The following is a 57,671-nucleotide window of genomic DNA, read 5'->3' as shown; positions in this document are numbered from 1 at the left end:
ATGGTCTCTTTTATCGCTATATCTATTATGCTGCTCCTGAACGTTAGAAGGTGACTAATGTGCCTGACTTTGAAGCCCTAGTTCGTTTTTTGGTTACTCCTTTCCTGGAGACTCCAGATGCCCTGAGATTGGATTTTGAGCCGCTGTCAGATGGACAGCGGCTTTGGATTCGAGTTGCTTTTGATGGGGAGGATAAGGGGCGAGTGTTTGGCCGAGGCGGTCGCAATATTCAAGCGATTCGCAAAGTATTGAAAGCGACTGGCGCTTTGCACAATTGCTCAGTGCATTTCGATGTTTATGGCGAATCCAGTCAAGATGCTGGCGATGGGCATGATCGTCCACGGTCTAGAGGTGGACGCGGAGGTGGACGACCCCGACGTGGGGGTGGACGCCCCAGTCCCAATCGAGGACCTAGACGGCACCAAGGACATGATGCTTAGCGCGCATTACTATATTTCTTAGACATTAGTCAGCAAAAGTTTTTGACGGTAAGGCAATTCACAAAGTCGAGAGCCTTTAAAGACTTTCACTGGTTTTAAACACTGTTTTTCTAAATTTTCAGTGGTGGCAAAATAAATCCGTTATATGGAAAGTGCCTTCACATTTGAATTTGATTCGGCTGAACAGGCTATGGCCATGGCCGGATATCAAGAAGATGCTATTAAGCGTCTGTCACAGCAAACGGGAGCCAAACTGGTGATGCGTGGCACGACGTTGTTGATATCGGGTACTGCTAGCCAGATCGACCGTTCTCAGCGTCTGGTGAATGCTTTGAAGTCAATTTGGTCCCAGGGGCAAACTGTATCAATAGCAGACGTAATGACTGCCGTTCATGCCTTGGATACCCATCAAGAGGATGATCTTGGGCAACTTCATGGAGATGTCATTGCCCGCACACGACGGGGCGAAACTGTTCGAGCAAAAACGTTTAGACAGCGTAAGTACGTGAGTGCTTTGCGTAGTCGGGATTTGATTTTTTGCACCGGTCCAGCGGGTACGGGGAAAACGTTTTTGGCGGCCATGGTGGCTGTTCAGGCATTGTTAGAGCAGCAGTACGAGCGGTTGATTTTGACTCGACCGGCCGTGGAAGCAGGCGAAAATTTGGGCTTCTTGCCGGGTGATCTCCAACAAAAGGTTGATCCGTATCTGCGCCCTCTATACGACGCTCTCCATGAACTCATTGACCCTGAACGCATTCCTAGCCTGATGGAACGAGGGGTGATCGAAGTCGCGCCGTTAGCGTATATGCGGGGACGCACCCTCAGTAATGCGTTTGTGATTTTAGATGAAGCTCAAAATACTACGCCTGCCCAGATGAAGATGGTACTCACCCGCTTGGGCTTTAAGTCACGCATGGTAGTGACCGGAGATATTACCCAAACGGATCTACCTAATATGCGTCAATCTGGATTGGCAATGGCGATCAAGGTGCTGAGGGGAGTGGATGGCGTAGCATTTTCAGAATTAACGAAAGCAGACGTGGTGAGACATCCTCTAGTGCAGAGGATTGTCGCAGCTTATGAAAAGCATGAGATGTAGCTATTAGATAGTTCTAGATACACTCAACACACTCTGACCATAGATTTTCAAGGGTACTGAAAACGGCGTTAGATTATGGCGATTCTGCACGGTAGTTGGCTTCCTGAACAGCAACGTTTCTTTGTCTGGGCTGAAACATGGCGCAGGCTAGAGCATCTCGCTGCAGCAAACAACGGCATGTCTTTGCATCCTTATTGTTTGACGGTAGATGAGTTTAAGGAACTACCCGATGCAGAGGAGGGCATTAACTTAAAGCCGCTGACAGCGCGTTTAGCCTCCCGTTGGCAGGACCATGTTGTGGCAGTACCGACAGTGCTTGAGGATGGTGGCCCACACTACCCGCAACTTTCTGGCCAGGCCCCAGCTGATGAGCAAGCTTCGGCGGATATCGCACTGCATCCATGGCGTGTGTCTGGGGTGATGCTGCCCACGTTGGTGGCGTTAGAGCTCTTGACCAGCTTACCCTTAGGCGCTGATGCCAGTATGGTGGGTGGCGATCTACGCTATTGGTCCCACATGGCTCGTTGGAGTTTGGATTTGATGGCACGGGGTAAGTTTGTGCCCGCAGTGAGTGCGGATGGTAATGGCGCGATCGCAGCTTGGCAGCTACTCCTCAACAGCGCCGTTGACCAAGGTAGACTGCGTCAATTTGCTGACCGCATGCCCCTCATCTGCCGGCTCTACCAACCCCTGCCCGCCCCAAAAAAGAAAACTAAAACCGCAAGCAAAACCACCAAAACCGCAAAATCCACCTCCAAAACCAAAACCAAAGCCAAAGCAACCAAAGACAGCGCAGCAGAACCCGCCCTAGCCATTCGTTTTCCCAACGACTCCCCAGCGTTACTCCAAAGTTTCTTAGCCAGCATGGTTTCTGGGAAAGTGCGCGACCTATCCCAAGCCCAGCCGTTGCCAGCCAGTGCCCCCCTCAGCAAAGATTTGCCCCTGCGTGAGTGGGTGGGAGCATTGACCCAAGACAAAAAGAAACGATTTAACTCAACCCCCGCTGGCTTAGTTCGCCTCAATGAAGCCCTGCATACCTGGACGGCCCCCCTACAAAATCTCACCGCGGAAACCCTAGACTCATTACACGTGGGTTTTCAACTGATGCCTCCCCCCAGTGGCGAACTCAACTGGGCCCTACATTACCGACTAGAAGCCTCCGATGATGACCACTTTTGCCTGGAGGCCCCAACCATCTGGCAACATCCAGTAGACCAGCTAGACTACCGGGGCCGCACCGTCGACGCCCCCCAAGAAAAACTCTTGGCCGGTCTCGGTAGAGCCGCTCGTTTATGCGCGCCCATCAAAAACACCCTCAACGAACCAAATCCCAGTCTTTGTACCCTAGACCCTATCCAAGCCTTCGAATTTATCAAAGCGACGGCCAACCGGCTCCAGGACAACGGGTTTGGCGTTACCCTACCCGATAACCTGGTGGATCCCACCAAGGCCAGCGCCAGCCGCCTGGGCCTCAAGGTGAAAGCCATGGCCCCACCCCGAAAACAGCAGCGCTTGGGCTTACAAAGTCTGCTGAACTTTGAGTGGGAGCTTTCCATTGGCGGGCAAAACGTGAGCCAAACAGAATTTGAACAGCTGATTGCCCAGCAAAGCCCCTTGGTAGAAGTCAACGGTCAGTGGGTAGAGCTCCGCCCCCAAGACGTCAGGGCAGCCCAGTCATTTTTCACCAGCGACCAAAGCAAAAACAAACTCTCCGTCGAAGACATGTTGCGCATCAGCAGCGGCGATGGTCAGCTAATCGACAAACTGCCCGTGGTCGCCTTTGAAGCCTCCGGCAAGCTCGATGAATTAATCACCACCCTCACAACGGGCAACCAAAGTCTAGAAGAATTGGACGAACCCGACGGGTTTAAAGGCAAATTACGTCCCTACCAGGCCAGAGGTGTGTCCTGGTTATCTTTCCTAGAGCAATGGGGGTTGGGAGCCTGTTTAGCCGATGATATGGGTTTGGGGAAAACCATTCAGCTGATTGCTTTTCTGCTTAACCTCAAACAGCAAGACCTGCTCACCAGGCCAATCCTCCTAGTCTGTCCCACCTCGGTGCTCAGCAATTGGCAAAGAGAGGTCAAAAAATTTGGGCCAGACTTAAACAGTCTGATCTATCACGGCGATAAGCGGTCAAAGGGAGCAACCTTTGTTAAGCAAGCCCAGACAACCAACTTAATCATTACCAGCTATACCCTGGTTTATCGCGACCTCAAAGAACTTAAGAAAGTTGAATGGCAGGGTCTAGTCCTAGACGAAGCCCAGAACATTAAAAATTCCGATGCCAAGCAATCCAAAGCAGTACGGGAATTAGAAAGCGACTTTCGCATTGCCCTCACCGGTACTCCGGTAGAAAACCGGTTGGCGGAGCTATGGTCCATCATGGACTTCTTAAATCCCAATTATTTAGGCCCCAAAAACTTTTTCCAGCGACGGTTTGCCACCCCCATTGAACGCTATGGCGATACCGATTCACTACGGACGCTGCGGGGTTTGGTGCAACCCTTTATCCTCAGACGTTTGAAAACCGATCGCAGCATCATTCAAGACCTGCCCGAAAAACAGGAAATGACTGTGTTCTGTGGTCTATCAGCAGAACAGGGTCGTCTCTACCAAAAAGCGGTAGATGAAGCTTTGGCCGACATTGATGCAGCCGATGGCGTGAAACGTCGGGGCATGATTCTGGGCCTGCTAGTGAAGCTGAAGCAAATTTGTAATCACCCAGCTCAGTATCTAAAACAGGCCTCCCTAGGTAAACAGCGTCGCTCAGCCAAGCTACAACGCTTGAATGAAATGCTAGAGGAAGTCATTTCAGAAGGGGATCGGGCGCTGATTTTCACCCAGTTTGCCGAATGGGGCAATCTACTCCAGGCACACCTAAAAACGCATTTGGGCGAAGATGCACTGTTTCTCTATGGCAGCACGTCCCAACCGGCCCGTGAAGCCATGGTGGATCGTTTCCAACATGATCCCAATGGCCCCAAACTATTCATCCTTTCGCTCAAAGCAGGCGGCGTAGGCCTTAACCTCACCCGCGCCAACCATGTTTTTCACTTCGACCGTTGGTGGAACCCTGCCGTAGAAAACCAGGCCACTGACCGAGCATTTCGCATTGGTCAGACCCGTAATGTCCAGGTTCACAAGTTTGTCTGCAGCGGCACCCTAGAAGAACGCATTAACGACATGATTGACAGCAAAAAGGCCTTGGCAGAGCAGGTGGTAGGTGCCGGAGAGCAGTGGCTCACAGAACTGGATACAGACCAATTACGAGAATTATTGCTGCTTGATCGCAAAGCCGTGATTGACGAAAGTTAGGACCAACCTCCGTACCCAATTGTTACAAAAGATACAAACTTTAAAATGATCATGCAGGGGCCAGCTAGTCTAACTGTCCGTACGTAAAGCCGACGTAATAAAACTGCTTGAGAGAATGAAATATAAGTAATGTTTCCTAGCCCGAATCCTTTGGTAACAAGAGTCCTGGAGGCTGGGAAAAACCTTGGCATTCCAGGCCTAGGAGCTGTCAACCGTGGCGAATTCATCAGGAGTTTTTCCCAGAACCTGTGCCACTGAAAAACCTGGACTAATCCTGATGGAGGGGTGCAAGGACGGTTGATATGTAGTTAGATATGGTCCTCGACAAAATCATTAGGTGCTGTCGATCGGGAATTGGTTAGCAAAGTGATGTAGATCCTAGTGTCATCTTGATATGAGTCACTTGGAGACCAACCACACACCTCTACGCTAAGTATGGGTGCGTCGGTCTAGCTCCTAAGGTTCTTACTCAGAGCAACCCCCAGTTTTACAGATTGTTCTCCCGGTCTCTTTGGTCGGGAACACTACATCTACGAGGGCTAGACGGCCTTGACTGTTCTTAAAGCTACACCGCCCATGGTTATGGATGCAACGTCTTATCAACCCAATGCAGATGCTGATTCGGTAGCCCCCAGCTCTGTTGCTGTCGCTAGTGCTAATTCCGGCAAGGAAGAGCCTAGTGATACCGATATTAAAATGCTGCTCTCAAAAGATGAGGATAGTAGTACTACAGTAGACAATTTGGACGTTGATAAATTGGCGGTAGCCCCAGGGCGTCGTACCACCGATTTGGTTCGTCTATATCTCCAGGAAATTGGCCGCGTTCGTCTACTAGAAAGAGATGAAGAGGTTGCAGAAGCTCAGTTAGTGCAAAGCTACATGAAGCTTCTAGAACAGCGGAAAGAATCAGCTGAAGCTGATGATGCTGTCCTGGCTACCTATGTTTTAATTCTGGAAAACCGCGATCGCATGACTGCCCAGCTAGGGCATCGTCCATCGCTCGAGCGTCTTGCCACGGCATGCAACATTGAATCCACAGAATTAAAACCTAGCCTACAAGCAGGCAAGCGTCGCTGGGCCGAGCTGGTAAATATGCCTGTGGAAGAATTGGACGAAGCCTGCCATGAAGGCATTCGAGCCAAAGAACACATGATCAAGGCCAACCTCCGCTTGGTGGTCTCCGTTGCCAAGAAATATCAAAACCGTGGCCTAGAGCTCTTAGATTTAATTCAGGAAGGGACATTAGGTCTAGAAAGAGCGGTAGAAAAATTTGACCCAACCAAGGGTTATCGCTTTAGTACCTATGCCTATTGGTGGATTCGTCAGGGCATTACCCGGGCAATTGCCACCCAAAGTCGTACCATCCGACTCCCCGTTCACATCACCGAAAAGCTCAATAAGATCAAGAAAGCTCAGCGTAAAATTTCCCAAACCAAAGGGCGCACTGCCACGGTGGAAGATATCGCCCGCGAGCTAAAAATGACCGCACCTCAAGTGCGTGAAGTGCTGCTCAAGGTACCCCGCTCTATTTCCCTCGAAACTAAAGTGGGCAAAGAGCGCGACACTGAGCTAGGAGACCTCCTAGAAACCGATGCCCTGTCTCCTGAAGAACTCGCTGTTCGTGATGCTTTGCGGCGAGACCTACATCAGCTCTTAGCTGACCTCACCACCCGTGAGCAAGAAGTCATTCGCCTCCGATTTGGCCTGGGTGATGGCGTGCCCTACTCCTTGGCCGAAATTGGTCGCACATTGGAGCTTTCCCGTGAGCGCGTTCGCCAAATTGAGTCTAAAGCACTGCAAAAGCTACGCCAACCCAAGCGCCGTAATCGTATTCGCGATTATCTAGAGGCCTTGAGCTAGTGGTAAACCTCCTTCCATAAGACATCCCGAAACATCCATACACAGCAATTTTTTAGCCGGTAATGCAAGCATTACCGGCTTTTTTATACCCACTAAGGAATGGCAATTAAATAACGTCCAACTTTGCCGGACTAACTCCGAGGGAGACGTTGCACGAACGACTCCGCTTAGTCCTCTGTGGCTAGCGGTGACAATTATGGATTTAATTGATTGCGTTTTCCTAACGACAACCAGCAAATAGCAGGCAACCAGCGTCCCAACGCCAATTAATGTATTGGCTCGGCGATGCACAAAAAAGCCAGCAGTGGGAACTGCTGGCTGGACAGGAGTAATCGCTGGAACAGGAAATCGCTTTCCTCACTAGCAAAGATGGTCAAAGAGAACAGCAGCAACAGACGCAAAAGCCGTGATGCCTAAACCAACAAACGGATCTTGACCTTGGCTAACAGCAAATGATGTAATAACACCTGCCCCAAGGGCAGCTATCACAAATGCGCCTAACCAATCTTTTTGAACATTATGCATAGGATGCAGCTAGGACATAGGAGTGTAACGACTAAGATCAACGTAACACTAGGCCCCGCCTCCCATGAAGCTAGGGCTACATTCTGTAACCAAGGTTCAAGCTCGGAGATGTTTTGTTACAAAAGCACCACCGCATGACTAAGGGCATGCCCTCAACACATCGAACAACTGGGCGACCTTAGTCAGGTTTTTATCCCCCGGCGCATTTTCCACACCACTGGATAGATCAATGCCATCCGGTGACAGCAGTGACAGGGCATGACCAATATTGGTGGGGCGTAGCCCTCCGGCTAAGAACCAGGGTCGCTGAGGCCGAAACGACTGTAATGATTGCCAATCTAAGGTGTGGCCAGTGCCGCCCAACTGCTCAGGATGATAGGCATCTAACAAAAAGGTATCTACATAGGGAACGTAGGCCTGAACTTGATTTAAATCTTCTGGGCTGCGGATACGTAAGGCTTTAATCAGTTCCACCCCAGGCAAGGCCCCCCGGACGGTCTGGCAATCCTTGGGGGATTCTTGGCCATGGAGCTGTACACCATTCAAATTCCCTATTGCAACGGTTTGTTGAATGGTGTCTAGGGATGCATTGGCAAACACACCAAACCGATCGACATCGGGTAACGTCTGCACAATCTGGCCAATGGTTTCAGGTGCAACATAGCGAGGGGATTGTTTCACACAGATAAACCCCAATACCGATGCGCCCATATTGGCGATCGCAACGGCTTGAGCAGACTGAGTTAGGCCACAGATTTTTACACGCATAGTCAATAAGGCTAGGCTGATGTTCGTTTAATGGTTGCTCGGATGTGTCGCCAAGGAGCCAAAATCACTGGCCGAATCATCGCCGAAATCAACCTAGACAATAATAAAGATTCGGAAATCCAGTAACGCCATTGACAACCCCCATCATTACAATGAAGGCAGTTCTTGGAATAAGGTCCATCCTAGTAAATGCATTTACTATGGAGAAAAGCTAATAATTGAAACTGCTCAATCTTCTTGGACACAAGCGAATTGTTCAGGATGTGGATAACGTTTACTAGGAATAGTTAATAACCCCGTCCCTAGTATTTCTAGGAGTTTTAAAGGTATATCACTATGCAATCCGGTTGGCGCGTTGGCGCAATTTTCGGCATCCCCCTTTTCATTGATACGTCGTGGTTTTTTATTGTCCTACTAATGACGTTTGCCTATGGCAGCGATCTCCTAGGCGATGGATTTCCCTTCCTGCTATCGGCGGTTGTGGGTCTAGTGATGGCACTGCTTTTATTTGGTTCAGTGCTACTCCATGAACTGGGACATAGTTTGGTAGCGCAACGCCAGGGAATTCAAGTGAATTCCATTACCTTATTCTTATTCGGTGGCATTGCATCTATCGATAAAGAATCCAAAACACCTGGTCAGGCTTTTCAGGTTGCGATCGCAGGACCACTGGTTAGTTTTTTCCTCTTCTTACTCCTATCCGTCATCGCCCAAGTATTACCAGCCCAGCCCATTGCAGCCCTAATGTTAGGCAGAATTGCCGACATTAACCTTGTCCTCACCCTGTTTAATCTCATTCCAGGCTTACCACTCGACGGAGGACAAGTCCTCAAAGCTGCCGTCTGGAAACTAACCGGTAGCCGTGCTCAAGGAGTACGCTGGGCGGCAAGGGTCGGACAACTCTTAGGATGGACAGCCATTACCATCGGCATCTATACCTATCTATCAACACAACAATTCCAATTCCTATGGCTATCACTACTCGGCTGGTTTGCCATCCGCAATGCAGGTGCCTACAACCGCGTCAGCGACCTACAAGATGCCATTGGTAGTCTAAAAGCCAAAGATGCCAGTGTGCGCGAATTTAAAGTCATCGACGCCACCATGACGCTACGGGCATTTGCCGACAATCAAATCCTAGATGAAGAAAAATCCATAGTTTATTTTGCAGCCTCTAACGGTCGCTATCGTGGCATGGTTTCCCCCAAGGATCTTCGCCAAATAGAACGCAGCCAATGGGAAGAACTGACCCTCGAAAACATCGCCCATCCCCTACTGGACCTCCCCCACGTTCGCGAAGAAACCCCTTTATCCAAAGTCATTACCGACCTAGAAGAAAATAGCTTACAGAGCATCACCGTCCTATCGCCCGCAGATGCCGTCGCTGGTACCATCGACCGAGGGGATGTTGTGCGCGCGCTAGCTAAACGTCTCAACTTTCCAATCTCAGAAGCAATTATCGACCGCATTAAAGAAGAAGGAGCGTATCCCTCAGGTCTACAATTAGCAGCCATTGCCCGAAATTCTGAGTAACCATAGCCTAACTGCTCAGCATTAGCTCCACTCAAAAAACTTGCCCAACACGCATCAACGAGGGCCACATCCATTTATCAGGCTGTGGCCCTCGTTGATTGTTCATCATGCAACCAATTAACCCATCATCTCCATCAGCAATCCGTTTGATCTGCTTAGGCCTCGAAACCATTACATTTTCACAACCAAAACAAATACCCAAAATCCATCCATCGCAGATGATTTCTTAAAGCCAATAATCAGAGCTTAGAAACATTCCAACGTCCAAGCAAATACGATCAAACAAACACATAAAATTGTCGATCCAACAGAAACTCAGCCCCTCACCATGGCCATAAAAGAGATTTTTTAAGCAATTTGTATGACTACACGATCAATTCTCTTTCTCAATAGCCCAACATGGATGTATAGACATTAGGCACCCCAGGTTTTTCAGATGGCTCATATCAAATTCCGTGATTTGTCCATTGGTTAGAAACCAATGTGGCAGTTAACGTATTGTCATACACACACAAAAAGCGCCCTGAATTATAAAGCTGTTCCTCTCTATCAAGTGCTATGAAAAATGGGTTACGAAAATTTGGGTGGCGTCTCATGCCAGGCTTCTTGGCAGCAGGATTAACTCTCGTAGCTTCTCATCTAGGCATGTTGCAACCTGTCGAACATGGTGCCTATAGTGCTTTATTTCATATTAGAGGGGAACAACCTTGGGAAGATGAAGTAGCTGTCATTGAAATTGACGAAGCCAGCTTAAACGCCATAGGCCCCTTTCCATGGCCTCGCCATCATTACACGGATCTAATTAAAGCGTTAATGGATGCCGAGCGCAGCATCATTGCTTTTGATATCTTATTTGCTGAATCCAGCAGAGATGACACAGAACTTGCACAAGCAATGGCTGCTCATGGCAATGTGATTCTAGCAACAGCTTGGGATCCCCAAGGCGGGGTAATTGGTCCAAATGCAAGCGTCATGGAAGGGGCCCGATCAACCGGTCATATTCACAATCAAGCCGACCCAGATGGCATTACTCGCTCTTACCAATCCAAGGTCAATGGAACATTGGCTTTAAGTATCACAGCCGTTCAGCATCATCGCCAACAATCGTTCTCACATTTCTTGCCAGATAATCCTAATCAAGACCTCTGGCTAAACTGGAGAGGGACATCACACAACGCACCCAGATACTCTTTTATTGACGTCCTATCCGGCAAAGTTTCCGCAGAAACATTTAGTAACAAAATTATTTTTGTTGGCTATACCGGTCAAGGGCTAGATACTATGACTACCCCTTACAATCACTCTCTCCCTACAGCGGGCGTATATCAACATATTGTTGCCGCAAATAATCTCTTAGCCAAAGATCACCTCAAGCGACTAACCTTACCTGTGGGACTGTTACTTGTGGTCAACAGTTCTCTATTTGGCTACCTCTTATTCAATCGTCGATTCTCTCAACAGGTGCTAATGAACCTCATTTTGATTATCGGATGGGGCGGAACCGTAGTAATTGCCTTTGAATATGATTATTGGCTTCCCATAGTCATGCCAGTCATGGCCGTTACTACAACGACTAACTTTGTCAAACTTGCAGAGCATATTCTTCAACTAAAACGACCAAGCCGACGTAACACAATCACGGATGGCTCGTCTCACTCTACGAACAAAAATGAAGCTGTGTCAAAGCACCCAGTTAGCAGCTACTAAACATCCCCGCTGACAGAACGGATGGCGCTAATTGTTCAATAACGCTGCACCGTCATACTTTTGATCGAGCCATACTCCAGGAACAAGCCTGGCTTATTTCTTGAGGTGACAATGGCTGCAGTTCAAACTCAATCTCAAATACACGCTTTGCTGCTGCTATAAGCACCATAACTAGATCAGCAGGCTTAATCTTCTTCAAGGCACTTGGGGGATATATCGAATCCCCAAAAACAGCCTTTACTAAATCAGGTTCAGGGCACAGTCGCATTGAGCCATGCTGCAAAACACAACCATCACGATACAACTGAGCACTGCCAATCAACTTATAGCCATCTTCCATGACTAAATCAGCCGCAGTGGATGCGCTAAAACAATTTACAGATCGATGATAACGACGATTCTCTCCCCCTAGAGATAAATGAATGCCTAAATCTCGCCAACCTTCGATCAAAAACTCGCACAAATACTTATAGGTCTCACGACGTCGGCCACTTAACGGAGAAGATACTAAGGCATACGTCAAATCACCTTGATGCAATACGGCTCGACCACCGCTTGGGCGCCTCACTATATCAATATCTTGACCATCCCACCGCAGAGAATCCCAGGAGTGCGGATATCTGTGCTGATGATATCCCAGGGAAATAGCAACCGGTTGCCACGAATAAAATCGTAAACATGGTAAGCCGACTCCGAGGCGATGTTGCTCTAATAACCACTCATCAATAGCCATCTGATTAAAACCAGAAGCTGCCATCGGAGAAATCAGCCGCCACCTTGTATTCACAGACGATTAAGCCGGATACTTCTCTTTCAATACATCGTCCATGTCATCGGCAATAGTCGCCACAATAGTCATTAACCTAGAAATTTCACCAGGATTAATATCAGCCAAAATTCTACTGGCCAAAATCAGCACATCTTGATTCGATATCCCAAAACAAGCTTCCAACGTTGCCCCACAGTTCATCGCTAATAACTCTTGCATAAGGGCCAATTCATTCGCGACTGGCAACTTCAGCAAAGGAGACCAAACCGTTAAGGTATCTTCGTCAGAAACTCCAGTTAATTGGACATAGACCGTCACACTGCCATAAGTAAACTTCCAAAGATAGCCATCATCTTCATCATGACTAACCATGGCATCTCCGCCCTGATCTAAGCTGGCAATGACAGTTTCAATGATGTCGACATGACTGGCTTGAAAGCTTTCGGAACCAACATTAATGGTTTCACCAGCGGTTTCAAAATTCAGGGAACTCATGGACCCTACTTACTCCTAAGAAATTAATATACAGTCAAGGACTGTGAAGAAAAAATCGACATTGAGACAAAATACAGCTTTCTAACTTAGAAAAACCGCTTAATATAAATCCCAACGGCAAATGCTCACCTTAATGTACCTCTGCTTTTTTAAGAGAAAGTGTAGCGCAACTATTTTGTCAAATTTCTCTACAGTTTTGCCAATGCCTTACTGATGTAAGACAGCAAGTAGAGATCAGAACATTCATGATGTGATCGAAAATGCTACTGAAACTCTACCAACTACCGTTAGAGCCTAGTAATTCGAGAATGCTGGCTGATGTCGAATTAAACTGAGAAATTCTTCACGGGTTTTTTGATCGTCCTGAAAAACACCCAACATGGCACTCGTCACTGTCCAAGAACCGGGTTTCTGCACACCTCGCATTGCCATACACATATGACTAGCTTCCATCACCACAGCAACACCCTGGGGCTCCAAGATTTCACTAATTGCCTCAGCTACTTGACGAGTCAATCGCTCTTGGACTTGCAAACGTCGAGAATACATTTCAACAATACGAGCAAGCTTACTTAATCCCACAACTTTCTGATTGGGAATATAAGCAACGTGAGCTCTACCCATAAAAGGCAACATGTGATGCTCACAAAGGCTAAAGAAATTAATGTCTCTCACCAACACCATTTCGTTATGACCTTCGTCAAAAATAGCGTTGTTAACAATAGTATCTAAGGACTGTGTATACCCTTGCGTCAGAAAGCGCATTGCCTCAGCCACACGCTTAGGTGTTTTTAACAGGCCTTCGCGGTCGGGATCCTCACCTAACTCAGAAAGCATAGTATGGACAGCATCCATCAGCTTCGCATTATCCTCAGAAGGTTGATGCATCGATGCATCGTGCCCTTTGGACGTCGAGCGGTCAGGACGCACAACGGACTCTAGAGACTTACCATTCAGTAAGCCGTTTGTGGAACCATTTGTTGAAATAACCATGGTGTGGGTAAGTAAAGTTACAAGTAATCAGCAAAATTTAAGCTCGTCAGCAAAGACGAACTAGAGGCAATGCAAATCGCCCTAGGACAGTAAATAACTAAGGAATCACAGTGCTCCTCCACTTGGCATAATTGTTAATTCTTCAACCACAGCGCCTGGAGGCAACAATGCAGTTTGCAGAATCGCATTAGCTACCAAATCAGGAGTTAACATGCCCGAGCGATCAAAGTCTGCCTGAACAGTTTCAGTATCCCAAAGGGGCGTATTGACAGCCCCCGGTAAAATCGTGACTACACGAACACCGTGCTCCCGCTCTTCTACTGAAAATGCCCTAGATAACGCAACAACAGCAGCCTTACTGATACCGTAAGCGCCCCATTCCGGAAAAGCCTGACGGGCAGCAATGGATGCAACATTGATAATCATGCCAGAGTTCTGTACTCGCATTGCCGGAAGAACGGCTTGAATACATTGAAAAACACTGGTTAGATTCAGGTTCACTACTTGACACCAATCAGTGAGAGGCATCTGAGCTAAAGAGCCGGTATAGCCCATTCCAGCATTGTTAACCAGTACATCAATTGTGCCAAAGGTCTCGATCAAATTTTCAATCTGAGGCTTGACTTGATCGATCACGCCTAAGTCAATGGGAAAGCTTTGGGCACGCACTGATGTAGTCGAACCGATTTCATCCACTAGAGCTTGCAATTTATCAGCCGAACGGCTTACTAGAGCCACATCAAAACCAGCCCTAGCAAACACAAGAGCCGTAGCACGGCCAATACCAGTGCTTGCACCCGTAATCAATGCACAACGATTAGAGGCTGTATTCATGCAAACGGCTCAGTAGGAAACAAAGAAAGAAACATGTACTTCCTTGATATTAACAAATGTTACGAAAAATATGTTGTTTTCCCAGAAAGAGAGTTCTAAAAAGCTGCACAATGCCTATTTTTAGTACATCCTAGAAACCTTAGAACAACTCTTTTGACATTAGCTTTTTACACAGAAGCAACGCGTAGTCTGCAAACTCACTGTTGGGAGTTATCTAAGGATGTGTATGTAAAACTAGGACGTGGAAAATAAAAGAATTTACGCTGCTTCAGAAAAAACGCCGATTTGGCGAAACTTACGATACCTTTCCTGCCTACGTTGCTCTGGAGGAATTGTAAGCAACATATCAAGATTTTCTTTCAAAGCCGCTTTTAAGCCTTCAGCAGCTTTGATGGGATTAGCATGTGCGCCCCCCGTAGGTTCCGGCAAAAGTTGGTCTAAAATGCCTAAATTTTTCAAGTCCCATGCCGTAATCTTCAAGGCTTCAGCAGCTTGAGATGCACGACCTGCATCTTTCCATAAAATTGCAGCGCAGGCTTCAGGACTAGCCACCGTATAAACGGAATGCTCAAACATCAACAGTCGATCGCCGACGCCAATTCCTAAGGCACCGCCAGAGCCCCCTTCACCAATTACCGTACAAATAATAGGGCTGTCTAGCCGAAACATTTCTCTCAGGTTATAGGCTATGGCTTCCCCCTGACCCATTTCTTCAGCTTCTAAACCAGCCCAGGCTCCAGGGGTGTCGATAAACGTAAAAATAGGCATTTTAAAGCGGTTAGCATGCTCCATTAACCGCATTGCTTTGCGATAACCACCAGGTGATGCCATGCCAAAATTGCGGGCAACGTTATCTTTGGTATCTCGACCTTTTTGATGTCCTAGCATGACGACAGGATAACCATTAAAGCGAGCTACCCCTCCCACTAAGGCCAAGTCATCTTTACCAGAACGACGATCGCCATGAAGTTCAACCCACTCCTCAGATATAGCCTGTATATAATCCAGAGTACTTGGCCTACGAGGATGACGAGCCACTTGGATACGCTGAGCTGGGGTAAGGCTACTAAAGATTTCCTGCCGCAGTTGCTGAGCGCGGGATTCTAATTGCTGTATTTGTACTGAAACGTCAACATCATTATCTTCGGCCAATGCTTGGATCTGCAAAATACGAGACTCTAACTCAGCCAAAGGCTTTTCGAAATCCAATAAAATAGGCCGCTTTTCCGTTGTCGCCATAACAGTCTAGGTACTCCAGCAATAATTCCACCCTATCGCAAACTGATCCACAAAATACATTGGCTGACTTACCAAACCGCATTAGTGGCTATGCTTGACAGGTTTTAAGTTGTAAGTAAAGGACGGAAACCGTGCTTTACGGAAGCTGCGCCTATTTGCTCCATTTTCTCGAGGGTAATTTGATTTCTCCCCCACGAAAAATTAGTATGCCATTTCTCAAATTCCAAAAGCATGGATTCAGCAAAACAAGCAAACAATTGGCGTGCAGGGACATCCATGGCAACAATATTCATGATGCGCCAGTCAATATCCAAACTATGTTCAACAATGCCACCTTTAAGAACATGAATACCTGGGTAAGCGAACTTGCTATCTAAATTTTTAGGGTAACCACCATCAACCATTAGACAGGGTTGTTTCAAAGTATTTTGATCGATGTTGATGCCTTTAGGCATACTGGCAACCCAGACAACAACATCAGCCATAGGTAAAGCGTCTTCTAGGCCCATTACCTTACCCATGCCAATCTCAGTTTGGAGATTATCTAGCCGTTCACGATTACGTGCAACAAGCAATAATTCTTTCACACCTGTGTGATGCCCCAACCAACGGCAAACGGCGCTACCAATATCGCCGGTCGCACCACACACTGCAACGGTTGCCTGAGAAAGATCAATGCCGTAATTCGGAGCAGCCTGCTCAACTTGCCTGCAAATCACATAGGCCGTGTGGGTATTGCCTGTGGTAAATCGACTAAAGTCCAACTCTAGGTTCCGAACACGCTTGATCTGGTCAAGTTTGAAATTTTCGAAAATGATGGACGAAAAACCACCTAATGCTGTGATGTTGATGCCATGTTTTTGTGCATGGGCCATGGCATTGAGAATCTTACGAGTAGCCGCTTTAATGCGTCGAGAGGCCAGCATTTCAGGCAAGAAACAAGATTCTACGTAGCGACCTTCAATGACTTGCCCTGTCGCGCTGGTGACTTTGATATTGTCGACGATTTGAGGAGGTGCACTACACCAGAAGTCCAAACCTTGGTCTGCATACTCTGGATATCCCAATGCTTGGGCAACCGATTGGGCATGTTCTAGATTTGTGAGATGACCGATTAAACCAAACATTTGGGATAGATAGTTTTAATAATTAATCCTAAAAAATCAGCCTACAACAAAACGTTACAGTTCTGTATGCACCACCGACTGTGCGTATTTTTCTACAGCCCATATATATGCAAAAGGGGACTGATCATATCTAGATCAGTCCCCAGCAATATACAAAGCTCTAGACCTACGCCATCGCAAGACCTTGGGCAGACAGTCGCATGACTTCGCGGCTAGTAAAACCGATATTACCTAAGGCTTCTCCATAGGTAATCATAAAGTCTTCGACTAAAGCATCCTTTTCCATACCTAAGACAGAAGCATCGGTAGCCACTTGATTAAGCATTTGCCAAACAAGGGGTAGGTTCTGACGATTGGCTTCTTCTAGTTCAGCTTTAGCCGTTTCAAAGTTCGCCTTCAGCCATTCCTCGCCAAAGTTTAGATGCATATACTCATCTTTAACCACGCCTTCAGTGATTTTACGGGCAAAATCATCTGCCACTGGAATGTAGATGTTGTAGGCAGCAATTGCGAAGGTTTCAATGATTAAAGATTGGATTAGTAGGCAAGTGACGACCTTACCTTCATCCCAAGCTTGCTTAAAATTATCGTGCAGCTGAGCAAAAAACTGCTTCGCAAACTCCATGTCTGGTGTCACATTCAGATTCTTGCCACAGGCCTGGAATCCTTTCATGTGACGATTTTCCATGCGAGCTAGCTTTATCAACTCGTCCTTGTGCTCACTGAGGTATTCAGCCAACTTTTTGTAGTTATCGTTAGCTTCTAATTCCCCTTCGATAACGATTGCGTTGATACGACTATATGCGTCTTTATACGCTTCACTTTGGAAGTCAAGCGCTGGGCTGGCCTCAAGCTGCGGCATATCTGTAAAGTTCCTGGATTACAATAACCACTCGTTGCCACTATCTAAGTAATGGCCTAGCACAATGGCTGCGGTTAACTTAAATATTGACATCTGATTTCACACTTTACACCCTATCAGCCTTACAAAACTGTCTACCCATGAGGCTAAAGTGCCTCAATCGTTCGAGCTTTCAGGCATTCTAGGCTGATCTATTTAGAATTTTTATCTATTGAATAGAAACTCATCCAGGTTCTAGTTTGGGGAGTCACTCGAGCTCTTCAATCACTTTGAGGCGAACGGTTTTGGAGGACGGACTATTGGCGCTCCCCAACTGAATTTCAATGAGTTCGTTGGTCAAAGGAGCAAGGGCACTGAGCAGAGCACGCAGTTGTGGAGTACTTTCACCACTATCGACATACACGCGTTCAGCGAGCTTATTAATCCGGCGCCAAGCTGTATAGAGCTTAGCAACCGCTTGCTCTAGCTGGGTGGCTTGATTGACTAAGTCAGCTGTGGAATTCAAACAGCCTATCCGTAAGGCTTCTTCCAGCGCTTGCTCTAAGTTGACGATATCTGGATCAATCGTCTGCACCTGACTAGCCGCAGCAATGTATTTGGACAGGTACCTGGCTTCGGAGGTAATTTGCTTTAGGGTATCCACATCTGGGTTGCGTTCGGCTTCTGTGCGCAACGTCGCTTGATGACTGGGAGGAAGTTTTTCCATTTCCTTCACCAGGGGAGTCAGATAACGGGTCGGGATACTATTGTTGGCCGCTTTTTCACGCACAGTTTCTGGAATCAAATCGGACGTCATTGCTGTCCATTCATCCGATAACTGCTTAACTTCCTTGCGGGTAATTTGTTCACCTCGCCGTGCGGCTTCGGTCACCATTTGTTGAACTTCTGGGGCAGCTTGAGCGGTTTCGACAAAAGCCCGCTTGCTGAACTGATTGACTGATTGTTCGTTGAGCAGACCTTCTTGGAGCAGTTCGTCGGCACTATTTCCCAATTCAATCAATGCATAGGCCTGACTTTTGCTAATTTCTCTATCTTTTAGCCAATTGAGAAAGCCTGTACCGCGGCCGTCTCCGCCTTGTTTTTCACGATCGCGCACTGCGCGCAAAATACGTCCGCGCCAAATGTCAGTTTGGAGATCGAAGCGATCGCACACCTGCCATGCGATATCAATTTGCTGATTAAAATCCTGGTCAGAAATATTAATATCGCTCGGATCAGGGATTTTGAAATCAAGGGTCACATCTTGTTCGGTTCCACCCTGTGTGATGTCCGCCACAAAATCCGTTGCTCCAACCATGGAATTCCTCTATTGAGTAAACCTTACTAATCGTCGTGAGCCCCATTAAAAACCAGGGAGTTGTGGAGAATTCCCTTTATTTTCACCATTGGTATGTGATTCAAGTTTCTTATGTTACAGCTGTAGGAGCCACCGCACAATCAACACTGATAGGGTGGCAAATCCGATCACCAACGCCAGTAACAGGATAATTAGAATCAGCGCGAACAGCTTGTCCGCATTACGACTAGGACGAGGATGACGAATATGGTGTTCCAACAGGGCCACGTTACGCGCATTCGCCTTCCACACCACATCAAACAGGTCCCCGACCATGGGCAGCGTCCCTAGGACCAACTCAACCAGGATATTCCACCCCATACGTCCCAGGGTTGCGGCAGGCACCCCTAACCGAGCGGCTTCGAACACAATGTAGATAGAAATCAACCCAGTCATCAGATCGCCGCCGCCGGGCAATAACCCGATCAAGGGATCTAACCCAACTCGGTATCCTAACCCTGGAATTGCGATCGCATTATCCAAAAGATGACTAATCCCTTGCAAGCGCTGCAACGATTGACGTGAACGAGAATTCGTTTGCACAGACAGAAATAACCCGCAACTATCGGCAAATTATCACACTCAGAAATACTGCGTTTATTTTCCAAAAGACACTTCACAGTAAAACTTCACCGAGCATCCGCCGACACACACTCGTCAGCAAACGAACATTAAAAGCCACATCATCACCATAGCGACCACGTTAAGTTAGGGCATAATGTCACCATTCAAATGACCCGTCTCCTTCACATCATGAAGCAATCCAGGAAACGTTTACGCCCAGCTCTACTGATTCCCACCACATTGCTCACGCTCGGCACCCTAAGCACCCATGCCCTAGCCCAAATTTATAATCCCGTTGAGCTCACAGGGGGACGTGAAGTCAACGATACGCTCTCTGCCAGCGACATTCCCACCGGTGTTGGCGGCTTTGCTAGAGATTACAAAGTCGACCTGCTGGAAGGCGACCAAATCACCATCGACGTCATTTCTGAAGAATTCGACACGCTTGTCAGCCTTCTAGGTGATGATGGTGCCACCGTTAGCGAAAATGACGATGGTCCTGATGGGTCAACCAATTCGCTTCTCTTCGCCCGCATTGACGCCTCTGGCCAGTACACCGTAAGAGTCCGATCCTATGCCGGACAAGGGACTGGGGCATTTTACCTAAAACTCGCTCGACTACGCGAGATAGAAGAATAAGCAACCTATGGCTCAAAGCAAGCTTTTTTGAGCCAGCACCATTTCTGATGGTTTTTTAGCAGTAGCAAGCCAATATTTAGCAGCCTTAGCAAGCCAACGAAAAAAGATCCTTCGTTTTGCTTGCTAAGGGTTCCACTCTTTTGCTAACTTGTTTAGGCGCGCAAGCGACGGCAGCTCAGCTGCTTGTTGCCGGGATAGCTCAGTTGGTAGAGCAGTGGACTGAAAATCCTCGTGTCGGCGGTTCAAGTCCGCCTCCTGGCATTACCGAGTCGATCGGTAAAAATGTGGGTCGTTGCCCGAGTGGTTAATGGGGGCGGACTGTAAATCCGCTGGCTACGCCTACGTTGGTTCGAATCCAACACGGCCCACCACATTTTTTCAATCGCCTTCATAGCTCAGCGGTAGAGCACTCCCTTGGTAAGGGAGAGGTCACGAGTTCAATTCTCGTTGAAGGCTTTTTGATATCGCAGTACGTTTAAAGTTGTTTTTCGATAGCGACAGTGAAACGCCTACTGTTGTTTATAGTCTTTTGAAATTTTATCGCCACCGAGAACAGCTACAACGACAAGATTCCTTTGCGCCGCTCACCAACATCCTATCCTCCACAACAAATCATATTGCTCAATCGTGGAACCAATTTTCAAAACGACACCAGTGGCATCAACGCCACACAGAAAGGACTCGACCCATTTATAAGGCGGCTAGCATCAGCCAATGCCAGCCTGCACAAGCTTTTATGAGAACGTATAGCACCTGCTTTATGAAAGCCAAGTAGTTTTACAGAGGATTCGCAGCCGAAAAACGTATTTCTGCCTCTTTTACTACCAAAGATCTGCCTTTTATGTAAACAAATATGTATTTGATTAGTTATTGCTTGACAGGTTGACGATGTCTTGCAGTGTGGTTAGAATCTCTATAAAGACAGCGGGCCAACGCCCTTAATCGCGATATTGATTTCTGGAGGAGTGACCAATGGATATGCCAGGTCAGTTGACATTAGAACAGCAATTTCAACTTCAGGTTCTAAAAGAACAAGTGCGCAATCTTTCCCACGAAGATGCTCAGAACTACGTGGTTGAAGTCATGCGCCAAATGATGGTGAAGGATAATTTAGTTAAGCATTTGCTCAAAAACGCTTAATGGGTCTGCAATGGCACTCATCAAAAGGCCTGTTCGAAGTCAAGCTTCGAACAGGCCTTTGCATGTTTAATCGGTCAGATTTTTAGAACTTAAAAAATGTATCGTTCTCAAGAGCGGTACTCTATGGCCGCAGCACCTATCCAAAGGAATAATGCTTCCTCACTGCACCATCAATCCGCCAAGTACAGCTCATACCCGCAGGAAACGTCACTAAATCCCCTTTGCCCATCGATACAGGTGCACCATCACTAGGGGTAACCGTTACCTGACCTTCCAAAAAGTAACAAGTCTCCGACTCGTCATAGTGCCAGGGAAATTCTGATACGTCCTTTTGCCAAATCGGCCAAGAAAATACTCCCATGGTCTCCAGTTCGGATGACTGAGGCTGGCTATTTACTGTAATCTCACTCATGGCTGATTGCTACTAACAGTTGTTGAGGATGATCCAACCCCCCACCAAGCCACAGCATAGTCTTGGGCATCATCGGGGGCAACATTTTGGTTATAGACAACCCTGAGTTTATAGCGACCCGAGCGGGGAATTTGGGTAAAAATGTGTTCTGTGCTGTCGACCTGGCTGATGGAAGATCCAACACTGGCTGAAATATCGTCTTCATCAACCGGCATTAGATAGAGGTTTAAGTTGTTTAACCCCGCACTCTCAAAACTTTCGCCTATATCGTATAGACCATTATTATTGGTATCTGCCAGAGATACTTTGCGTTCCCATGTTAGGGTTGCGGAAAAATAGCTATCCCCGTTGAGCGGGACATCAATGACGTAGTCAGCATACTCAACGGCAGCATCGTCCGTTGGAGCATTTTCTGTCGTCAATACGCTATAGTCCCATCCTCTAACGGGAACATTGCCAGCATCCCATTGCCCACCATTAAACTGCTCATAGGCCCGAAAGGCATTGAGATGTCCTGTGCCTAACTCATTATGCAGCGGGATCTGGGGGTCCTGATGGGCATCGGACTCAAGCCATGTGCGATTAGCTTCATCCAATAAGGTACGGGCCATGCCCAGGGTTTGGCCATCTCCTACATCCATGATTTTGTCAGCCGCATTGAGCAAAACGGCTTTCATCACCATCGGTTCACGGGCATCTAAACTCCACCCAGGCTGTGCTGCCCGCAGTTGACGATCTCCCCATTCCTGTAAAAGAGCAACCGTAGCCGCCACGTGGGGGGCCGCAAAACTTGAACCACTGCTGAATGTTTCGCCACCATTAGCACTCAGCAGCTGAATGTCATCGCCAGGGGCGACCAAGTTAATGGACCGGCGTGGGCCATCATTAGATTCGGGTATCGATGTGCCACGGGGGCTAAATGTGGGATCACTACTAGCGTTGGCATAGTCGATTTTGGCAAAGCGCCCATCTATTTGGGTGGAATAGGCGACATTGATGCCGTTAAAGTTATCGGTGGGAATGGGAATACCGCCGCCGCCCTGATTACCAGCAATTACATACAGGGCATCATGGGCAATACTAGACCAGTCAACACATTGGGTGAGTAGCGCATTGCCATCTAAAACGGCATTGGGGCGAGGATCGCTCAACAATGGCTCACCAAAGCTAAAGTTAATCGCCCTAACATCACCACTGTTGCGGAGTGCAATGTGCTGGGTTGTAGCGCATTCTTGGGGTTGACCACTGACCTCCCCACTCAAAGGACCAATGGCCGCAGAAAATAGTGTGGCATCAGGCGCCACACCCATCAATCGTTTTTCACGACTAATAATGACGCTGGCGACATGGTTAGCATGGTCATCTACGTATTCATCTGCGATCGCAGCTCCATCTAACTGCAACACCTGTGTCACAGACACCGGATTGTCAGCAGGCGCTAACTTATCAAAACCAAATAACGCAGGCCGTCCACCCTCTACTTGACCGAGGGCAATTTTTTTTCCCGTCAAATTGTAGGGTGGCCCATGCAAACGGCGGGCATCAATGCCATCAGCTCCAACAGAGACAGAAAGTGCTAAAACCGGCACACTGCCCAGACCTACTAGGAATCCTACCGGTAGTAGCAAGTGCCCCACAATGGAGCCATGCTCAATACTAGATCTCTGCAATAGACGCTGAAAAATTCCCATAAAGACTCCCGTCAAAATACATTGGGACGATAATTAGAATCCGCTAGCGCAGCTTGTAACAATTTTGATACTAAGTTTTTGTTACGATAGTGACCATTAATGGTGATTACAAGAGGCATCCCATGGCGCAGTCAAATAAACCTGTGGTTATTTCCCCGTCCATTTTATCGGCTGATTTCAGTCGCTTAGGCGATGAAGTTCGTGCAGCAGACGCTGCAGGTGCAGATTGGATTCATGTTGATGTGATGGATGGCCGTTTCGTGCCTAACATCACCATTGGTCCACTAATTGTTAAAGCAATTCGTCCGGTTACACAAAAACCCCTCGATGTCCACTTGATGATTGTCGAACCAGAAAAGTATATCGAAGGTTTTGCCGAAGCGGGCGCAGATATTATTTCTGTTCATGCAGAGCATAACGCATCTCCTCACCTTCACAGCACCCTGAGCCGCATTCGCGATATGGGTAAGCAAGCGGGCGTCGTACTAAATCCGTCCACTCCTTTAGAACTGATCGAGTACGTCATCGAACTCTGTGATCTAGTCCTGATTATGAGTGTTAACCCTGGCTTCGGTGGTCAAAAGTTCATTCCTGAAGTTTTACCTAAAATTCGCAAGCTTCGCCAAATGTGCGATGCACGGGGTTTAGATCCCTGGATCGAAGTGGACGGTGGATTAAAAGCGCACAATACTTGGCAAGTGCTAGAAGCTGGTGCTAACGCAATTGTTGCAGGGTCCGCCGTATTTAACGCTCCAGATTATGCTGAAGCCATCAACAATATTCGGAACAGCAAGCGGCCCACCCCTGAACTAGCCGCAGTCTAATGGGGCACAGTTCAGGCGCTTGTCACTAGTGAAATATCTAGAAAGACAATAGCTTGTGCAACAGCACAAACTGACAAATAGCCATAAATTACGGCGACGGAGCTTTTAATCTGTCGCCGTAATTTGTGGTATTCAGCACTCAGAGCCTTGATACACCAGCACATTCACCATTGCCAACGGAGAGGATACGCCAACCATCCCAAGACGCGACCACCCCATAGGTGGTGCATCCAATACACTTGATTAACATCCCATCCAAGGTGCACGTGCCAGAGTAAGAAGCACTTGGAAGCAGCACCTTAACTCCTAACCTGACCAACCAAAGACGCGTCAGAAGCCAAAAAGACCCAACAACACAAAAACTATCCATCGTCTGGCAAGCCTTAAAGAGTCAATAAACCTATTTAATGGCGGCCACATAATTTTTCAGCACAATTACGTATGGCATTCGCTAAAAACAGCATTTTTTTAAATTGATGTCTTTACAAAATCCATACAGATTCTTTAGCAAAAAATCACCAGGAAGCTATCTCTACAAGGCTTTCAGCTTTTTTAAATAGATATACTGACAATATATACACAGTCAAAGATACGTATATCTACCAAGACCGTTTCGCACTAGAGGTCTGTTTAAAGAATTTGTATGATGGGCACATAATGCTTTATTGCCAGACATAAAAAGCCCAATAATTGAAATAAGGCATATCACGGATGTGAGTCTGTGATGCAGACTATAGATTGGTTTATGTGAAACAACCGAGTTTAGTGTTTCATTTTATACCTAGTCTTAATCGCTGGGGTGCTGCGATGCTGTTTCTCTAGGTTCTTGGGTAAATCACTATGGCTATTCAATCAGTAGAAGAAATGGTTGCCAAAATCTTTGCAACTCGCCGAATTACGCGCGCTGACCAAAGTGTTTTAATGGCAATGTTTTCTGGCAACAATATTAGTGCAAACGACAAGATGCTGATTAATCAAATCTATGATGCGCTCAACCAGGGCCGCCTACGCGTGGTGGAGTAAAGAATAACGTTGAGTCTTCTAGTTTTTAACGAGTAAGCGTCCCTAGCTATGCTTGTCATGATCACCTGAGAAAAGGATCGATTCAATCAAACATGATGTTTTAATCCTTTTGCAACAGCTCGGAAAAAGCCAGATCTTCTGCAGCTCGAACAAAGATCGTGGGTGGTAGGTCTACAGTCTTCTGTTGCAGTGACATGTAATATTCAGCAAATTGCTCATCAGGATTTGCCAAGCCCATCAGGATAAGATCTGCTGTCGCAGATGAACGCCGCAGAATAGCATCAAAGGGCCTACCTTCAGCAACGATGATTTTCGACTGTGCACCAATACTCAGAGTATCGATCAGCTTATCCAGATTTGTTTGGGCTGCTTGAGCCGCTGCTTGGTTTGAAACCACAAGTTTGAGACAGATATCAACCGAGCGCCACCGTATACCTGTGCGTAACAGGTAAGCCAAAATTAGCATCAGACCACCATTGGACTGTAAGCCACCCCACCACACATCAATGCGTTGTGGCATGCGCGGCATCTGGCTAGGGGGATTTCTCAGAATGACGATATTACGCTTCGCCTGATGACACTTGGTAATAATCTGAAAATACCGACGCCTCGCTTCAGCATCGTCGGTTTCAGTATCTCCCAATAACACTGTATTCGGTAACAGAGGACCGATACCATAGGTCTCAATTAGCTGCTGGGCACCGGTCGATGTGTCTTCTGCTTCAATCAGCTTGACAAATGCTTGAATTCCACGCTTTTCGAGGTAATCGCGGATCGTACTGCGCATTTGTTCTTGCTGTTTTAGATTACGAGCCCCCCTTGGCAGAATACTAGCCACCGTAATCAGACCACGATTATGGGTCAAGTCTGTGGCTAGCTCAATTAAATGCCAGCGTTTAGTGGGTGCCCCCGACAGCACGAGCAAATGGGGACGCCAGTTCTTCGGATCGGCATTATCTGCGATATTGAGCAATCCAGCCCGTACGAGCGAGAGCCAAATACCCTGGCGCACATCTCCCCACGTTGTGCGAATTTCCCGCCGTTCTAGCCATAGGTAAATGGCTAGAACAATAACCGCAGCCGCAACTGTCGCAGCGGGATTAATCAAAAACATAATGGCAATACAGCCTAAGGCACCCAGTAGGGAGAGATACCAGGGCACACGAAAGGTTGGCCGAAACGAAGGGCTCTGCAAAAAGCCTTCAATCCCAGCGGCAACATTAAGCACCATATATGTAGTTAGGAAAAACATGGTGAGTACTGGCGCGATCGCATCTAAATCGCCAATACAGACGACGGCTAGCACCACGCCCAGGGTAAACCACGTCCCTAAGCGAGGTTCATCCGACGGACCATGGCCGTAACCGAGCCATCGTAGCCGTTTGGGCAAAATATTGTCCCGCGCGAGCGCTTGCAAAACCCTAGGCGCCCCCAGAATGCTGCCAATGGCACTTGATAGGGTAGCGCCCCAAACCCCTAACAAAATCGAATCTCCCCAAAACGCGATTTTTCGCATAATCAAAGGATCAGCGATGAGACTATTAGCATCAGCTCGACTGCTTAGCAAGAGGGGGATACTCATATAAATGAGATAGCCCACCCCCACAGCAGCCAAGGTTCCCATGGGAATCGATTTTTTAGGATCTTTGAGATCACCGGACATATTCACACCGGACATGATGCCGGTGACCGCAGGAAAAAAGACAGCGAGAACCGCCCAAAAACTCACATCTCCCGTGTTTTCCGGTGCGGGTAATTCTGTAGGGGGCGCTGCATGGCCAAAAACCAGACAAATCAACGACAAAATAATTGCCGCCATAATCACATACTGGGCCTTGATCGCGATGTCGGCGGACTTCAAAGCCAGGGCTGTGACGGCAACGGTCGTCACCAAGGCCAGTACCGTAATCGTGACAGGAAATCCAGGAAATGCCTGGATTACACTTTCCGCAAAGCCAATGGTGTAAAGCGCAACGGAAAATGCTTGGGCAAAATACAGGGGAATGCCAACAGCGCCCCCGGTCTCTATGCCTAGGGAGCGGCTAATCATATAATAAGCCCCCCCCGCTCGTACGACCTGGTCAGTCGCGATCGCGCTAATAGAAAGACCTGTAATAAAGGTGATAGCGGTTGAAATAGTAACAATCAATAAGGTTTTAACTAATCCCATTTGGCCCACTACCCAGCCAAATCGGAGGTACATAATCACCCCCAGGATAGTCAAAATAGATGGAGTAAATACTCCTCCAAAGGTACCTAACCCACTTGAATTGGGGTCAACTACCTTAGAAGACGATTCAGGTGCACGCGATGTCATTGTCAGATTGCGTTAGATCACCTTAATGTAGCTGGCAACGGTGCAGGTATGCCACCGAACCCATCAGTTATTCAAAACGTATCAAATATCTCAAAAATTGGTTGAAAATGCTTAAAAACAGCCCTTTTTTGAATCAAACCTCGTAACAAATCGCACCTAATTTCCAAACTACAACGCCGTAGTCACACCGAACCATGCACTCCAGCGACAACAACGCTAAAGATACAAAATTACTGAACCAGCAATAGACCAAAGCAAACCACTAGAATAGGACCGGTCTTTACTGTCCATGCTAACGATGCTGAGAATTCTAGGTTTATGCTTACTCTGCTTCATGCTTCTAGGACAACCCCATGTGATAGCAGCGCCAGAACAGGCCATGGCAAAACCTATCATCACCCGTCCTCTACCATCCAATTTCCAAAGCAAACCGGCCCCACCGAACGTGCCCATGTATCCCTACTCGGGGGATCTATGGGATAAGTTTGAACAATTTCGCAACGATCCTCAGTTACAGCGTCTTGTGGAAGAAGACCTACAAAAAAGTCTTGTTATCCGCCAAGTCATTCAAGATGAAGTAGACCGCACCTTTAACCACACCACTACACTGCTCAATGTTCTCCTAGTTGTCCTCACCGCAATCCCCATACTCACCGCAGCAGGGTTTTGGTTCATTCGTCGTAGCGTCATTAATCAAGTTTTAGTTGAAGTCCAAAATCAACTTCAACAAGAGGTCCAGCTTCAGTTTGATAAAACGATCGCCAGTGAGCTGCGGACTAAAAGCACAAGGTTTGAGCAAGAAATACAGACCCTACGCGATGAATTTTCCACTCAATTACAGCAGCTTAATTCCGATGCCCAAAGCGAAAAAGACACGCTGATGGCAGAACTAGAGAAATTATTACCAGCATCTATTCCCGACGATATTAGCCCTGATCTACAACCCAAATTGCATGCACTAACCCAACAGCTGCGCAATCTTAAAGCTAACCACGGGCGCATTAACTTTACTGAAACAGACTATTTGGACCAAGGTAAAGCTCTCTATTTAGAAGGCCTCTATCCTGATGCTGTAGAGGCCTTCGCCCAGACCTTAGCACTCAATCCATCCAGCACCAAAGCACTTTTGTATCAAGGGATGAGCTTAACTAAGCTACAGCAATACCGCGCAGCCATTACCCAATATGATCGAGCCCTGATGATTGATCGATCACTCCCAGAAGTGTGGTGCGCTAAAGGCATGGCAGAAGTAAAGTGCCAAAAATTAGAAGCCGCTATCACTAGCTACGATCAGGCAACATGCTTAAAGCCCGACTTCTATCAGGCCTGGTTTGGTAAGGCGCGCAGCTATGCCCTCAATGACGATACTGAACTGGCGTTAGAAGCGCTAGAAACCGCCATACAGCTTAACCCTCAACGCTGCCTGGAAGGAGCAAAAACCGAACAGGCCTTTGAAAAACTACGGCAAACATCAACGTTCCAAAAGTTGATTCAACACTCACCATAGTTACAAACAGCCATGCCGCAAAGCTGCTGTCGGCAGAGTCCTGGCACTAGCATGATTGAGCTAAAAGACCCACTATTACAAGGGCTATTTGGAAGCCTGCATCACGAGCAACGTTCCCACAATCAGCCCCATAAACGGTGGTAACCAGGCGGCAGTCACAGGATGCAAAGTCCCCACCTTACCAAAGGCATCGGCAATAAACCCTAATAGGTAATAGCCAAAAATAATTACAACACTGATACCAAAGCTAGTGGCTTTACCGGTGCGTTGGGGCCGAATACCTACAGCAGAGCCCACAATGCCAAAGACGATACACACGAAGGGTAAAGCATATCGCTGCTGTAATCGTAATTCCCAAACCCGAATACTGCGCTCATCGCCAGATTTACGCACAATTTGATTTAAATGCTGACGAGTTTCGGCAATATTCATTTCATCATCGTCTTTGCTGCGAGCCGCTAAATCTAGGGGGGTGCGCGGTAAATCGAGATCTTGACGATCAAATTTCACAATGTGGCCAAAGGAGCCATCCGGTGAAATGGCGTAAATGGTGCCGTTAAAGAAGGTCCAAACGTTGTCTAAAAAATTCCAGGTGGCTGTTTCTGCACTCACCACTTGCTCTAACCCCGATTGAGAGAAATCGAGAATAGTGAGCCCCTGCATTTCTTCGCCGTTAAACCGGCGGGCATAAAACAAACGCCCCAGTTCTTTACCGCTGCCATCCTCCGCCTGCTGGTACTCCTGGTACATAATATTGCGCTCACGAAAAGGAGGCTTTTCGGAGTTAAATGCCTGTTCCAGCATGACCTTAGCCCGGTAGTTCGCCGCCGGGGTAATCACTTCGTTAAATACGAATGTGAGCCCAGTGATCAGCATACTCAGCACCAAGGCCGGAGCAATAATACGCCGTACGCTAATGCCACATCCACGCAATGCCGTTAGCTCACTGTCGCTGGAAAAACGGCTATAGGTCATCATGGTGGCCAACAGTGTGGACATGGGAAAGGCCAACACCACAAATTCTGGCATTTTAAGCACAAACACCTGCAAGGCCAGACTGACCTCTAAACCAGACTCTGTAACCTTGCGAATTAGATCGAATAGCGCCCCAACAGATACCAAAATCGATGAGAAAGCCCCCACCCCAAACAAGAAGGGAAGAGACAACTCTTTAGCGATATATCGATCCATGATCGAGAGGGAGGGCCACCCAGAAAAAAGCGAATTGGATGAGTTGGAGGAAATGGTGGCCATATGTGCTGAAAGCGAAAGTGGGAAAAAGCTTTAGTGAACTAAAAAAGACGTATGCAGCCGTTATCAGAGTCGATTACAGCTTGAAGTCATCCCCTAAGTAATGCTCACGGACAAGGGGGTTAGAGGCCAGATCATCAGCACTGCCATAGGCCAGAATCCGACCATCGCTCATGATATAGGCCCGGTCAATAATGCGCAGTGTTTCACGTACATTGTGATCGGTAATCAAAATTCCCATGTTGCGATCGCGCAATTTAGACACAATCTGCTGAATTTCAGACACAGCAATGGGGTCCACCCCAGCAAACGGCTCATCTAAAAACAAAAAGGTCGGCCCCTGCTTACCGGTCGCCAGCGCACGCGCCAACTCTGTACGTCGGCGCTCCCCGCCCGAAACCTGAATACCCAGAGTATTCGCAACCTTTTCCAATCGAAACTCTTGCATCAATTTTTCCAGCCGCTGGGCACGCTCACGACGGGGAACATTGGTTTGCTCCATCACCAAACGGATATTGTCTCTAACCGTTAGATTACGAAAAATACTCGCTTCTTGGGCTAAATAACCAACGCCCAACCTAGCCCGTTCATGAATAGATAAATTCGTAATCTCTTGGCCACCTAATCGGACAGTGCCTTGGTCAGGGTGTTCCAAGCCAATAGCCATATAAAACGTCGTCGTTTTACCCGCCCCATTGGGCCCCAATAGCCCCACAATTTCTCCCTGGGCCACCGACAAACTCACCCCGCGCACAATCGTTCGCTTGCCGTAGGATTTATGAACGTTTTCCAAATTGAGCACAGAGCCTGTCGCATTTAAGCTCTGCGACGTAGAATCTACAGCAGGAGAAAGCATCTATTCATCCGTAGGGACAGCAAAATCAGGCAGTTCCTCGGGCAACACGGGCAAAGTTGTTGCCGGTTCTTCTGGTTGCGGAGCGCCAGCAGGCTCTTCAGTCGGTTCTGGCAACACATACACAGACTCAACCTGTGCTTCAGCGCTGGGAGTCGCCACAAATCGGCCCTCATCAATCAGATAGGTAACAACCTCAGCCTGTAACGTATTGGCTTCCTGCTGTACAAAAACCTCTCCCGTTAAAATAATTCGCCTTTCACGGCTATAGTATTGCGCCTGTGCCGATGTGGCAGAAATCGCCTCTTCAGGGTAGTCAATTCTCACATTGCCACGGGCCGTGATGATGCCCGTAGTCGCATCCGCTTCTTGAACATCGGCCCTCAACTTAATAGATCCTCCAGATTGAGCCTGGGACGGAGCATCTAAACTACCGAATACCATCAGCAACCCTAACGAACCAGCCCCTAACCCCTGTAAGAGATTAGAAATAGGGGTCCGAAAAAGATGTCCGCACCGTACAACCATAGTTTGCCCTTCGCGCTTGCCCATTCACTACTAATCTAACGTTTGATGGACCAATAAAAATGAGTCTTAGCCCAGTTATAGGACTGTCTTGATAAATTCAGTTCAAATATCAGCTCAAATATTAGAACCCATATATCCCCTAAAATCTTGCACAAGCACCATTGCGTAAGCTGGAAAGCTAGAGTCTCATGGTGGTTACTTTGCCCAAATAGCCCCATACTCTAGCGGGAAATTTACAGTTTTGTCCGGATTCGGGAACGACATAGCCCCAAACTACTTCATAAAGCTGTGGGGAAGAATTAGTTAAGCAAGCCAATCCAGCCCTTGGAAAATTTTGCTCATACTAGCTCATACCCTTGTAATTTTGGGGACTATTAGCTCAATGCCATTTGCTAAATCATGTGGATCAGCGCTCAATGTTCTATTCAGAAGAACAGACGCTAACTGCTGCACATGATCCGGGCCAACAGATTGTAATGCCGCTAACCAATTATGAGATTGGTCAACTAAATCTATTACATTAATACCGCCATAAATTTCACCATAGGCATCTAATCGGCGGCTACCTTCTCCTAGCAAGATGGCTGCCCCCTGCCAATTGAGATTAGTCAGATGGTAGAGCCCCACAGCAATTTGCAGCACACCCTGATAGAACGCTCGATCTAATTGGATAGCCTCCATCCAAATGGCCTCCAACGTATCGTGACAAGCATAATATTCGCCTTGATTGAACTGTTCAATCCCGATCCAAAATTCAGCAGGTTGACTGCCTTCGCTCACGGATTTGATGGGATTACACATGGGTAGGCTACAGCTAATAGAAACTTGCAAATGTTATTCTCCACTTTGAGTGTGTGTCGTTTGGAGTGTCAAGTATGGTTATGTCTCCTTCCAGGCCTCAACAGGCAACCTTTTTAGGAACCGGTTGGCAACCTCTAGATTTGCCAACCACACCCTTGTTTGGGACCGATGGAATCCGCAGTCGAGCAGGGGAACTACTTACAGCCCCCTTAGCACTGCAAGTAGGCTTTTGGGCGGGCCAAATTTTACGCCAGCAACAGTCGGGGGCCATCGTTCTCGGCCAAGATTCTCGCAACTCAAGCCCAATGATTGCAGCGGCGCTGGGGGCAGGGCTCACATCCGCTGGCATTGAGGTGTGGGATATGGGGCTTTGCCCCACTGCGGCTGTTGCCTATATGGCAGCCGATGAGTCAACCGCTGGCGGCATCATGATTTCAGCCAGCCACAACCCGCCCGCCGATAATGGCATCAAGTTTTTTGGCGCTAATGGCACCAAATTAGATAAAAAACTACAGGCCAACATCGAACAAGCACTGCGTCAGGGTACATGTCCCGGCATCTTTAACCCTGGTAATCAATGGGGTATCACCAAGCAGCGTCCAGAGCTAGTCAAGCACTACGTTGACTTCCTGCATCAACCCTTTGCCACTCAACACTATTTGAGTGGAATGCGCATCGTTTTAGATTTAGCGTGGGGCGCTGCCACCCAAGTGGCCCAAACTGTTTTTGAAGCAACAGGGGCCGATGTCATTATTATCCATGGCAATGCAGACGGTAATCGGATCAACGTAAATTGCGGCTCCACCCATTTAGCTTCTTTACAAGCAGCTGTCGCGGAACATGAGGCAGACATCGGATTTGCCTTTGATGGAGATGCCGACCGAGTAATGGCCGTTGATCGCCAAGGTCGGGTCGTTAATGGCGACTATATTTTGTATTTCTGGGGGCAAACCCTGCAGCAGCAAGGGCAGTTGCCAGACGACACCATTATCTCAACGGTCATGGCCAACTTAGGCTTCGAACGGGCTTGGGAAAAACTGGGGGGCAAGTTGGTCAGAACGAAAGTGGGTGATCAACATGTTCATGCCGAAATGGTAGCTCGCGGTGCCATGCTCGGCGGCGAGCAATCAGGCCATATTCTTTGCCATCACTACAGTTTGACTGGAGATGGCATTCTCACGGCTCTACATTTAGCTAACTGGCTTAAGCAGGCAGAGTGCTGCCTGCCCACATTAATTGATCAAAGTTTTGCGCCCTATCCACAGCGACTCAAAAATGTGCGGGTCGATAGCCGGGAGAAGCGCAAAACTTGGGCTGATTGTGAACCGGTTCAAACTATGATTAGCAAGGCTGAATCTGCCATGGGTGACCAGGGACGCGTTTTGGTCAGGGCCTCCGGGACAGAGCCCGTCATTCGTGTGATGGTGGAAGCCGCTGACGCGGCATTGGTAAACCACTGGACCGATACCCTGGCCGATGCAGTGGCCAAACATTTGGCCGATTAGGAACATATACAGACTGCTAAGCACCAGATTAGGTGTCCAACCCCAATGGGCATGGTTGATATTAACCATGCCCATTGGGGTTTATTGAATTTAGTCACATCCTACAGATGGAAAAACCTGATACCCCTTGCATCTGCCAGTGCCGATGTGACATCATAGATCCCCTGTGTCAATAATTGCTAGCTAGCACCATCGATCATGGCAAAAGGCGTCCGCATTATCATTACGTTGGAATGTACGGAGTGTCGTAGCAACCCCAATAAGCGATCTAAAGGGGTTTCTCGCTACACCACTCAGAAAAATCGTCGGAATACTACCGGCCGTTTAGAACTGAAAAAGTTCTGTACCCATTGCAACACTCACACTGTTCACAAAGAGATTAAGTAGCAAATACTATGGCTTATTTCCGCCGTCGGGTATCTCCTATTAAGCCCGAAGAAAAAATTGATTATAAGGATGTTGATTTGCTACGCAAATTTATTACAGAGCGTGGCAAGATTTTGCCTCGCCGAATTACGGGATTAACAGCCAAGCAACAACGAGATTTGACAGTTGCCATTAAGCGCGCGCGCACATTGGCACTGCTTCCATATGTGAACCGTGAAGGCTAAACATAACGGAAGCTGCTTAAGGTGAAATTGTCGATGTGATGAATTATGCAATCACATCGTAGTGATATTGCCTTCTGACAGAGTGCATTTAGAGTTGTTGTAAGGCCAACGATAAAACCATAGGGGCAAGGATCTAGGTTGGTGGAAAAGGGAACGCTGATCGAGTTTAAGGTACAGGGAATCCCCCGACTGGGGGTAACTGATCGCCCAGAAGGTAAGAAAAATTGGGTAGTGATCGATGGCAACGGTCAGTCCCATGTTCTACACCCTCGTCAGATCACCTATATCGTCGATAACGGTAGCTATCAGTCCTCAGATATTGCTAGCTTTTGGGCTGAAGCGGAGCCGAATATTGATCCTGACAGCCTTGAGGTGGCTTGGGAGTTTTTACAGGAAGCTGGGGAGTCTACTGACCCGGCTTCTTTGGCTTTACTACTGTTTTCAGAACAAACGCCTTCCCTCTGCTACGCCGCCTATTGCCTACTGAATGGCGATAAAGTTTTTTTCAAACGTAAGGGAGATCATTACGAGCCTCGGTCGGTAAAGCAGGTGGATGAGGTGCGGCACCAACAGGCCCGTGAAGCTGCTCGTAAATTGGAATGGGAAGGTTTTTTGACGCGATCGCGTCAAAAATTAGAAGCTCTTAGCCCTGACACTGAAAACGCTGAAGCGCTGGAAAACGACCATCGGTGGGAAAAACCAGATCGTCCTCGGCTAGATTTATTAGAGCGCTACGCTACCCTAGGGGAAGACTGCTCCCAAAAAGTTGCGGCTCAAGAGATTCTGACCGCATTAGAGTATGGCACAGACGCGGAAAATGCTTTTCAGCTTTTAGTGGATCTAGGGCTATGGAGCCCTCACGAAAATCTAGCACTGCGGCGTAGTCAGATTCCGGTTTATATCCCTGATGAGATCAATGCCATGGTTCAGCAGCGCATCGATAATCCACCACCTGATGCAGATACAGACCGGCTGGACCTAACACATTTGAAGGTCTATACCATCGATGATGAAAGCACGCGCGAAATCGATGACGGCTTGAGCCTAGAAACATTACCTGATGGCCGCCCCCGCATTTGGGTACACATTGCGGACCCCACCCGCTGGCTTTTGCCTGGGGACGATATCGATTTAGAAGCCCGTCGCCGGTGTACTACTGTCTATTTGCCAACGGGCATGATCCCCATGTTTCCGGAGGCCTTGGCCACGGGGCCCATGAGTCTACGCCAAGGGGAACTATGCTGCGCCCTGAGTTTTGGCATTGTTCTCAGTGAGGCAGGCGCTGTAGAAGACTACACCATTCGAGCTAGCTGCATTAAGCCCACCTATCGCCTCACCTATGAAGATGTGGATGAGATGCTAGAGCTAGGGCTAACCGCAGAAACAGAGCTAAATGCGATCGCAGACTGGGCCAAACAGCGCAGACAATGGAGAAAATCCCAAGGGGCTATCTCTATTAATATGCCGGAATCTTCCATCAAGGTAATCAACGAAGAGATTACGATTGATGTTTTAGAAAATTCCCAGTCTCGCCAAACCGTTGCAGAAATGATGATTTTGACAGGGGAAGTGGCCGCTCGCTATGGCGAAGCCAATGCCCTGGCCATTCCATTTCGTAGTCAGCCAGAACCAGAACTCCCCTCAGATAATGAACTCTTACAACTACCAACCGGCTGGGTGAGAGATTCGGCAATTCGGCGTTGCATGCCCCGCAGTGAGATGGGCATTAATCCAGCTCGACATGCCACCCTTGGCCTAGATTATTACAGCCAAGTAACTTCTCCCATTCGCCGTTACACAGATTTATTAGCCCATTTTCAACTAAAGGCACATCTCAGAGGAGAATCTCTTCCATTTTCTCCAGAAGAGATGACAGAACTGACCCAAGGCGTCTCCACAGCAGCCTATGAAGCCGTGACAGTAGAGAGACAAACCAAACGATACTGGGCATTAGAATTTTTGCGCCGCCAGGGCAAACAAAGCTGGTCAGCAATGTTGTTGCGCTGGTTGCGAGAACATGAAAGTCTCGGACTGGTCATGATCGAAGATTTAGGGTTGGAACTAGCGATGCGTTTTGATAGCAATCCTACCCTAGGCGCAAGATTTGACATCAGAGTTGTCCATGCCAACCCAAGACAAGATTTTATTCGATTAGAGTTGGTAACCGATGCAATTGTGGCAAATGAAGCAGTAGCATGACGCCCCAGCCATTTTTGCACACCACCCCAGATGAACTGCTGGAACCCACCGTTGAGACCGTCATTGACATTCCATTTCATACAGGGAACATACGACAATTTCGCATTGTGTTGCCCACGAGTATTGATTCTCTGCTAGATCATCCTTCGACCCACGCTGCCTTTGCCCAAGATGAATATATGCCCTACTGGGCAGAGCTATGGCCCTCCGCACTCATGCTGGGACGAGCTTTAGCCCAACAACCTTGGCCTGAAGGCATCAAGGTGCTGGAAGTAGGCTGTGGATTGGGGGTAACAGGGCTCATTGCGTTAGCCCTAGGCATGGAAGTTACCTTTAGCGACTACGATGCAGCAGCACTAAAATTTGCCGCTAAAAATGCTCAAATTAATGGATTAAGGCAGTTTCACACCCTGCCATTAGATTGGCGATATCCCCCCAAAAACATGACTGTACCCCTCATATTAGCCGCAGATGTTATTTACGAAAGTCGCAACATCTCGCCCTTATTGAATTTACTGAATACGGTCATGGGCCCTACAGGCGAATGTTGGCTTTCAGACCCAGACCGTCCCCAAAAAGAAGAATTTCAGAGCGCATTATCGGAACACGGCTTTGCATTTGAGGCGATGGCCACTACGCTGGAACGTCCACAACAGCCACTCGTAAAAGGCACTGTATATCGTATTTGGCGAGAGCATTAATCGACAATTGCACCACGAGAACGCAGCATTGCCTTGTCCTGACCAGATAACCCTGCACCTTGCTCAAAATGAGTTCCCTGGACAGAGACCTGGTGCCAACTAATATCTTGTAGCGAACATCGCCGCAAAGTGGCATGGTCCAAAACAGTATTGTGTAAGTTGGCCCCAGATAGCTCAGCCTCAATCAGAATGGTGTGCCACAGAGTAGCGCTAGAGAGATTAACCCCTCTGAAATTAACATGGCTCAAATAGGCCCAGCTCAAATTGGCCCGTTCCAAGCTAGCCCCCTGGGCTTGTATTTCCACTAACATCGCGCCATTCAAATTAGCGTTAGTCAAAATTGCATTGCACAGTTTGGATTGAGAAAACCTAGCTTGGCGTAAGTCGCAGCCCTGCAGCTGGGCAGATGCCCAATCAGTACCATTCCCTTCTAAACCGTAAAGCTCTGCCCCATTAGCACTCACATGGCGAAAATTAGCTCGACTGACGTCTCCCATGACTAAACTAGCTCGCCGTAGCATCGCATATCGTAAATCGGCCGCCCTGAGGTTAGCGCCATCCAAATCGGCTTCCGTAAGATTGGCACCGGCCAAATTAGCCTGACACAATCTAGCTTGGGGTAACACAGCTGACATCAGCACAGCGCCTACCAGATCAGCACGCCTCAAACTAGCAGCCGTTAGGTCAGCTTGCACTAACGTGGCTCCACATAGCTTGGCATCCGATAAATGCGAATCAATCAGACATGCATGATTTAAATTAGCGCCTCGTAAGTCAGCCCCTGTCAGATCAACACGCTGAAAGTTTTGAGCTTGTAGATTAGCTCCACGCAAACACACACCCTCCCGACTTAAAGAGCCGACTGAAGGAGATTGTTTTACTAAATATTGCTTTGTTGAATGAGCTATTGAGGCATTCCCCCAACCATCAGCCATAACACTTACCAACGCCTTTAGATTTTAAGGCGATATTTTTAGCAGCAAAGAAAGCCGTACGGCCTTTCCTTTCCTGATGCATAGGATGCCGCAATCAACCCAATGGAGTAAATCACTCAGATGTGGGCAGCAGAAGCATCCTAAGGAGCAGCAACGCCATAGACCTGATTGTGCTCACATCGACCTCCGGGGTGTCACCTACAATCAGCCAATCTTTATGCAATATTTTTACATTTTTATAGTGCAGACATACTGAAGAAGATTCGCATAAAAATCACCATACCCCTTATAAGAGAAGGGTTTTAATCTGCTTAAAAAGCACGGTTAGACAACGTCCAATACCCAAAGCATTACTACAAATTCACAAAATCATTTTTTTTAATAAACAGCCCTAATTTCCCCAGAATTTTCCTCAGGTTTTCCACATTTAATCGCAAGTTTTCCACAACCCAACCTTTGAACCAGGCAAGTTGAAAGATTCTGTGGAAAACTCAAAGTGCTGCAGTACCCTTCTCATTTTGTAAACTTTCACAACAAAAATACGCTTCTAGCCCGCTTGACTTCGTTAGTCTTTTTTATTTCTTAGACAGAAATGGGGGGCTGAGGGCCATTGCTAATTTTGTTGGGGTCCTGCACAATGAAGCTCCACTGCTTCACATACCTTCAATCTTCCTGCCAGCAAGGGCTTTCAGCGATTCCTAGCATGTTTGCCAATGCCCTTGCGAGGGGGGAGAAAAGTATGAAGCACTCAAATTTTGTATGCAAGGGGCGCTATCGCTTATGACTCCAGGTGCAGTTACTGTCAGTCTCATGGTGGAAATTCCTGAAGACCTATACACATCCATTCAGGATTATCTCAAGACCCATGAAATGTGGAGCCAGGAACGCATGATGCAAGCTGCTCTGTCTTTATTCTTGTTGCAGAATGGGGTGAATCATCCCCGGGTAAACAGTCTCTATCTGGATAGTCTGTTTAGTTATCCTGCCTAGGCGTAAGGTTCACCATGGGGAGCATGGTCAGAACAGTCACGATCCAGTTGCTGACCATCGGGCATGATGGTGCCACACAATCGCGCCCCTTCCAAGTCCTCAATGTGCAACTCTGCCCACCACAATTCGGCTTCAGTCAGATCAGCGTCCCACCACTTCACCTGCCATAATTCTGCATTGCGCAAATTTGCCCCTTGCAAATTACAGCCTTGAAGGTTGGCGCCTTTCAGGTTAGCATTTTGGAGATCAGCCGCTTGCAAGTTAGCCCCTTGCAGATTGGCCCCACTCAGATTCGCCTGCTGCAAATTCGCCATACACAAATTGCAATGGCTGAGCTCTGCATTAGGCAATGAAATACTGGCCAGGTTGGCATTAGGTGCTTCTAAGCGCTGTAGCGAGAGGCCATCCCGATGAAGAGCTTCTAGGGCTTGATACCGTGCATAGCTCACCTCCATTTTGGCGGCAGCGGCCATATCGATCACTTGCCAAGCTTCATAATGTCGTTGAGCTCGCCGCTCGGGTGCCCCCTTAATGTAGAGAATGACGGCGGTGACGGCTGCAATCGACTCTACATCGCTCAACAGGGTGCTAATTAGCTGCCAGTGGTGGTCTTGTATTTTGGGTGCAATGATTTGCTGAATTTCGGGCGCCTCAGCTAGGATCTTGAGGGCTAGCAACAAAACCACAGCTAGGGTTACAACCAGCCATGTAGGCACTGATTGCATCCAACGTTCAATGGGGTGGCTCGGACGCGTTGCTCTCCATCTCATAGGGTAGATTTTACAAGGTTAGCCACATGATGCCGATGCAATCATACAGGGGAGAACAACCAACTCAATTCAAAGACAGGCCGCATTGTGCTCCAGAATGATTGGATTCACCACATATAGCGGTATCATATGCTCCCATACATCGACCGATAGGCTACAGCAGTGGTTTAGGCAGACATTGTCTAGACGGACATATCTTTGAGATGGAGAAAGCTGGTACAGGCTGGATGAATGCGAAAGCGTTCGATGTTTTCTAGGTTAATAGTGGGCACTTCATAGTGTCCTAGGTATGCGCCAGACAAGCTGGTGCGGCGGTTGGTACGTCTGGGTACCCAGGCCTTTAAAAAGCCAATTTTCCACAGAATTTGCTTAAGTTCTAGATAGTCCATATCGAGAATCCAGCCACTGGCCAGTTCTACGTCGTACTCACCACAGACCGTTGCTAGCAGGAGGTAGTCTAGATCTTCTTTGTCGTAGTGGCTGCGCTTGCCTCGAAAAATTTCAAATACGTCTAGTAGATGGGGATATTGAAACCGGTATTCTGAGGCTAGGTCCCGTGTCTTTTGTTCAGAATAGTATTCTTCTGCGGCTGCGATCGCACCTTCATCAATGCGACGCCCCGCCAACGAATACTCAATATGTTCAGCACAGAGCTTACAAAACTGGAGCAACTCCCGAGGTCGCAACTGTGTGCGATCAATAATGTAATCCAACGTTTCCGTACAGCTAGACTGCATCTGCGCTACAAAAACAGATTGCCAGAGCTTGGGGGCATCTAAGCGAGCGGCCTGGGGAAACGAATGCACGATCCGCCGCCCAATCAACTCCAGCAGCTCATTTCTCCCCCACCGAATCACCTCCACATCCTCACGAATTTTCTGAGCATCCTCATAAATCTGAGGAATATTATCAAACAGCTCCTGACGAATAGAGATATAAACCCTAAGGTTTGGACTAATTAGATTCAGCTTCTGAGTTGCCTGAAATAGACCAGCAAGAAAAAACTTGGCATCTTCCGAGTTATCCCACCCCTTATCCAACTCATCAATCAAAATTTTGATTTTGGTATTGTTGAGAACCGCCTGCAAACTGGGCAGCAAGGTTTTAATTTCCTCAAGACTATAGAGGGCCTGTAGATCTTGACTGCGCAGCCCCCCCGCATAGGTACCTGTTTTTACCTGCTCAATCCGCTTGAGATAGTCCACCAAAATAATGATGGAACTATTTTGCTGAAAGAGCTGATGACTCGACGCATAATCGTAAATATTTTTTGTTGGCCCCAAAAGCAAACCACGCTTAGTTTGGGCAATTTTTTTAAAAATTAGTGTATAGAGCAAATATTGCCAAGCTACCGAGTAGGCACTTTGCTTACGCCAAAAACCATCCTCTTCACTAGACAGATGATCCGACAGTAGCTCATAGGAATATTCTTCAGGGGATAGTTCAAGGACTAAATGCCCCTTGCGGGTTTCAGTGGCCGCAATGTACTTAAAAATGGCACTTTTACCCGTACCTCGATTACCCACCAAAATCGTCTTACGACCACTGAGAAACTTTTGGTACGTAACGTTCTCATAGAAATATTCGGCCAGACCGAGGTTAATATCACGCTCAGCAGAGTCTGATCCTAAATTAAGTTCTCTGAGGTCTAGTCGCATGGGACACGAAGACAAAAAACTATTGTGAACCAGTTTATCGTGTCCTTGAAATTGGCCATAGTACCCTTGAGGGACATTGCCTAGAAATACAAAGTCTGCTGCAAAGAAATTCTTTGCAGCAGACTTTGAGATGATTAACGAGGGAAACGCCACGGTTAACGCAGCGACTTCGCCAAAAGCCTATGGCTGCTCAAGAGCAGCATTCACATAGGTCGGATCTATCTGAATAACTCCCTATGCAATGTCATAGCTAATCACAATGTCATTAAAGTCTCTATCACCAAGACCCGCTTGATCTTCAAAGCCAAAGGTATTGACACCAAGCTGCTCAAAGCGATCCAAACCATTAGTATTGGCACCGCTGAAGCTAACTTCAACGTTGTCAGTAGAACCGTCAATCATGACATAGACACCAACCTGCATACCAGCAGTGAGTGTGGCATTAAAGGTCTCAACCTGACCATTGGTACCACTCAAATTAATATCCAGACTGTTAGCAAGAACCGCTGCGTCGTATCCCGAATCGCCTGGCAGCAATACGTTCCCATTCACATCGGTAACAGCTCCGTTAGCGCCTACTTCGTAGAAGCCGAGGACGTTGTCTTCCGCAGCTTCACGATAGATAGAGCCGCTAATGGTGACGGTGCCCGTTAAACCGCTAAGGTCAATGGCAGTGGCATCATCAGTCAAGAAATCAGTCTCTGGAGCTGTGGCAAAAGCCGTACTGAACTGAGTACCATCGTCAAAGGCGAGGGAGAATGTGCCATCGTCAAGAGCGGTAAAGGAACCAACACTGGTGACACCTTTCTCTTCCAGTTGCACCGTAATGTCAGAGACATTAGTTAAGGCACCGGCGAGAAGATTAAACGTGGGCTTAAAGCTAGGCAGAGCATTGCCCTGATTCTCCACGACAGAAAAGGAGTCAAGCAGCTGACCCGTTGCACCATTAAAGATGCTCAACGCAGCGGAACTCACAACGCTGGAGAGATCCAGTGTGAAACCTAGACCGGCTGCATTGCCAAGATCAAACGACAGGGTATCTCCATCCGCAGTTGCTTGGGGAGAAATACCAGGCGTGGTCGTAGTTGTAGGAGTGGTCGTAGTCGTGGTCGTGGTCGTGGTTGTAGTCGTGGGAGTCGTTGTGCCATCGTTAGTGACGACATAGGATACGTTTCTGCCAAGAGGTGCTGCCGTTGGCAGCTCATCTCCAGTGGCATCAACAATATTTTGGCTATCGGAGAGGGCAATTCCGACTGAGCCATTGAAGTCTGCTAAATCACCACCAGACACAGTAATGTCATACAGAGTGCCTTGGGCGGCAACATCTTCCACATTGACTCTAAACACGTCAGTGATTGTAGCCGTCGTGACGTTAGTGCCGTCACCAGTGGGAATCCAATCCTCAACGCTGACATTGTCAGCGGATTCATTGAACACAACACGGAACCGCAAAGAATCATCGGCGGTTTCACTATCACCAAGCAGCGTAACTCGATCTAACCGCAGGGTGTCAGACTCATTACCTGTGGAATCTACAACGGTCTCTTCTCCAGCGCCTTCTTCTCCAGCGCCTTCTTCTCCAGCGCCTTCTTCTCCAGCGCCTTCTTCTCCAGCACCTTCTTCTCCAGCGCCCTCTTCTCCAGCGCCCTCTTCTTCAGTGGGATCTTCGATTACAGGGGGGGCACTGACGTCATCGGAGTTGACGGTTACAACGGTGGGCGCACCGTCGCCAAGGCGTACCGCATCTAGGGTTCTGGGGGCCTCTGAAAGGATGTTTTGTCCATCACCGGACGTAATTTGGGCACCAGGAGCAAGACCCAGGGTCACATTACCGGTGAAGCTAGCCAAATCGCCACCAGTAACCCTTACGTTAAAGCGATCTGTGTCAGCATTGACAGGAATAATACTGGTAACCTGTGCGGTGCTTCCTCCAAGGACTTGTAAGTCTGTGACATCAACGGAAGGAACAGTATTAGCGTCGGTCGGGCCAGATAAAATAACACGAAACTCTAGACCACCATCCGGATTTTCATCACGTACGGAAACTCTATTGATAGCTGCAGGCATAGTATTTTTGTTTTCTAGTTGTTTAAGTGAACAGTTAATAGGTGTTCGAAATGAGCGCCAGGTGATGCATAAGTGGCTTGTTATTCATCCTTGCCAAGATTTGAAGCCAGCATGTAACCCACAAGCGACGGGGCTGGCTTGCATGTAAGTAGGTATGCAAAATTTTCAAAAAACTTTGTTCGAAATGCTTAACTTTCAGCGCATATATTCCAAGAGATCGCTTTGTAAAGCATTTACCTAGGCACTTACGTGTTTGGACAAGAATGTTTTATTGAAAGTTCCGGGGCTAGAAAAAGTCTCGAAAAAAGACGCTATTAATTACGCCATAAGGCTTTACGCTTATCTCTCTTTTTCTCCACTCCAGGAAACTACTTAGCCTTTCGGGCCATATTGGCTGTATCCCGATAGCATTGAGTGGAATCACGAAGGCTTAATCAAACAGTAAACTGATGATTAAGAAGTATTACACAAAACCACGAAACCCTTTTAGGACAGGCTTTTCAAGCCTCATCTTGACACTCAATTAAGGTTTAACCGTATACCCCCATCTACTTCTTAAAAAAGAAGAGACCTCAGTAATGACGCTGGGGCTTGCATCAAAGACTCATTAAAAAGGAGATTTTTGCGTTATCTTCCCGCAGTTGTTAAGTAGCCATATAGAGTTTTAAGCGAGGCAACTTAGGAAACCATTGCACCTCGAGCGGTTTGCAACTCTTGAATACGCTCTAAGGTGCCGGCAGGAATCGCAGAGATTAGTTGTTTTGTATAGTCCTGCTGGGGATTGTTGTAGATCTCATCCGCTGGGCCTAGTTCTTCGAGTTTGCCTTGGTTCATGACCATGATGCGATCGCTCATAAATTTCACCACACCCAAATCGTGGGAAATAAACACATAGGTCAGCCCAAACTCCGCCTGCAGTTCCTTTAGCAGGTTGAGGACCTGGGCCTGCACAGAGACATCGAGGGCAGACACAGATTCATCACAGATAATAAATTTCGGATTGAGCGCCAAGGCCCGGGCAATACAAATCCGCTGCCGCTGTCCACCCGAAAACTCATGGGGAAAGCGATTAACACAGCCAGGGTCAATGTCCACCCGCTCTAGCAAGTAAGCCACCCGCTCATTCAGGTTGCGCCGGCTGCGAATCACTTTATGAATTTTGAGCGGTTCGGCGATGGCCTGGCCAATACTCATCCGAGGATCGAGGGAGCTAAAGGGATCTTGAAAAATCACCTGCATCTCACGCCGGAGCTTGCGCATTTCGCCCTTGGGCAACTGACGAATATTACGTCCTTCGAAGAAAATATTGCCTGCCGTCGCTTCCACCAGACGTAATAGGGCGCGACCTAACGTGGTTTTACCACAGCCAGATTCTCCCACCAGCCCAAAGGTCTCCCCCCGATACACATCAAATGACACATCATCTACGGCCTTAAACATACGGGTCGTTTGGCCAAACACCCCTTTAACGGGATAGCCCACCTGAAGGTTTTGCACCGTTACCAAGGGGGATTCACCGGTAATTTGCTCTAAACGACTGGCTGTTTCTGCGGCAGTTACCTCTGCGGTCAGGGCTGAGGCGGCATCCGCATCAAAATGACGCGCAAAAATTTTCACTTCGCCGTTAGGTTCATCTTGCACCTGCATGTAGTCAGCGACGGTGGGCAGCTTACGCAGTCGCTGTTCAGGTCGAGGGCGACAGGCTAATAGCCCTTTCGTGTAGGGATGCTTTGGGTTGGCAAACATTTGATGGACTGGCCCATATTCCACAATTTTGCCGCGATACATCACGGCAACATCATCAGCGATTTCAGCAATGGTGCCGAGATCGTGGGTGATAAAAATCATCGACATAGACCGTCGATCGCGCAGATCCCGTAGCAGATCGAGAATGCGCGACTGGACGGTCACATCTAAGGCCGTCGTCGGTTCATCGGCAATCAGCAAAGCCGGATTACACGCGATCGCCATGGCAATCATGACCCGCTGTAGCTGTCCACCGGAAAGCTGATGGGGATAGCGATTGAGTATGGCTTTTTTCCGTTGCTGTACCGCCCGGGCAATGGCATTGCGATCGCTAAGCTGCTGCTCTTGGGCAACTAGTTCCGCTAGTTCTTCATCGCTTTGCAATAATTTAACTTCCTGCAATGCCTCAATCACCAGCTTGGTAGCTTCGGTTTTAGACACCGGATTGTGCTGTTGAATCGCTTCGATAAGCTGAAACCCACAGGTATAGACCGGATTCAAGGAACTCATCGGCTCCTGAAAAATCATCGAGATCTGCTCACCCCGATAGGCCTGCATTTGTTTTTGCGCCACCTGACGCAGATCCACCGTTGAGTTAGCAGCTTGGTCTGAAAACAAAATTTCTCCCTGGGTAATCCGCCCAGGAGGCGTGGGAACCAACCCCATTACGGCTAAGGATGTCACCGATTTACCTGAACCTGACTCGCCCACAATCCCTAGGGTTCGCCCCCGTTGTACCTGAAAGGAAATACCATCGACGGCTTTAATCACACCATTGGCAGTGTCAAATTCAACCTTGAGGTTACGTACATCGAGAATGGGGTCGCTCATGGATGGCAGATACTACTAAGGACTCAAAAGCTAAGGCGAAAAGCAGAAATACTGACTGGAACAGCCACTTTTACTAACTAAACCAAACACAGCATCAAGAATGCATGATCCATGATGGCAGAAAACCAATGGTGACTTTTGTATCTACATTTCAACTAGACAACTATATTTAGAGGTAGACATTGTAACTTCGGCGAATCTGCCCTGGCGTAACGGTACGTCGGATCGGTATGTTGAAATATCCATTACCCTCACGAAAGTACCCATAGTATTTGGGTAAAACCGATATCAGGCGATCGCATATGGTTATTTAGCCAAAATCATAGCAATCCTTCGCCGTTGATGTTTTGTCGTTACTAATTTAGAGGATGCGGCAGTCTGCATAAGATAGGCGTTATCGCAGTATCTTTCAGATAGAAATCCTAACGACAATTAGCAACGACGACTCTCTAAATGTGTTGTCTTTTCTCCCACCATGGCCCAACTTGCGATCGCAGTTTTGATCGTTATTATCGGTTCCGCTATCTGCTCAGGTACTGAAGTGGCGTTACTATCGCTCCCCCTTCTCAAAGCCAGACAGCTTGCCCAAAATCGTAATCCAGCAACCTTAGCACTCCTCGCCATCCGGGAAAAAGTCAGTCGACCAATTGCCAGTATCGTCATTCTCAATAACATTTTCAACATCGTTGGCAGCTTTATCGTTAGCCGCATTGCCGCAGAAATATTCGGCAATCTGATGCTGGGAATTTTTTCAGGAATTTTGACCTTTCTCATCATCCTGTTTGCCGAAATCGTACCCAAAACCATTGGGGAACGCTACGCAGAACAATTTGGATTGTTGGTCGCAGTCCCCGTGCGCAGCCTCACCTGGTTAATGACCCCAATAATTCTGGTCCTAGAAAAACTAACCGCACCGCTGGTAAAAGGCAATCATCGGCCAGTCACTAACGAGGCGGAAATTAAGCTGCTAGCCATGCTCGGCTACCAAGAAGGCCTGATCGAAGACGATGAAGCGGAAATGATCCAAAAGGTCTTTCGCATGAACGATATCGCGGCCAAGGACATCATGACGCCGCGGGTAGCCATCACCTATATCGAAGGACACCAATCCTTAGAATCGGCCCAGCAAGAAATTATGCAGTCCCAGCATAGCCGGATTATCGTCACCGGAGAGGAGCTGGATGACGTCCTGGGGGTCGCCCTCAAAGCCGAGTTGCTGGCAGCCCTAGTCCAAGGACGGGGCCAAGATCCTGTGAATAGCTGTATGCGCCAGGCGCGCTATATTCCGGCCACAGAACGGTCCGATAAATTGCTCAAAACATTTCAAACCGCCCGCGAGCACTTGATGATCGTTGTGGATGAATACGGTGGCGTCTCCGGTGTGGTCACCCTAGAAGATGTACTGGAGGTTTTAATTGGTGAAATTGTTGATGAGACAGACCGCAACGTCGATCTCCAAGCCCTAGCGCGCCAACGTCGCAGACGGTTGCTCCAACGGCAAGGGTTCCAAACCGATTTAAATCGAAACCGATAGCAGTCTGCAAATCCACCCATGGATTTAGACACGGCATGGATGTCGCTCGATAAAATTAATATGCTGCCAGTGGGGTAGTGCAAGTGGGGGCCACGTTTACCCGCTGCATCACAATTTTTCGAGTCCATGGCAAACAATAAGGCCATGGGTGACAGACGAAGGAACCTCGCAAAGCCGGTAGACCAGTAGAGCCATTGCTAGACGCTATTTAAAGGTGTCCGGCATTACGATCATTTGCCATGAAGGAAGGTAGTAGAGTCCGGTACATCAATCTCCATAAACCTCGACGCTAGCAACCAGTAAGAATTAATTTTGATTGCTATGTTAGGGATACTCCGACGTTTTTAAATGGTCTGTGGGCATTGTTGATGTAACCCAGAGGCTTAGTGCAAAATCGTCCGTTTACCATGTTTCGCTCAGCCATGACCCATTCTGCTCGTGCAGCATCCTATTCACCGTTTCGGCATATCCAGCATTTCAGGCTGGATATACCCACTAAAAAATGGCGATCAATGCTCTGGAGTGGTGCGATGGCCCTAGGTATGACCTTAGGGTTACCGGCCCAGGCTGCGGAACGGATTAATATCCAGGTAGGCCCCATTAAGCAAGCTCTTTATGTCAGCGATTTAGAAGAATTTGCCAAAACCGGGCAGGTTCCCCCTCGCTTGCGCCTGTATGCGGGCTTCCTCACCCCCGACATTCAAGCCGTCTTAAATAATCGGCTACTGTTAGATCCGGTCATGGCCGATCGCATGGTTTCGGATATTTTGGCCTCTCCGAACGGTGAACTCTTACTCACTTCCTTGGCCCGCATCGCCCCTGATCTGAGCGTGGAACAAATCCGCTTAGCTATCCATGTAGCCGCCAAGCAAACCAACGGGCTGAATATGCTCGGGGTTCTAAAAGCTGTCCCCCAAGAAACCTTGGATGTTGATTTAACAGCGGCACTGGCATTAATTTCACAGCTGAATCTTTCCCGACTCGAAGGAGACGCTCTCAGTAGCGTACTAGAGCAGGAACTATTGGTCGGAGATGGGCTGAATATTCCTGACGATATTCAGCCAACGGACGCTGGCTCCGTGGAAATTACCCAGCGTTCTTTTAAGTTTGTGGATCGAGAGCGCGATCGCACCGTCCCCGTAGACCTATACGTACCAGAACAGGCCAAAATTGAAGACGCGCCACTAATCGTACTTTCCCATGGCTTTGCCGCCGATCGACGCTTCCTCACCTACATTGGCGAACACCTTGCCTCCCATGGCTTCACGGTGGTCGCAGTGGAACACGTAGGCAGCAATGTAGACGCCCTCAACAACACCCCCTTAGATCCAGCAGCTGTCGAAGAACCCAGTCGAATTTTGCCCGCCAGCGAATTTCTAGACCGTCCCCGCGATATCTCCTACGTCTTAGATCGATTGGCATGGATGGAGCAAGTCTCCCCCATGCTGGCGAACAAGTTTGATACGGAACAAGTCATTCTCATTGGCCATTCCCTCGGGGGCTATACCGGCTTTGCCTTAGCGGGTGCCCAGCTAGACCTATCAGCGTTACCGCCCTTTTGCGACAGCCTTACCCCCGTGGGCCTCTCACCAGCGGATTGGCTACAGTGTGCGGCCGTAGAACTGCCGGTCGTCAGCGCCGATTTAAGTGATTCGCGCATTGTGCAGGTCATTGCCATGAACCCGTTGATTGGCCGCCTATTCGGACGGAAAGGCCTCAGCGATGTCACCGTCCCCAGCATTATCTTGACTGGGACCAAAGATGGCGTCACACCTACCCTAGCGCAGCAACTGGGCCCCTTTAATCAACTCCAAGGAGACAATCACCATCTAGTAGCGGTCATTGGCGGCACCCACCTCAGCGTTGGCGACCCAAATAACGTCAACGCAGCGCTCACCCAGATTCCATTTATGCCAGAACTCTCGGGGGTAGAAACGGCACAACTGCGGCAATATCTCAAAGCCTTAACCCTCAGCGTCGCTATGCAACAAGGCGCGGAAGCAGAAATCTACCAAGCCTTCCTCCAGCCCGCCTATGCCCAGCAGTTCTCCACTGGCACACTTCCCCTACGCATGACCCAAACCTTACCCGACGGCATCCAAAGCTGGCTGAGGACGGTTACCCCTGAACAGGCCCGTGCGGAAACCGACACACTCCTCTCCTGGGCTCATCTTAAAACCTTGGATGCCAGAGAATTCCTAGGTAAAACCCATCGCCAAATGATGGCCTATCTCCGTCAAGAACAAGTATCGGTAACTGTCCTCTATTGGCCTATGGGTTTACCCGGGATTTGACCTTAAACCTTTTGAGCCAACATCAACCCAAACCAGTTACGCTCATCCGTAAAAGTATGAAGGGTTTTTAAGCCATGGCTAGCTAACTGCTGTTCCAGTTCAGCAGGGGAAAATTTACGGGAAATTTCCGTCAGCAATCGTTCACCGGCACCAAATTGCACCGTCAAATCTAGCTGTTTCAAAGACACGGACTGATCACACTGGCTTTCTAAATACATTTCAATTTGGTGCTCATGCTCGTTATAAAGGGCCACATGGCGAAAAGCATCCAAACAAAAATCGCCATCATAGCGATAGTTTAAGTGCCGCAGCATATTGAGGTTAAACGCAGCTGTCACCCCCTGGGCATCGTTATAGGCCGCTTCTATGACGTCAAGTTCTTTTTGCAGATCCAACCCCAATAAAAAAAACTGCCCCGGCGCTAAGGCAGCCCCCACCCGCTGCAAAAATTGGCTACTTTGCAGGGGCGGTAAATTTCCTAAAGTACTGCCAATAAACATGACCATACGAGTTGGCAACTGTAAACTGGGCAAGGCATTGAGGGCCGGCTCATAGGTGCCGATCAAGCCATGAATACCCAGACTAGGGTAGTCCTCTAGCAAGGCGACAGAGCTTTCCTGGAGAATACTGCCACTGACATCGATGGGAACATACCGTAAAGGCCAGTCCCTAGCGGCATAAGCACTGAGTAGAATTCGGGTTTTTGTAGCACTACCACTGCCTAACTCCACAAGCTCACACGGACCTGTGAGCTGGGTTATCTGCTCAGCATAGGTCTGAAAAATGGATGCCTCAGTACGGGTGGGATAGTACTCTGGCAACATGCAAATTTGCTCAAAGAGTTCTGACCCCTGCTGATCGTAAAAATATTTAGGGGGTAAGGATTTTGGCTGCTGGGTTAGGCCATGAATAACATCTTGCCCATCGGGGACGCCCACAGCTGTCGAGGGATTGCTTAAATTGAAAAGGTCAAGGCGGTCAATGGAATTTTTGGCAGTAGACGCAGAACTGGAACTGTTGAAAATGGTAGAAGAAGCCATAAAAAACGGGGATCAACAGGGCCAGTGTAGCTTGGGAATATGGCCTTCGTAGGCCAGGTGGGCCACAGCACCTTAGGAAGCACAGCGAAACCCCATGAATAACTCCCGCACATGGGGTTCGTACCAATTACGAAAACTTGGCCGCAACCCCCAGGGACGAGTTGCCCAACTGCCCCCACGCAAGACTCGATGACGATCATCAAAATAGGTAGCTGAGTACCCCTTATAGGGATATGGCTGAAAACCAGGGTACGGGCGAAACCAGCTAGCGGTCCATTCCCACACATTGCCCAACATGTCGTAGCAGCCATAGTCGCTGCTTGCATCTGGATAAACGCCCACCGGACTGGTATGGCCCAAACGATGATCGCAATTGAGCTGATGAGCCTGTAATAAGCTAGGTAATTTGTGAGCGAGCCCCTTGCTCGCCAGAGCCCACTCCGCTTCTGTGGGTAAGCGCTTATGGACAAAGCGGGCGTAGGCACTCGCTTCATACCAGTTCACACCACAGACTGGGTGATGCCGAAAATCTTGCCAGCGTGCTTCAGGCCAATAAAGGGGCTGTTGAATCGTCGGGGCTGTTGACTGCAGCCACCGCCAGCCATCGTCGCACCACCATTGCCGCGCTTGGTAGCCCCCAGACTCTATAAACTGGACATATTGCCCACAGGTCACAGGGGTGGGATCGATCTGAAAAGCGTCCACGTCCACCCAATGGCACGGCTGCTCATTATCCATGGCAATATCCGCTGCAAGTGGTGTTAAACGCCCGTCTAACCCTAGACCCACCGAACTGGCAGATACATGCACCATACCGGTCGGAACCGTTGCACATTGCATAGGGACGGGCTGCTTTAGAGGCGTCACTTGCCCATGATGCTGATGCAGCGCCATCACCAAAGACATGGTTTCACTGTGCTGACTTTCATGTTGAATCAACCAGTACCACAGACGGGTTTGCCCCTCTAGTGAAACTGTTTCTAAATACGCTAGGGTCCGCTGACGAATGTCGGCTAAGAAATTGAGCAATGTGTCTACATCAGGCAAGTGCTGACGTTGGGCCTTAGGCAAACCATCGGCAGCAAAAAGGATGCGATAGTCTGGATAGGGACAGGGCTGTTGGGCCAAATGCTCCAAAATCCAGAGAGATTCGGTAAAGGCGATGTGCCCTAAATGCCATCCCACGGGGCTAAAGTCGGGGTGCGCTTGTGCTTGCAACACCGTGGGACTAATGCCGGCAATGAGGTCTAAAGTGCCTTGACGACAGCGTTGAAAAGCTTTGTATATGTCGCTTCGCAACAGCTCCTCCGGAGCCACTGCGCCATCAAGAGACGTGGGAAAAACCATAAATGTGTGGAGTCAAATCACTCATTGATACTGCCAAACTGTGGGCTTGGGCCACTGGCTGCCAATTGCCGTCAAACAAAGGTTCAGAGGCAAGAATAATCCCCTCGGGCTGGCGCAGCATATAAAACGAAGGTGCTTTTGCTTGGTTATCGAAACGAGCAGCCACGAGTTTTTGCCCATCCCCCATGATGATGACACCGCTAACCCTGACCCCGTAGTCATTGGCCAACGACTGAATCATATCAATGGCTTTTTCTAAAGCATGGTGCAATAGGAGCTGGGGATTTGCCTCCATGAGATGGGTAATTAATGCAAAAATGTGCTCGGAGTCGGTCAGGCCATAAATGTTTTGATAGGCTGCATCGCCAATGAGGTCACGCATGGGACGATACAACGTCTGTCGAAATTGATCGATATAACCGTTATGCACAAATAGCAACTGGCCATGGCGAAACGGTTGGCAGTTACTAAAATCTAGCGGCAGTCCCGGCGTAGCGCTGCGAATGTTAGAGACAAAGGAACGCGCTTTTATATACCGGCAAAGATGGGGAAGATTGGCATCATTCCAAATGGGCAATACGTTGCGATAAACAAAGGGATCAACCGTTCGATCATCGGGGTGATGCCAGCCCAGGCCAAAACCATCCGCATTCAATAGCGCAACTTCTAACTCCTTGGGTTGATAACTTTGGGTTACCAGTGAATGCTCGGGGGCAAAAATGAGATCTTCTAAGGGAATTGGCTGTCCTAAGTAAGCAAGTAAGCGGCACATATCAAAGGCAAACAACAGGGATTCCTTAGTTTGTCAGAGAGAATGCAGCGATGGCTAACAGTGCCCAGCCGAAAATCAAAGCAACACCGCCGAGGGGAGTGATAATGCCTAAAATTTTGATGCCCGATAAGCTCAGACCATATAAGCTGCCGGAAAAAAGCACGATGCCGACTATAAATGCCCAACTGGCATAGCTAAACCAGGGGCTATCTGGCTGCTGAAGCCACAGCAGGCCCACCAAAAGCAACACCAATGCGTGATACATCTGATAGCGGGTGCCTAACTCAAAGGTGGATAGGGATTTTTCGGTCAGTTGAGCTTTGAGTGCATGGGCACCAAAGGCTCCACCCGCCACAGACAAGCCCCCGAAAATGGATGCGATCGCAAGACACAAACGTGGGGTCATAAACGCTACACCAAATACAGCCTAATCAGAGACCTTAACAGCTTCTACCAAACGGGAAAAGTAAAACTGAGTTGCCGTAAATTCCTTGCGCTTAATTTGCCAACCATTGGCCTCCAGTGCGGCACGCACATCCGCTTCGCGATGGAGATACGCACGGGTTGCCTTACTAGGCCCAGGGAAAAATTCACCAATGCGCTTCAGCACAGTGTAAAAGGGATTTTTGGGTGCAAAACTCAGAATTAACCGTTCTTCCGCCAGAGAACTTAAATGCGCAATCATATCCCGCGCCTTTTCCTGAGGGTAGTGAATGAGCACGTCTAAGCAGACCACGGTGTGGTAGCTGCCCTCCAAGGTTTCTAAGTCCTGGGCATCAAATGTGGGCTGAGCCCCCTCAGACAACCATTCCTTGGCCCGATAGCTGGCTTCCTCTACCATTTTCTCAGAAATATCGCTGGCAGACACCTGGGCCCCCATAGCCGCCAGGGGAATGCTGAGGCTACCGACACCACAGCCAGCATCACAAACCGTCAAACCGTCAGCATTACCATCCTGCTTAAACCAGTAGAGAACATAATCCACGGTTTTTTGATGGCCGTCTCGAATATCACGCTGAACTTTATTGACCTGACCATCTCCGTAGATGCGGCTCCAACGATCGAAACCTTGGGCATTGAAGTAATTGCGAACGATCGTTTTATCGTCAGTTGCACTCGTCATAGGAACGGTCGGCGGGGTATTTCTCTACGGTCAGATCCTATTACGTTTTGCCCCTTATTAACTAAACCGATTACGGCAGCGGCCAACAGCCCATCGCCCCTAGGCTGAGGTGGGCCGATCCATCGGGTGTGGCGGACGCCCCTAAATCCGTTGCCAGCTCAAGGCTGCACCATCATGATGCCAACGCAATAAATGGGTAACCTGGCGCGGAGCCAAGGTGGGCATTCCTAGAGCCTGGCGCGGCCGCTCTGTCGCTAGAACAATGGCTTCCTCAACACTGCAAAGGCCCCATTGCACCAAATTTTTCACCCCATCCAGCAGGGGGCGCGTGGTGCCCGACAAGGTGCCATCGGGCAGCCGTGCCGTACCCTGTTGGACCTCAATTTCACGACTATCCCAGGGGTAGGTGCCATCGGGCAAACCCAACGGAGACAGGGCGTCGCTCACCAGAAAAAGACCGCCCTCACCCTGGGCAGGGGTGCCTCGTCCTGCCCGTAGCAAGAGGTCCAACATCGTCGGGCACACGTGTTGGCCATCGGCAATCACCCCAGCAAAAATCTGCGGCTGCGTCAGGGCAGCCCCCAACAAACCGGGTTCTCGATGGTGTAACCCAGGCATGGCATTAAAGGCGTGGGTGACCATCGACGCCCCCTGGGCAAAGGCCGTTTGGGCTTGGGCTGCCGTCGCCAAGGAATGGCCAAGACTGACGGTGATATTGTGCGATCGCAACCAAGGAATAACCCCAGACTCTGACTCCAGCTCAGGGGCTAACGTCATAATCTTGACCACATCCACATAATCGGCCAACAAAGCCTGGACAGTCTCCATGGCCAGGGGTTGCAAATGTTCGCCAGGGTGAGCGCCCCGCTTCACTGGATTCAAAAATGGCCCCTCCAAATGCGCCCCCAAAACCGTCGCAGACTCGGGACGTTCCCCCATCGCCTGGTAGGCCTGAATCACCGAGAGACTCCGCCGAATTTTAGCCCCATCAGCCGTCACAATCGTCGGCGCAAATGCATCTACCCCCTGATGCCACAAAAAATCAGCCGCTTTCCCCAACTCCTCGGGCGTTGCAAGGTCTGGAAACGCTAACCCCAACGCACCATTAATTTGCAAATCCACCCCACCGAGGGACACCCAATCTCCTGCAAGGTCAATCGCTTGAACAGCATTAGCAGCCACCTTTGCCATGGGCAAAATAGACCGTAGCTGATGGTCCACAATCTCCAAACAATAGAGACCTAGCCTCTGTGGAAGACGCACATTGAGCAAAATTGCCATAGATTCTTGAAGCGCAAATCTTTGTCAAAATCATCCCACAGTAACCCGGTAGGCTAACAACATCCTCCCAGCTAAAGTTGGAAGGATGTTGTTAGTCTTTCCCCCTATGACTTCTCCCCTCATCGGCATCGTCATGGGCAGTGACTCCGATCTACCCACCATGGAGGCTGCTATTAACGTCTGTGAAAACTTTGACATCCCCCACGAAGTCGCGATTGTATCGGCTCACCGCACCCCCAACCGCATGGTGAAATACGCCCAAACTGCCGTTGAACGAGGCTTAAAAGTAATCATCGCCGGAGCCGGAGGCGCCGCCCACTTACCCGGCATGGTTGCAGCCCTAACGCCTTTACCCGTGATTGGGGTCCCCGTCAAAAGCCGCACCCTTCAAGGTATCGACTCGCTATATTCCATTGTGCAAATGCCCGGGGGTATTCCCGTCGCCACGGTGGCCATTGGCAATGCCAAAAACGCAGGATTGCTAGCGGTACAAATTTTAGGGACCTGTGACCTAAAACTCTTGCATCGGGTCCAGGCCTATCGACAAGAACTCGAGCAAACTGTCCTCAAAAAACAGCAGCGACTAGAAGAACTAGGTCCACACACTTATCTCAAGACCATGTTTCCGGCCGACAGCCAAGAGGCAAATCGCTAAATCCACACAGCCAGACAAGCTTATTTCCATAAACTTTTGTAACCAACCCCAAATAAGCAGGCCTGAAATCCCCTAATATTCCACCCACACCAGCTTAGTGTATTCTCTGATACAGAATGACTTGGCCGAAATTGGTGGAATCTATCTACATAGATACGTGCGATGCATCTGCACGAGCATACCTATGTTGTTAGCCGTGTGTGATTTGGATTTTGCTTTCTTGAAGTGTGAACATTTTTAATTTCTTTGTTAAGTGTTCCCAAGAATTAGTGAGTCCATATCATGAGCTCAGACCTTTCGTCGGTCATTGAGTATCTTGAACTGTCAAGGTCCCCTCACACGAAAGCTCTGCTGTTTAAGATTTATTCTCTAACAGTAGATTTTGTTGATTGGATTGTGTTGTAGGAACGTCTGTTGAGATGTCTAGTCTAAATTTCAGCCGCAAGGCAAGACGGCGTAAATCGTCTGTCTGGGATAGTTACGCGCCACCATTTGATCAAATGGCGAAGCGCTTTTTCGGTAGAAGCTTTTCTTGGGCTTGGTTAGCTTGTATTCCATTGGCTCTCGTTATTGTTGCCACTTGGAACACCGCAGCCCATGCTCAGGAAGACGCAATTACCCCTGAGAATGTTCAGTTTGTTTTAGACAATATCTGGGTGCTGATAGCAGCCATCCTGGTAATTTTCATGAACGCTGGTTTCGGCATGTTAGAAACCGGCTTCTGTCGCCAGAAGAACGCTGTTAATATCCTTTCCAAAAACTTAATTGTTTTTGCTCTAGCCACATTGTCCTTCTGGGCAATTGGTTTTGGCCTCATGTTCAATGAGGCAACTCCTGTTTTAGGTTTGGGCAACTTCTTCTTGTCCGGTTTGTCTGCTGACGAACCCTATGCAGGGAACTTAACCGCACCTGTATTCTTCCTATTCCAGGCTGCCTTTGCAGGTACTGCAGCAACCATCGTTTCTGGTGCAGTTGCTGAGCGTATTAAGTTTGTAGACTTCATCATCTTTAGCATTCTGCTAACCGCAATTTCTTACCCCATCACTGGTCACTGGGTATGGTCTGGAAATGGCTGGCTGGGTGCTCTACCTACTGGTGGTTTCTCTGACTTTGCTGGTTCCACAGTTGTGCACTCCGTTGGTGGCTGGGCCGCTCTA

The 57,671-nt window shown here is 48.4% G+C and carries 50 protein-coding genes, 3 tRNA genes and 1 pseudogene (1 of these 54 only partly in view); 25 read left to right on the top strand and 29 right to left on the bottom strand.

Translation table 11 applies throughout. The annotated features are described in order from the left end of the window. Positions 1-50: 50 nt before the first annotated feature. The 5 genes and pseudogenes from IXB28_RS17105 to sigC form a co-directional block, all read left to right on the top strand. Positions 51-233: pseudogene (locus IXB28_RS17105) on the top strand (KH domain-containing protein); the annotation flags it as partial. Positions 234-330: 97 nt separating this feature from the next. Continuing rightward, complete coding sequence (locus IXB28_RS16850) at positions 331-462, top strand: hypothetical protein (RefSeq protein ID WP_274609703.1); 132 nt, start codon at positions 331-333, stop codon at positions 460-462. Positions 463-585: 123 nt separating this feature from the next. Next, positions 586-1,539 carry a PhoH family protein gene (locus tag IXB28_RS14510; protein ID WP_215619309.1) on the top strand — a complete coding sequence of 318 codons (954 nt, stop codon included), beginning with the start codon at positions 586-588 and terminating at the stop codon, positions 1,537-1,539. A gap of 75 nt (positions 1,540-1,614) precedes the next feature. Beyond that, positions 1,615-4,857, top strand: coding sequence for a DEAD/DEAH box helicase (locus IXB28_RS14505; RefSeq protein ID WP_215619308.1), 3,243 nt, complete (start codon positions 1,615-1,617; stop codon positions 4,855-4,857). Positions 4,858-5,439: 582 nt separating this feature from the next. After that, on the top strand, positions 5,440-6,717 hold the full coding sequence (gene sigC / locus IXB28_RS14500) for an RNA polymerase sigma factor SigC (RefSeq protein ID WP_274609700.1): 1,278 nt from the start codon (positions 5,440-5,442) through the stop codon (positions 6,715-6,717). 360 nt (positions 6,718-7,077) lie between these two features. Here the strand turns inward: sigC and IXB28_RS14495 are convergent, their stop codons facing one another. Together IXB28_RS14495 and IXB28_RS14490 are read right to left on the bottom strand one after the other, a co-directional pair. Beyond that, entirely contained in the window at positions 7,078-7,242 is a 165-nt protein-coding gene (locus tag IXB28_RS14495) for a hypothetical protein (RefSeq protein WP_215619307.1), read from the bottom strand. Between the two features lie 138 nt (positions 7,243-7,380). Further along, the gene (locus tag IXB28_RS14490) at positions 7,381-8,010 is read right to left on the bottom strand and encodes a phosphoribosylanthranilate isomerase (RefSeq protein ID WP_246559796.1); all 630 of its coding nucleotides are present in this window, start codon (positions 8,008-8,010) and stop codon (positions 7,381-7,383) included. A gap of 336 nt (positions 8,011-8,346) precedes the next feature. Between IXB28_RS14490 and IXB28_RS14485 the strand changes: the two genes are divergently transcribed. Beyond that, positions 8,347-9,543, top strand: a complete 1,197-nt coding sequence (locus IXB28_RS14485) for a site-2 protease family protein (protein WP_215619305.1) — start codon at positions 8,347-8,349, stop codon at positions 9,541-9,543. Positions 9,544-10,137: 594 nt separating this feature from the next. Then, positions 10,138-11,250, top strand: a complete 1,113-nt coding sequence (locus IXB28_RS14480; RefSeq protein WP_215619304.1) for a CHASE2 domain-containing protein — start codon at positions 10,138-10,140, stop codon at positions 11,248-11,250. 52 nt (positions 11,251-11,302) lie between these two features. On the opposite strand, the gene IXB28_RS14475 is transcribed toward IXB28_RS14480, so the two are convergent. The 9 genes from IXB28_RS14475 to IXB28_RS14435 form a co-directional block, all read right to left on the bottom strand. Beyond that, on the bottom strand, positions 11,303-12,007 hold the full coding sequence (locus tag IXB28_RS14475) for a lipoate--protein ligase family protein (protein ID WP_215619303.1): 705 nt from the start codon (positions 12,005-12,007) through the stop codon (positions 11,303-11,305). Between the two features lie 36 nt (positions 12,008-12,043). Then, positions 12,044-12,514 (bottom strand): YbjN domain-containing protein, encoded by a 471-nt coding sequence (locus tag IXB28_RS14470; RefSeq protein WP_215619302.1) that lies wholly within the window; start codon positions 12,512-12,514, stop codon positions 12,044-12,046. 294 nt (positions 12,515-12,808) lie between these two features. Then, complete coding sequence (gene folE, locus IXB28_RS14465; protein WP_215619301.1) at positions 12,809-13,507, bottom strand: GTP cyclohydrolase I FolE; 699 nt, start codon at positions 13,505-13,507, stop codon at positions 12,809-12,811. A gap of 105 nt (positions 13,508-13,612) precedes the next feature. Further along, positions 13,613-14,341 carry an SDR family oxidoreductase gene (locus tag IXB28_RS14460; RefSeq protein ID WP_215619300.1) on the bottom strand — a complete coding sequence of 243 codons (729 nt, stop codon included), beginning with the start codon at positions 14,339-14,341 and terminating at the stop codon, positions 13,613-13,615. A 258-nt stretch (positions 14,342-14,599) separates the two neighbouring features. Further along, positions 14,600-15,580: an acetyl-CoA carboxylase carboxyltransferase subunit alpha gene (locus tag IXB28_RS14455; RefSeq protein ID WP_215619299.1), complete on the bottom strand. Its 981-nt coding sequence runs from the start codon at positions 15,578-15,580 to the stop codon at positions 14,600-14,602. A gap of 104 nt (positions 15,581-15,684) precedes the next feature. Next, on the bottom strand, positions 15,685-16,707 hold the full coding sequence (locus tag IXB28_RS14450) for a long-chain acyl-[acyl-carrier-protein] reductase (RefSeq protein ID WP_215619298.1): 1,023 nt from the start codon (positions 16,705-16,707) through the stop codon (positions 15,685-15,687). 166 nt (positions 16,708-16,873) lie between these two features. Beyond that, a complete protein-coding gene (locus tag IXB28_RS14445; RefSeq protein ID WP_215619297.1) occupies positions 16,874-17,569 on the bottom strand; it encodes an aldehyde oxygenase (deformylating) in 696 nt (231 codons plus the stop codon). Positions 17,570-17,816: 247 nt separating this feature from the next. Further along, entirely contained in the window at positions 17,817-18,866 is a 1,050-nt protein-coding gene (locus IXB28_RS14440; RefSeq protein WP_215619296.1) for a hypothetical protein, read from the bottom strand. 114 nt (positions 18,867-18,980) lie between these two features. Beyond that, on the bottom strand, positions 18,981-19,448 hold the full coding sequence (locus IXB28_RS14435; RefSeq protein WP_326521056.1) for a DUF4112 domain-containing protein: 468 nt from the start codon (positions 19,446-19,448) through the stop codon (positions 18,981-18,983). Positions 19,449-19,637: 189 nt separating this feature from the next. Between IXB28_RS14435 and IXB28_RS14430 the strand changes: the two genes are divergently transcribed. The 5 genes from IXB28_RS14430 (at position 19,638) to IXB28_RS14410 (ending at position 21,248) form a co-directional block, all read left to right on the top strand. Next, positions 19,638-20,108: a PPC domain-containing protein gene (locus tag IXB28_RS14430; protein WP_246559795.1), complete on the top strand. Its 471-nt coding sequence runs from the start codon at positions 19,638-19,640 to the stop codon at positions 20,106-20,108. A 188-nt stretch (positions 20,109-20,296) separates the two neighbouring features. Next, positions 20,297-20,369 (top strand) — tRNA-Phe (locus IXB28_RS14425). 25 nt (positions 20,370-20,394) lie between these two features. Next, positions 20,395-20,479: transfer RNA gene (locus IXB28_RS14420), tRNA-Tyr, on the top strand. A gap of 13 nt (positions 20,480-20,492) precedes the next feature. After that, a tRNA-Thr gene (locus tag IXB28_RS14415) sits at positions 20,493-20,564 on the top strand. Positions 20,565-21,080: 516 nt separating this feature from the next. Next, the gene (locus tag IXB28_RS14410) at positions 21,081-21,248 is read left to right on the top strand and encodes an NblA/ycf18 family protein (RefSeq protein ID WP_215619295.1); all 168 of its coding nucleotides are present in this window, start codon (positions 21,081-21,083) and stop codon (positions 21,246-21,248) included. A 136-nt stretch (positions 21,249-21,384) separates the two neighbouring features. Here IXB28_RS14410 and IXB28_RS14405 read toward each other — a convergent pair whose 3' ends face one another. Both IXB28_RS14405 and IXB28_RS14400 read right to left on the bottom strand, forming a co-directional pair. Beyond that, positions 21,385-21,660 carry a cupin domain-containing protein gene (locus IXB28_RS14405; protein ID WP_215619294.1) on the bottom strand — a complete coding sequence of 92 codons (276 nt, stop codon included), beginning with the start codon at positions 21,658-21,660 and terminating at the stop codon, positions 21,385-21,387. Continuing rightward, a complete protein-coding gene (locus tag IXB28_RS14400; protein ID WP_215619293.1) occupies positions 21,657-23,351 on the bottom strand; it encodes a S8 family serine peptidase in 1,695 nt (564 codons plus the stop codon). The genes IXB28_RS14405 and IXB28_RS14400 overlap by 4 nt, the downstream gene beginning before the upstream one ends. A 122-nt stretch (positions 23,352-23,473) precedes the next feature. Between IXB28_RS14400 and rpe the strand changes: the two genes are divergently transcribed. Together rpe and IXB28_RS14390 are read left to right on the top strand one after the other, a co-directional pair. Continuing rightward, complete coding sequence (gene rpe / locus IXB28_RS14395; RefSeq protein ID WP_215619292.1) at positions 23,474-24,175, top strand: ribulose-phosphate 3-epimerase; 702 nt, start codon at positions 23,474-23,476, stop codon at positions 24,173-24,175. An 840-nt stretch (positions 24,176-25,015) separates the two neighbouring features. Next, positions 25,016-25,198 carry a hypothetical protein gene (locus IXB28_RS14390; protein ID WP_215607273.1) on the top strand — a complete coding sequence of 61 codons (183 nt, stop codon included), beginning with the start codon at positions 25,016-25,018 and terminating at the stop codon, positions 25,196-25,198. Between the two features lie 100 nt (positions 25,199-25,298). Here IXB28_RS14390 and IXB28_RS14385 read toward each other — a convergent pair whose 3' ends face one another. Beyond that, entirely contained in the window at positions 25,299-27,515 is a 2,217-nt protein-coding gene (locus tag IXB28_RS14385) for an amino acid permease (protein ID WP_215619291.1), read from the bottom strand. A gap of 379 nt (positions 27,516-27,894) precedes the next feature. On the opposite strand from IXB28_RS14385, the gene IXB28_RS14380 reads away from it, so the two are divergent. After that, a complete protein-coding gene (locus IXB28_RS14380; protein WP_215619290.1) occupies positions 27,895-29,022 on the top strand; it encodes a tetratricopeptide repeat protein in 1,128 nt (375 codons plus the stop codon). Positions 29,023-29,106: 84 nt separating this feature from the next. Here the strand turns inward: IXB28_RS14380 and IXB28_RS14375 are convergent, their stop codons facing one another. The 4 genes from IXB28_RS14375 to IXB28_RS14360 all read right to left on the bottom strand — a co-directional run bounded on the left by IXB28_RS14375 (position 29,107) and on the right by IXB28_RS14360 (position 32,455). Next, complete coding sequence (locus tag IXB28_RS14375) at positions 29,107-30,213, bottom strand: LptF/LptG family permease (protein ID WP_215619289.1); 1,107 nt, start codon at positions 30,211-30,213, stop codon at positions 29,107-29,109. A 136-nt stretch (positions 30,214-30,349) separates the two neighbouring features. After that, the gene (lptB, locus tag IXB28_RS14370; RefSeq protein WP_215619288.1) at positions 30,350-31,129 is read right to left on the bottom strand and encodes an LPS export ABC transporter ATP-binding protein; all 780 of its coding nucleotides are present in this window, start codon (positions 31,127-31,129) and stop codon (positions 30,350-30,352) included. Then, positions 31,130-31,654, bottom strand: a complete 525-nt coding sequence (locus tag IXB28_RS14365; RefSeq protein WP_215619287.1) for an LptA/OstA family protein — start codon at positions 31,652-31,654, stop codon at positions 31,130-31,132. A gap of 348 nt (positions 31,655-32,002) precedes the next feature. Further along, positions 32,003-32,455, bottom strand: coding sequence for a DUF309 domain-containing protein (locus tag IXB28_RS14360; RefSeq protein ID WP_215619286.1), 453 nt, complete (start codon positions 32,453-32,455; stop codon positions 32,003-32,005). 74 nt (positions 32,456-32,529) lie between these two features. On the opposite strand from IXB28_RS14360, the gene glmM reads away from it, so the two are divergent. The 5 genes from glmM to IXB28_RS14335 all read left to right on the top strand — a co-directional run bounded on the left by glmM (position 32,530) and on the right by IXB28_RS14335 (position 37,471). Continuing rightward, positions 32,530-33,960: a phosphoglucosamine mutase gene (glmM, locus tag IXB28_RS14355; RefSeq protein WP_407659208.1), complete on the top strand. Its 1,431-nt coding sequence runs from the start codon at positions 32,530-32,532 to the stop codon at positions 33,958-33,960. Between the two features lie 198 nt (positions 33,961-34,158). Continuing rightward, on the top strand, positions 34,159-34,347 hold the full coding sequence (rpmG, locus tag IXB28_RS14350) for a 50S ribosomal protein L33 (protein ID WP_006516708.1): 189 nt from the start codon (positions 34,159-34,161) through the stop codon (positions 34,345-34,347). An 8-nt stretch (positions 34,348-34,355) separates the two neighbouring features. Next, positions 34,356-34,571 (top strand): 30S ribosomal protein S18, encoded by a 216-nt coding sequence (rpsR, locus tag IXB28_RS14345; RefSeq protein WP_023070180.1) that lies wholly within the window; start codon positions 34,356-34,358, stop codon positions 34,569-34,571. A gap of 141 nt (positions 34,572-34,712) precedes the next feature. Beyond that, on the top strand, positions 34,713-36,770 hold the full coding sequence (locus tag IXB28_RS14340) for a ribonuclease catalytic domain-containing protein (protein ID WP_215619284.1): 2,058 nt from the start codon (positions 34,713-34,715) through the stop codon (positions 36,768-36,770). Further along, positions 36,767-37,471 carry a class I SAM-dependent methyltransferase gene (locus IXB28_RS14335; RefSeq protein ID WP_215619283.1) on the top strand — a complete coding sequence of 235 codons (705 nt, stop codon included), beginning with the start codon at positions 36,767-36,769 and terminating at the stop codon, positions 37,469-37,471. Before IXB28_RS14340 ends, IXB28_RS14335 begins: the two co-directional genes overlap by 4 nt. Here IXB28_RS14335 and IXB28_RS14330 read toward each other — a convergent pair. After that, on the bottom strand, positions 37,468-38,304 hold the full coding sequence (locus IXB28_RS14330; protein WP_215619282.1) for a pentapeptide repeat-containing protein: 837 nt from the start codon (positions 38,302-38,304) through the stop codon (positions 37,468-37,470). The genes IXB28_RS14335 and IXB28_RS14330 overlap by 4 nt on opposite strands. An 882-nt stretch (positions 38,305-39,186) precedes the next feature. Between IXB28_RS14330 and IXB28_RS14325 the strand changes: the two genes are divergently transcribed. After that, positions 39,187-39,396 carry a DUF2811 domain-containing protein gene (locus tag IXB28_RS14325; RefSeq protein WP_215619281.1) on the top strand — a complete coding sequence of 70 codons (210 nt, stop codon included), beginning with the start codon at positions 39,187-39,189 and terminating at the stop codon, positions 39,394-39,396. Here IXB28_RS14325 and IXB28_RS14320 read toward each other — a convergent pair. The 4 genes from IXB28_RS14320 to IXB28_RS14305 form a co-directional block, all read right to left on the bottom strand. Beyond that, a complete protein-coding gene (locus IXB28_RS14320) occupies positions 39,393-40,166 on the bottom strand; it encodes a pentapeptide repeat-containing protein (RefSeq protein WP_215619280.1) in 774 nt (257 codons plus the stop codon). The two genes, IXB28_RS14325 and IXB28_RS14320, sit on opposite strands and share 4 nt — an antisense overlap. Before the next feature lie 182 nt (positions 40,167-40,348). Continuing rightward, the gene (locus tag IXB28_RS14315) at positions 40,349-41,824 is read right to left on the bottom strand and encodes a P-loop ATPase, Sll1717 family (RefSeq protein ID WP_215619279.1); all 1,476 of its coding nucleotides are present in this window, start codon (positions 41,822-41,824) and stop codon (positions 40,349-40,351) included. 234 nt (positions 41,825-42,058) lie between these two features. After that, the gene (locus IXB28_RS14310) at positions 42,059-43,891 is read right to left on the bottom strand and encodes a DUF4114 domain-containing protein (protein WP_215619278.1); all 1,833 of its coding nucleotides are present in this window, start codon (positions 43,889-43,891) and stop codon (positions 42,059-42,061) included. Positions 43,892-44,569: 678 nt separating this feature from the next. Next, entirely contained in the window at positions 44,570-46,468 is a 1,899-nt protein-coding gene (locus tag IXB28_RS14305; RefSeq protein WP_215619277.1) for an ABC transporter ATP-binding protein, read from the bottom strand. Between the two features lie 475 nt (positions 46,469-46,943). Between IXB28_RS14305 and IXB28_RS14300 the strand changes: the two genes are divergently transcribed. After that, on the top strand, positions 46,944-48,002 hold the full coding sequence (locus tag IXB28_RS14300) for a hemolysin family protein (RefSeq protein WP_215619276.1): 1,059 nt from the start codon (positions 46,944-46,946) through the stop codon (positions 48,000-48,002). Positions 48,003-48,424: 422 nt separating this feature from the next. Beyond that, complete coding sequence (locus IXB28_RS14295; RefSeq protein WP_215619275.1) at positions 48,425-50,296, top strand: alpha/beta hydrolase; 1,872 nt, start codon at positions 48,425-48,427, stop codon at positions 50,294-50,296. A 2-nt stretch (positions 50,297-50,298) separates the two neighbouring features. Here IXB28_RS14295 and egtD read toward each other — a convergent pair whose 3' ends face one another. The 6 genes from egtD to nagA form a co-directional block, all read right to left on the bottom strand. Then, positions 50,299-51,336 (bottom strand): L-histidine N(alpha)-methyltransferase, encoded by a 1,038-nt coding sequence (gene egtD, locus IXB28_RS14290; protein ID WP_215619274.1) that lies wholly within the window; start codon positions 51,334-51,336, stop codon positions 50,299-50,301. 72 nt (positions 51,337-51,408) lie between these two features. After that, positions 51,409-52,683 (bottom strand): SUMF1/EgtB/PvdO family nonheme iron enzyme, encoded by a 1,275-nt coding sequence (locus tag IXB28_RS14285; protein WP_215619273.1) that lies wholly within the window; start codon positions 52,681-52,683, stop codon positions 51,409-51,411. Next, positions 52,661-53,455 carry an ergothioneine biosynthesis protein EgtC gene (gene egtC / locus IXB28_RS14280; RefSeq protein ID WP_215619272.1) on the bottom strand — a complete coding sequence of 265 codons (795 nt, stop codon included), beginning with the start codon at positions 53,453-53,455 and terminating at the stop codon, positions 52,661-52,663. The genes IXB28_RS14285 and egtC overlap by 23 nt, the downstream gene beginning before the upstream one ends. A gap of 25 nt (positions 53,456-53,480) precedes the next feature. Further along, positions 53,481-53,861: a DUF423 domain-containing protein gene (locus IXB28_RS14275; RefSeq protein ID WP_215619271.1), complete on the bottom strand. Its 381-nt coding sequence runs from the start codon at positions 53,859-53,861 to the stop codon at positions 53,481-53,483. A gap of 21 nt (positions 53,862-53,882) precedes the next feature. After that, positions 53,883-54,578 carry a magnesium protoporphyrin IX methyltransferase gene (bchM, locus tag IXB28_RS14270; protein WP_215619270.1) on the bottom strand — a complete coding sequence of 232 codons (696 nt, stop codon included), beginning with the start codon at positions 54,576-54,578 and terminating at the stop codon, positions 53,883-53,885. Between the two features lie 141 nt (positions 54,579-54,719). Beyond that, positions 54,720-55,859, bottom strand: a complete 1,140-nt coding sequence (gene nagA / locus IXB28_RS14265; protein ID WP_215619269.1) for an N-acetylglucosamine-6-phosphate deacetylase — start codon at positions 55,857-55,859, stop codon at positions 54,720-54,722. Positions 55,860-55,965: 106 nt separating this feature from the next. Here nagA and purE point away from each other — a divergent pair, with 106 nt between their 5' ends. Continuing rightward, the gene (gene purE, locus IXB28_RS14260; protein WP_215619268.1) at positions 55,966-56,514 is read left to right on the top strand and encodes a 5-(carboxyamino)imidazole ribonucleotide mutase; all 549 of its coding nucleotides are present in this window, start codon (positions 55,966-55,968) and stop codon (positions 56,512-56,514) included. A gap of 419 nt (positions 56,515-56,933) precedes the next feature. After that, positions 56,934-57,671: the 5' portion of an ammonium transporter gene (locus tag IXB28_RS14255; protein WP_215619267.1), read on the top strand. 723 nt of this gene lie beyond the right edge of the window; only the first 738 of its 1,461 coding nucleotides appear in the window; it begins with the start codon at positions 56,934-56,936; its stop codon lies off the right edge, out of view.

The sequence above is a fragment of the Leptothoe kymatousa TAU-MAC 1615 genome, assembly GCF_018739865.1.
Classification (GTDB): Bacteria; Cyanobacteriota; Cyanobacteriia; order Phormidesmidales; family Phormidesmidaceae; genus Leptothoe; species Leptothoe kymatousa.
This window is presented reverse-complemented; position numbering and strand designations above follow the sequence as displayed.

Bases quoted from the DNA above. Each gene is read 5' to 3' on its own strand.
- IXB28_RS14275 (WP_215619271.1), bottom strand. From the start codon at position 53,861: ATGACCCCACGTTTGTGTCTTGCGATCGCATCCATTTTCGGGGGCTTG.
- IXB28_RS14505 (WP_215619308.1), top strand. From the start codon at position 1,615: ATGGCGATTCTGCACGGTAGTTGGCTTCCTGAACAGCAACGTTTCTTT.
- IXB28_RS14440 (WP_215619296.1), bottom strand. From the start codon at position 18,866: ATGGTTGGAGCAACGGATTTTGTGGCGGACATCACACAGGGTGGAACC.
- IXB28_RS14405 (WP_215619294.1), bottom strand. From the start codon at position 21,660: ATGAGTGAGATTACAGTAAATAGCCAGCCTCAGTCATCCGAACTGGAG.
- IXB28_RS14410 (WP_215619295.1), top strand. From the start codon at position 21,081: ATGGATATGCCAGGTCAGTTGACATTAGAACAGCAATTTCAACTTCAG.
- IXB28_RS14430 (WP_246559795.1), top strand. From the start codon at position 19,638: ATGACCCGTCTCCTTCACATCATGAAGCAATCCAGGAAACGTTTACGC.
- folE (WP_215619301.1), bottom strand. From the start codon at position 13,507: ATGGTTATTTCAACAAATGGTTCCACAAACGGCTTACTGAATGGTAAG.
- IXB28_RS14285 (WP_215619273.1), bottom strand. From the start codon at position 52,683: ATGGTTTTTCCCACGTCTCTTGATGGCGCAGTGGCTCCGGAGGAGCTG.
- IXB28_RS14335 (WP_215619283.1), top strand. From the start codon at position 36,767: ATGACGCCCCAGCCATTTTTGCACACCACCCCAGATGAACTGCTGGAA.
- egtC (WP_215619272.1), bottom strand. From the start codon at position 53,455: ATGTGCCGCTTACTTGCTTACTTAGGACAGCCAATTCCCTTAGAAGAT.
- bchM (WP_215619270.1), bottom strand. From the start codon at position 54,578: ATGACGAGTGCAACTGACGATAAAACGATCGTTCGCAATTACTTCAAT.
- IXB28_RS14485 (WP_215619305.1), top strand. From the start codon at position 8,347: ATGCAATCCGGTTGGCGCGTTGGCGCAATTTTCGGCATCCCCCTTTTC.
- IXB28_RS14360 (WP_215619286.1), bottom strand. From the start codon at position 32,455: ATGTGTAATCCCATCAAATCCGTGAGCGAAGGCAGTCAACCTGCTGAA.
- IXB28_RS14475 (WP_215619303.1), bottom strand. From the start codon at position 12,007: ATGGCAGCTTCTGGTTTTAATCAGATGGCTATTGATGAGTGGTTATTA.
- IXB28_RS14390 (WP_215607273.1), top strand. From the start codon at position 25,016: ATGGCTATTCAATCAGTAGAAGAAATGGTTGCCAAAATCTTTGCAACT.
- IXB28_RS14445 (WP_215619297.1), bottom strand. From the start codon at position 17,569: ATGCCGCAGCTTGAGGCCAGCCCAGCGCTTGACTTCCAAAGTGAAGCG.
- IXB28_RS14385 (WP_215619291.1), bottom strand. From the start codon at position 27,515: ATGACATCGCGTGCACCTGAATCGTCTTCTAAGGTAGTTGACCCCAAT.
- rpe (WP_215619292.1), top strand. From the start codon at position 23,474: ATGGCGCAGTCAAATAAACCTGTGGTTATTTCCCCGTCCATTTTATCG.
- IXB28_RS14310 (WP_215619278.1), bottom strand. From the start codon at position 43,891: ATGCCTGCAGCTATCAATAGAGTTTCCGTACGTGATGAAAATCCGGAT.
- IXB28_RS14495 (WP_215619307.1), bottom strand. From the start codon at position 7,242: ATGCATAATGTTCAAAAAGATTGGTTAGGCGCATTTGTGATAGCTGCC.
- IXB28_RS14305 (WP_215619277.1), bottom strand. From the start codon at position 46,468: ATGAGCGACCCCATTCTCGATGTACGTAACCTCAAGGTTGAATTTGAC.
- IXB28_RS14455 (WP_215619299.1), bottom strand. From the start codon at position 15,580: ATGGCGACAACGGAAAAGCGGCCTATTTTATTGGATTTCGAAAAGCCT.
- IXB28_RS14510 (WP_215619309.1), top strand. From the start codon at position 586: ATGGAAAGTGCCTTCACATTTGAATTTGATTCGGCTGAACAGGCTATG.
- IXB28_RS14315 (WP_215619279.1), bottom strand. From the start codon at position 41,824: ATGCGACTAGACCTCAGAGAACTTAATTTAGGATCAGACTCTGCTGAG.
- IXB28_RS14295 (WP_215619275.1), top strand. From the start codon at position 48,425: ATGACCCATTCTGCTCGTGCAGCATCCTATTCACCGTTTCGGCATATC.
- sigC (WP_274609700.1), top strand. From the start codon at position 5,440: ATGGATGCAACGTCTTATCAACCCAATGCAGATGCTGATTCGGTAGCC.
- purE (WP_215619268.1), top strand. From the start codon at position 55,966: ATGACTTCTCCCCTCATCGGCATCGTCATGGGCAGTGACTCCGATCTA.
- IXB28_RS14365 (WP_215619287.1), bottom strand. From the start codon at position 31,654: ATGGTTGTACGGTGCGGACATCTTTTTCGGACCCCTATTTCTAATCTC.
- IXB28_RS14470 (WP_215619302.1), bottom strand. From the start codon at position 12,514: ATGAGTTCCCTGAATTTTGAAACCGCTGGTGAAACCATTAATGTTGGT.
- rpsR (WP_023070180.1), top strand. From the start codon at position 34,356: ATGGCTTATTTCCGCCGTCGGGTATCTCCTATTAAGCCCGAAGAAAAA.
- IXB28_RS16850 (WP_274609703.1), top strand. From the start codon at position 331: ATGATCGTCCACGGTCTAGAGGTGGACGCGGAGGTGGACGACCCCGAC.
- lptB (WP_215619288.1), bottom strand. From the start codon at position 31,129: ATGCTTTCTCCTGCTGTAGATTCTACGTCGCAGAGCTTAAATGCGACA.
- IXB28_RS14480 (WP_215619304.1), top strand. From the start codon at position 10,138: ATGCCAGGCTTCTTGGCAGCAGGATTAACTCTCGTAGCTTCTCATCTA.
- IXB28_RS14490 (WP_246559796.1), bottom strand. From the start codon at position 8,010: ATGCGTGTAAAAATCTGTGGCCTAACTCAGTCTGCTCAAGCCGTTGCG.
- IXB28_RS14460 (WP_215619300.1), bottom strand. From the start codon at position 14,341: ATGAATACAGCCTCTAATCGTTGTGCATTGATTACGGGTGCAAGCACT.
- IXB28_RS14400 (WP_215619293.1), bottom strand. From the start codon at position 23,351: ATGGGAATTTTTCAGCGTCTATTGCAGAGATCTAGTATTGAGCATGGC.
- IXB28_RS14375 (WP_215619289.1), bottom strand. From the start codon at position 30,213: ATGGATCGATATATCGCTAAAGAGTTGTCTCTTCCCTTCTTGTTTGGG.
- rpmG (WP_006516708.1), top strand. From the start codon at position 34,159: ATGGCAAAAGGCGTCCGCATTATCATTACGTTGGAATGTACGGAGTGT.
- egtD (WP_215619274.1), bottom strand. From the start codon at position 51,336: ATGGCTTCTTCTACCATTTTCAACAGTTCCAGTTCTGCGTCTACTGCC.
- glmM (WP_407659208.1), top strand. From the start codon at position 32,530: ATGGTTATGTCTCCTTCCAGGCCTCAACAGGCAACCTTTTTAGGAACC.
- IXB28_RS14325 (WP_215619281.1), top strand. From the start codon at position 39,187: ATGACTCCAGGTGCAGTTACTGTCAGTCTCATGGTGGAAATTCCTGAA.
- IXB28_RS14320 (WP_215619280.1), bottom strand. From the start codon at position 40,166: ATGAGATGGAGAGCAACGCGTCCGAGCCACCCCATTGAACGTTGGATG.
- IXB28_RS14450 (WP_215619298.1), bottom strand. From the start codon at position 16,707: ATGTTTGGTTTAATCGGTCATCTCACAAATCTAGAACATGCCCAATCG.
- nagA (WP_215619269.1), bottom strand. From the start codon at position 55,859: ATGGCAATTTTGCTCAATGTGCGTCTTCCACAGAGGCTAGGTCTCTAT.
- IXB28_RS14300 (WP_215619276.1), top strand. From the start codon at position 46,944: ATGGCCCAACTTGCGATCGCAGTTTTGATCGTTATTATCGGTTCCGCT.
- IXB28_RS14380 (WP_215619290.1), top strand. From the start codon at position 27,895: ATGGCAAAACCTATCATCACCCGTCCTCTACCATCCAATTTCCAAAGC.